The sequence below is a fragment of the Halosaccharopolyspora lacisalsi genome (assembly GCF_014137975.1).
Classification (GTDB): Bacteria; Actinomycetota; Actinomycetes; order Mycobacteriales; family Pseudonocardiaceae; genus Halosaccharopolyspora; species Halosaccharopolyspora lacisalsi.
Genome location: NZ_JACGWZ010000006.1, coordinates 345,666 through 401,414 on the forward strand (window position 1 = coordinate 345,666; position 55,749 = coordinate 401,414).

A 55,749-nucleotide genomic window follows, 5' to 3' on the forward strand; every position below is an offset into this window, starting at 1 on the left:
GACGAGGCCGGTCCCCGCGCCGTCTCCCGCACGCACCAGCCACTTGAACCCGATGAGGGTCTCGTCGTAGTGGACCCGGTGCTCGGCGGCGACGGCCGTGAGCATGGTCGAGGAGACGATCGTGGTGGCCACCAGCGGGTCCGGGTGCCGCTGGTGGTCCGTGGTGGACAGCACGTGCTCGCCGAGCAGGACGCCGGTCTCGTCGCCGCGAAGCATCCGCCAGGTGCCGTCGACGTCGGCCATGCCCAACGCGCAGCGGTCGGCGTCGGGGTCCAGGGCCACGGCCAGGTTCGCGTCGACCTCCGCGGCCAGTTCCAGCAGTGCGTCGGCGGTGCCCGGCTCCTCGGGGTTGGGGAACTCGACGGTGGGGAAGTCGGGGTCGGGCTCGGCCTGGGAAGTCACCAGAAGCACGTCGTCGAAGCCCGCGCGGTTCAGCGCTCGTTCGAGCGGCTTCGCTCCCACGCCGTGCAGCGCGGTCGCCACCACGCGAAGTCGGCGGTCCGCGCTCGTGGGCAGCGCCGAGACGCGGTCGAGGTACTCCTCCAGCGCCGAGCGGTGGAACGACCAGGACTCCGAACGAGGGATCGCGTCGGCGGCGGGCGCCTTGTCGATCAGCGCCTCGATCTCGGTATCGGCCGGGGCCAGCAGTGGCACGCCTCCGCGGAGGTAGACCTTGTACCCGTTGTCCCCGGGAGGATTGTGCGAGGCCGTGATCTGCACTCCCGCCACGGCGTTCAGCGCGCGCGTCGCGTGCGCCAACACCGGCGTGGGCAGTGGTTCGGGCAGGACGCGCACGTCGAAGCCGGCAGCGGTGAGCACGCCCGCCGTGTCCTCGGCGAAGGCCGTCGAACCGTGTCGGGCGTCGCGCCCGACGACGACCACGCCTCCCGAGCGACCTCGTCCGGTCAGCCAGGAAGCCAGCCCCGCCGTCGCCCGGATGACGACCGACCGGTTCATCCCGTTGGGTCCCGCCCGCACGGCTCCGCGCAGCCCAGCCGTGCCGAACGTCAACGTCCCCGACATGCGGTCGTCGAGCTCGGCGACGGCCGAGGTGGATCCGCTCGTCGCCGAAACCAGGACGTCCTGGAGCTCGGCTCGGCTCGCGGGATCGACGTCCTCGGCGATCCACCTGTGGGCGGCGTCCCGGACCCGGGGGTCGAGCGTGTTCGACATGACGCGACTCTAGCCAGTCCCGGTGCGGGCGCGCAGTCAGATTCGTTCGGTCAGCGACCGCAGCAGCTTGCCCATCCTCGTGGCCGAGGCCTGCCCGGCCTCCAGCACCTCCTGGTGGTTCAGCGGCTCCCCGGTGATGCCGGCGGCGAGGTTGGTCACCAGCGACAGGCCGAAGACCTCGGCGCCGTCGGCGCGCGCGGCGATCGCCTCCTGCACGGTGGACATGCCGACGAGGTCGGCGCCGAGGGTGCGCAGCATGCGGATCTCGGCCGGGGTCTCGAAGTGCGGTCCGGGCAGCCCCGCGTACACGCCCTCCTCCAGCGAGGGGTCGATGTCGCGGGCGATCCCGCGCAGCCGTTCCGCGTACAGGTCGGTGAGGTCCACGAAACGGGCACCGACCAGGGGAGAGCGCGTGGTCATGTTCAGGTGGTCGCTGACGAGGACCGGCTGGCCGACCCGCATCCCCGCTCGCAGGCCGCCCGCCGCGTTGGTCAGCAGCACGGCTCGGCAGCCCGCGGCGGTCGCGGTGCGTACCCCGTGCACCACCTTGTCGACCCCGACGTCCTCGTAGAGGTGGGTACGTCCGAGCAGCACGAGGACCCGCTTGTCACCGACCGGGACCGATCGGATCCTGCCGCTGTGCCCGTGCGCCCCAGGAGGTGCGAAGCCGGGTATTTCGGGCATGTCCAGCTCGGTGTCCGGAGTGCCGATCTCCTCGGCCGCCGGTTGCCATCCCGAGCCGAGCACGACGGCGAGGTCGTGGTGGGTGGCACCGGTGAGCTCGGCTAGGGTGGCCGCCGCGGCGCTGGCCGTCGCGGCGGGATCAGGGGTCTCGGGTGTCGAAGACGTCACAGTCGACCAGCTTAGAGCTCGCGCAACTTGGTGATCTTCATGGGCGCCGGGATGGTCGGTTGTCCCAGCGGTGGGTGGTCCAGGCTTTACGGATCAGGGCACGGAGAGTGACGATCGCATCGGCGAGGTCGAAGAACGCGTCGACGACGGTTTTGCGGCGTTCGTAGCAGCGTTGGAGGCGGTTGAAGGCGTTGTGCCAGGCGTTTGTGCGTTCTACATGCCAACGCTGGCTGGCCTGGATTGGTGCTTTGTCTCCTTTGCGGGCGCTCTCGCCGTGCAGGCCGCGGCCGGTCAGCACGTCCCGGGTTTTGCCGGAGTCGTAACCGGAGTCCAGGTGCACGGTGATGTCCGCGGGTAGCGGGCCGAGATCGCCGAGGTGGTCCAGAGTGGGTGCCAGCAGCGGGGAGTCGTGGCGGTTGGCCCCGGCCAGTTCCCGCCCGAGCGGGATTCCGTAGCCCTCGGCCAGCAGGGAGCGCTTCATGCCTTGTTTGCGCCGGTCGACCGGAGAGGGGCCTGCGATCTCGCCGCCGCCAGGGGCTTTGGTGATGCACCCGTCGACGGAGATGTCTTCCAGCAGGAGACCGACGATGCGGTCGTAGGCCTCCAGCACGATCTGTTTGAGCCGGGCGAGGAGACCCAGCTTGATCCATTCGTCGCGGCGGTTGCGGATGGTGCTCGCCGAACAGGTCGTGTCGGCAATGCCCTGGTAGGAACAGCCGAACCGCAGCACTTGCAGCAGCTTGTCGAACACGATCCGGTCTGGGATGCGGCGGCGGTGACAACGCAGCGGATGCCCAGCGGCGAACTCAGGCCGGGCGGGCAGCAGTGCGGCGAATTGGTCCCACAACGGGTCAGTAAGCCATGATGGAACGGCAGGCACGGTCTCTCCGATGATCACGGGGCGTCAGCAACCTCATGATCACCGAGACCGTGCCTGCGTCACCTCCCGGGCCGACTCCGCCACCCAATCTGCGCGAGCTCTTAACCAAGAGATCAGGGGAGCGGGGCGAATCCGCGCAGGGCGCTGCCGAACAGGGAGTGTCCGAAGGCGACATCGGCGTCGGGGACCGTGACTCGCAGGATCCACAGATCCCCCTGGTGCGGCATGAGTCGCATCAGGGAATGACGGCGTGTCGACGGGTCCGACGTGGTCGAGACTCCCCGGATCTCGGTGGTGAAGCTCAACTGCCGGTCCGGCCGTTTCCCCGTGTCGCTCGGCACGGGGTGGTTCGCTCCCAGTCGGAACAGCTTGTCGGAACCTCCGAAGATCTTCGGCAACGTGTTGATGTATCCCTGCGTGGTGTAGCCGTCGGAGTAGTAGCCGTCGAAATGCGCCACGACGAGGTCCGTGCGCCCGTCGGGTGCCACGAAGTGGACGGCCACGCTCTCGGTGGGAGGGCCGGCGCGAACGCTGTGGAACTCGGCCCACTCCACGGGAACGGGCACCGTGAAGTTCCCCTCGCCGCCGTCCGCCGGGTATTTGGCCGTGCTGAAACGCGGAACCAGCCTGGGGAGCTGATCCTGGGATGCCTGCGGGCTCGGTAGTGGGTCGTATCCCAGCAACGCGCGACTGCCCGTGAAGCCCGCGCCGAGCGCCAGCGCGAACACCAGCACGGCGCTCAGGGCCAGCGCGGTCACCGCCCAGGGCGAACGGCGCTTCGGCGGGGGAGGGGTGGGGGTGAACGGCAACGGCCCCGGATCATCGGCCAGCGCCGGGGCCTGCTGCTCCGGCTGGGAAGTCCGCTCTTGTTCGTCATCGGTCCGGTCCGAGTCGGATCCGACCTGTTCGAGCGCACGCACCGTCGGCGTCTCCGGATCGAGCAGCCCCTCGAGAGGATGCGAGCCGGGCTCCGGCAGCGCGTGCTGTATCCGACGTCGCACCTCGTGCAGCTGTAGCCGCTGCTGCGGGTCCTTGACCATGAGGCCGGTGATGACCTCGCCGATCGGTCCGGTGCGGGACGGTAGGGGTACGGGTCCGCGCACGACCGAAGTGACCGTGGCCATCGGGTTGTCGTCGGTGTCGTAGGGCGGACACCCCTCGGAAGCGGCGAACAGGGTCGCGCCGAGCCCCCACAGATCGGCGGCGAAGGTCAGCGTTTCACCCGCGGCCACCTCCGGAGCGATGAAGGCCGGGGTACCCAGCATGATGCCGGTGCGGGTCAGGGTCGGTTCGCCGAGGTTGCGGGAGATCCCGAAGTCGCTGAGCTTGATCCGACCATCCGGACCGAGCAGTACGTTGCCGGGTTTGACGTCGCGGTGGACGATGCGGGCGCGGTGCGCGGCCTCCAGCGCGGCGGCCACGGAGTCGGCGAGCACGGCGAGCTGCTGCTCGTCGAGCGCGCCGCGCTCGTTCACGACGGTGGCCAGGCTCTCGGAGGGCATGAGTTCCATGACGACGAACGGTTCGCCGTCGTCGCGGGCCACGTCGTAGAGAGTGATCACGTTCGGGTGCGAGACCACGGCGATCGCCCGCGCCTCCCGCAGGGTGCGCTCGCGCAGTTCCGCGGCCTCCGCGTCGGGGACGCCGGGTGGCAGCCGCACCGCCTTCACCGCGATCGGTCTGCCCAGCACCACGTCGGTGCCGGCCCAGACGCTGCCCATCGCTCCGCCGCCGAGCCTGCTGTCCAGTCGGTACCGGTCGCTGATCAGCCGGCCCTGTTCGGGGGTGCCCTCGGGGGCGTCCTCTGAGTCGGACACGCCTCCATTGTCCACCGGTGTCAGTCCGTGATCTCCAGTCGGTCACCCGTCCGAAGCACCGAGTTGCTCGTCCATGTGAGCCGACGGAGCCAGTCGGTGTCCATGCGTTCCGTGACGGCCGCGATCCCTGCTTCGAGTCGTATACCGGGGTGGCGCTCGTACAAGGAGCTGCTGCCGATCAGGGCGTTCTCGCGGATTGCCGGGACACCCCGGTTGAGGTGGACGAAGTCGAAGTCGTCGTGGACGTCGGTCAGGTCCTCGAAGTCCGAGCGAGCTTGCAGCAGGTCGAAGTCGGCGTCCTGCTCGGTCATGACGGCGACGTCGAGGTCGCGCGGGTGGTCCTCGCCGCGTCCGACGCTGCCGAAGACCGTGACGACGCGGATGCCGTGGCGTTCGCACAGTTCGGCGAGCTCGCCGGACGCGGCCGCGTCCGGCGAGCGCCGGAGGCCTTCGATCGGAGCACTGGGCAGGACCTCGTTATGGACCGGAGTCCCGACGGCGCGTGAACACCTGAAGTGCTCGTTCCGACCCGGTATGTATTGTAGGCATGTTACACGTCGTGAACCTTCCCACGGTGATCCGTTGTCCTGACTCGATCCCTGTAAGGTGTGACCTGTTTCGCCGCGCCGAAAAACGCGTTCCACCGGCCCCGACTCCGCTCGGAAGGCCGGGGGTACCGATGTGGTGCGTCGGCATTTCGGATAAGTTGGACACCGATCGGACCGGCCAGGGGGACCATCCGGCTCTCGGCGCGCACGGGTCGTTTCCGGCGCGGTGGTGGCGTCGCCGCGGGTGACGAACAATCCCGGTTGTCCGGTGACCCCGTCGCTCGCAGGATCGACAGACCGGTCCGCAGGAGGTGCCCTTGCTCGTTTTGGTGCTCGCGCACCTGCTGGTGGCCGTGGCCCTGCCGTTCGTCGCGGTGCGTGCCATGCGGCTGGCCTTCGCGCTCGCGGCACTGCCACCAGCGGCCGCTCTCGCCTGGACACTCGTCCACATCGGACCGGTGCTGCGTGGGCGGGAGGTGGTCGAAACCCTGGCCTGGGCGCCCCGCATCGATCTGGAGATCGCGTTACGCCTGGACCCGTTGGCACTGGCGATGACGCTGCTGGTCTCCGGCGTCGGTGCCCTCGTACTGCTGTACTCCCGGTACTACTTCGGTCGCGACAGCCCGGACGGCAAGCGCTCGGCGCCGCTGCTGCTGGCCTTCGCCGGGGTGATGCTGGGGTTGGTCCTGGCCGACGACCTGATCACCCTCTACGTCTTCTGGGAACTGACCACGATCTGCTCGTTCCTGCTGGTCGGGCAGGCCGGTATCAGCCGCGAGTCCCGTCGGTCGGCGTTGCAGGCACTGCTGGTGACCACGCTGGGCGGGCTGGTGATGCTGCTCGGCTTCATCGTGCTCGGCGAGTCGGCGGGCACGTACCGGGTCTCCGAACTCGTCGCGAACCCTCCGCGTGGTGCCGGGGTCGGGGTCGCGGCCGTGCTGATCCTGGTCGGCGCGTTCACCAAGTCCGCGCAACTCCCCTTCCACAACTGGTTGCCTGCGGCGATGGTGGCGCCGACGCCGATCAGCGCTTATCTGCACGCGGCGTCGATGGTGAAGGCGGGCGTGTTCCTGGTGGCCCGGCTGACGCCGGTGTTCGTGGGAGTGACGCACTGGTGGGTGCTGACCGCCGTCTTCGGCGTGACGACCATGATCGTCGGTGGATGGCGCGCGCTGCACGAGTACGACCTGAAGAAGCTGCTCGCCTACGGCACGGTCAGCCAGCTGGGCTTTCTGATGGTGTTGCTCGGTACGGGGACCCGCACCGCCGCCGTCGCCGGGGATTCCATGCTGCTCGCGCACGGTCTGTTCAAGGCGGCGCTGTTCCTGGTCGTGGGCATCGTCGACCACCAGGCCGGAACGCGCGACATCCGCGAACTCTCCGGGCTGTGGAAGCGGCTGCCCTGGGTGGCCGCCACCGCCACGGTCGCGGTGGTGTCGATGGCGGGTCTGCCTCCGGCGGTGGGATTCCTGGGCAAGGAGGCCGCGTTCGAGGCCTTCCTGCACGGTGGCCTCGGCAGCACGGTGATCGAAGCCGGGCTGCTGCTCGGCTCGGTGTTCACCGTCGCCTACAGCGCGCGGCTGCTGTGGGGGGCGTTCGCCGACAAGCCCCGGCAGACCACCACCGAAGCGATCGCCGCCGGGGCCGGGCTGGTGCTGCCCGCGGCCGTCCCGGCGGTCGCCGGGATCGTCCTCGGCGTCGCCTACCCGATCACCGACGATCTCAGCAGCGCTTACGCCGACACGTACGGCACGGGCGCCGATCCCTACCACCTGGCGTTATGGCACGGACTCAACCTGCCGCTGCTCTTCTCGGCGATCGCGTTGGCGGGTGGTGTCGCCCTGCACGCCGCACGGGAGCGGGTCACGAACTTGCGCGCTCGGCTGCCCAAGCCGTTCACGGCCCAGCGTGCCTACGAGCGGATCATGGCGCTGCTGGAGCGCACCGCCGTCGGTGTCACCGGCCGGATACAGGTCGGTTCGTTACCGACCTACCTCGGCATCATCCTGATCACGGTGCTCGTGGTTCCGGGCTCGGTCCTGCTGACTCGTGCGAGTCTGCCGGACGCGGTGCCGGTGTGGCACCGGCTGCTGCAGATTCCGTTGGCGGTCGTGATCCTGATCGCCATCGCGGGGGTGGTCCGTGCACGCCGCCGCCTGACGGCCGTGGTGCTGGTCGGCGTGATCGGCTACGGCATCGGCGGGTTGTTCATCGTCGACGGTGGCCCCGACCTGGCGTTGGCGCAGTTCCTGGTCGAGACGTTGACGATGGTGGCGTTCGTGTTCGTGCTGCGGCGGCTGCCCGCCCGGTTCGTCCAGTCGGAACCGGCTCCGGGACTGCGGGTGCCGAAGGTGGTGATCGCCGTCGCCGGTGGCGTGTTCATGGCCGTGGCCGCCCTGCTGTTCAGCTCCGCCCGGCAAGCCCCTCCCACGGCCAGCCGGTACTACATCGCCCACGCGGAGGAGGGCGCGGGCGCGACGAACGTGGTCAACGCGATCATCGTCGACTTCCGTGCCCTGGACACCGTGGGCGAGATCGCGGTACTCGCCGTGGCCGCGACGGGCGTGGCCAGCCTGGTACTGGCCACGCGGTACCAGCGGCGGCGACGACGCGGTCCGGGCAGATCCGGGAGCGCCGCGAAACCCACCGATCGAACCACGGCCGACGACCACGACTCGCGGCGGGAAGAGGCGCGCGAATGACCGAGCGTGATCACCGACCCGAACCGGCCGCGGAGGATTCCGACTCCTGGACCGAGTGGGACGTCCCGGCCGAGAGATGGCTGCTGTCCGGTTACTGCCGTGATCAGCGTGAGCGCACGGTGCTGCTGGAGCTGGCCGCCCGGATCGTGTTCCCCACCGTCATCGTGTTCTCGCTCTACCTGTTGTTCGCCGGGCACGACCACCCCGGTGGCGGGTTCAGCGGCGGGCTGGTCGCCGGTCAGGCGTTCGTGCTGCGCCATCTCGCCGGTGGCCGGTTGGACGACAGCTCGACCCTGTCGATGCGGCCCCCGGTGCTGATCGGTGTCGGGCTGACGATCGCCGTGCTGACCGGCTTCGCCCCCCTGCTGTTCGGCGAGGTGGTGTTGGAAAGCGACATCTACAAGTTCACCTTGCCGGTGCTGGGCCAGATCAAGCTCGTGACCAACCTCTTCCTCGACATCGGCGTGTACCTGCTGCTCCTCGGCGTGGTGCTCGATCTGCTGCGGACGTTGGGCTCCGGGATCGAGGCCAACGCGGCCGCGGCGCGAAGGGAGCAGTCGTGACCACGGTGAACCTGACGATGGCGATCGTGCTCGGGGGCCTGTACTCGGCCGGGTTCTATCTGCTGATGCAGCGGTCGCTGATGCGCATCCTGCTCGGTATCGTGATCATCGGTCACGGTGCCAACCTGATGCTGCAGCTGGCGGGCGGGCCGCCGGGTCGGCCGGCGATGGTCGGCGAAGCCGCGCCCGAGAACATGGCCGACCCGTTTCCGCAGGCGATGGCGTTGACCGCCATCGTCATCACCTTCGCCCTGACGACGTTCCTGCTGGCCCTGGCCTACCGTTCTTGGGTGCTGCTCGGGCACGACGAGGTGCAGGACGACGTCGAGGACCGTCGCATCCGGCGGATGGAGCGAAGGCTCGCCGAGTCCGAGGACGACACGGAATCGGAGGCCACCCAGTGACCCTTCTGGTCGCGCTGCCCATACTGCTGCCCCTGGCCGCCGCGGGCCTGTCGCTGGCGTTCGGTCGCTTCGCCGATGTGCAACGCGTGCTCGGCATGGTGGTGCTCGGGGTGCTCATCGTCGACTCGGCCGTGCTGCTCTACGTCGCCGACACGTTCGGTCCGGTGGTTCTGCAGGTGGGCAACTGGCCCGCTCCGTTCGGGATCACCCTGGTCGCCGACCGCCTGGCCGTGTTGTTGTTGCTGGTCTCGTCGGTGGTGACCTTCGCGGTACTGCTCTACTCGATCGGGCAGCGCATCACCGACTACGGACGAGGGGCCTCCAGCACGACGTTCCACCCGATCTACCTGGTGTTGTGCGCGGGGGTGTCGCTGGCCTACCTCAGCGGTGACCTGTTCAACCTGTTCGTCGCCTTCGAGATCATGCTCTCGTCGTCGTACGTACTGATCAACCGGCGGGCCACGGCCACCCGCATCCGCGCGGGGATGACCTACACGATCGTCAGCCTGACCTCGTCACTGCTGTTCATCACCGTGATCGCCCTGGTCTACGCGGCGACGGGCACGGTCAATCTGGCCGATCTGGCGCAGCGGGTCGCGGAACTGCCGGACGGGTTGCAGACCGCGCTCGGGTTGATCGTGCTCATCGTGTTCGGGGTCAAGTCCGCGATGGTGCCGCTGCACTTCTGGCTGCCGGACAGCTACCCGAACGCGCCCGCGCCGATCACCGCCGTGTTCGCGGGGTTGCTGACCAAGGTCGGCATCTACGCGATGATCCGCACCCAGACGCTGGTGTTCGCGCACAACGAGAGCTGGCGGCTGATGCTGGCGATAGCGCTGATCACCATGATCGTGGGCGCGCTGGGGGCGCTGGCTCAGAACGACATCAACCGGATGCTCTCGTTTCTGCTGGTCAGCCATATCGGGTACATGCTGTTCGGGCTCGGTGTCTACGACACGGCCGGGCTGACCGGTGTCATTCTCTACGTGATCCACCACATCACGGTCCAGGCGACGTTGTTCCTGGTCAGTGGTTTGATCACTCGCCACACCGGGACGGTGGCGCTGAGCCGCATGGGCGGTCTGGCCAAGGCGTCGCCGTTGATCGCGGTCCTGTTCGCGCTGCCCGCGCTGAGCCTGGCGGGCATTCCGCCGTTCTCCGGCTTCGTGGCGAAACTGGCGTTGTTGCAGGCCGGTGTCGAGGCGGGCACGTGGTCGGCCTACGCCGTCACCGGTGGTGCCGTGCTGACCAGTCTGCTCACGCTGTACGCCATGGCCCGGATCTGGACCAGGGTGTTCTGGGGCCGGGTACGGAAACCGGAGGCGGACCCCGATCCGGAGGACGAACTCGTGGTCGGTACCGGTACGACCGCGCGGGCCATGGTCATCTCCACCGGTCTGCTGGTGACGGTGAGCGTGGCCATCGCCGTGGCGGCGGGACCGCTGGCCGAGATCAGCGGCCGTGCGGCGGCCGATCTGATGCGGCACGAGACCTACAGCACGGTGGTGCTCGGAGGTGACCCTTGACCGATCGCGCCGATTCCCGCACCGGCGAGCGCGTGGTGAGCCGTCGCAGGCCGTGGTGGTCGCGTGTGGCGCGCAAACTTCCGCTGCTGCTGTGGTTGACCCTGGTCTGGGGCCTGTTGTGGGGCACTTACGACGCGGGGACCGTGTTCTTCGGGGTTCTGGTCTCGGTGCTGGTGATGTCGGTTTTCCCCGTACCGTCGATCTCCACCGACCTGGCACTGCGTCCACTGCGTGTCGTCGAGCTCGTCGCTTACCTGGCCTGGGACATGGCCAGCTCCACCCTGCGGGTCTCCTGGCAGGCGCTGCGCCACGGGCCGCGCATCAGGGCCGGGATCGTCGAGGTGACGCTGCGGATCGACTCCGATCACCTGATCGCGCTGCTGGCCAACGGACTGTCGCTGGCGCCGGGCAAGTTCGTCCTGCAGATCGACCGGCCGAACCGGATCTGCTACGTCTACACGCTCGGTATGATCACCGATCCCGCCACGATCCGAAGCGAGGTTCTCGCGCTGGAGAGGCGTGTGGTCCGCGCATTCGGCTCCGCGGGGGAGCGGGAGCGGATGACCGAGCTCTCGGACACCGGAAAGGACACGCGATGACCGTCGTTTTCACGATCACGTTCACTCTGCTGTGCGTGGCCGGGCTGCTTACGGTGGTGCGGTTGCTGCGCGGGCGAACCACGCTGGATCGGATCATCGCGCTCGACGTGTTCGTGACCCTCATCGTCGCCGCTACCTGCGTGGGCATGGGGATGCAGCTGGACGGGGCGAACATCGCATTGGCGGCCGCGTTCGCGTTGTTGGTCTTCATCGGCTCGATCAGCGCGGCGCGTCTGGTGGAGAAGAAGGAGCGGTACCGGTGACGTGGACGGACGTGGTCGCGGCGGTGTTCCTGCTCGCCGGTTCGCTTTCCTGCCTGTTCGGGGCGATCGGGATACTGACCTTCCCGGATGTGGTCTCGCGGTTGCAGGCCGCTACCAAGCCGCAGACGTTCGGGCTGATTCTGATCGTCATCGGGGCGGCCCTGCGGATGAACGCGCACTCCGCCTCGGGGCTGTTGCTGGTTGTCCTGTTTCAACTGCTCACCGCTCCTGTGCTGGCTCAGATCGTGGGACGCGCCGCCTATCGCGCCGACAGTATTCGGCGGGACACCCTCGACACCGACGAACTCGCGGACCGTCTCCACCGGGAGCGCTCGTCGGGGTGACTCCGCCGGTCGAAGATCGGTTTCGACGCGGTCGGTCGTCCGGAACGGACCGATTCACGTCATTGTCGGCACCGAATGTGTCGGGACCGTTTCACTGTGTGCTTCACGTGCTGCTCGCCGGTGCCGACCGAGATCGTTGATCGAGTCGCCGCCGTGGAATGACTCACGCCGGGGGAACCACGTGCATGATTCACGTCGAGGGCCTACCGTGGCAGTAGCACCGAACCGCCTCGCCGGGAGTAAGTTATCGCACTGCCGGTGTCGTGGACTCCGATGAGCTCGCACCATTGATCAACTGCGCGGTGAATGCACCGTTGTGATGGTGAGAGCGCCAAGACGACGCGTTTAACCCCACGTCACACCCGTTTACGTGAACATTGTTTGGTCCGCCGGACGCGAGCAGGACGGGGGCGAGTCACCCTGGGGAGCCGATCGTGTCCGTTCGGGACATTTCGAATGAATATCGTTCCGAGGGGGTTTCGCAAAATGAGTGGTTATACTTCCTACGGTCTGTGGCCGTGCATTCGAACGACGTCATGCGGACCACGGAAGTGGTCGAGAGCACGCATTTCGATCTTTCGGGGTCAACACGTACCGCTACACTTTGATTACGGGAGGTGACTTGTTGTGATTAGGCAATACTTACGTACGCACACGAATCCGCCCGTGTTCGTCATCTCGGCGATCGTGGTGGTGGGGTTCGTTCTGTGGGGAGTGTTCGCGCCGGAGAACGTGTCGACGGTCGCCAGTAACGTGAATAGTTTCATCACGACGAATTTCGAGTGGCTCTACATACTGAGCGCCACGTTCTTCGTCATCTTCGTCCTGGTGCTCATGGTCAGCCGCTACGGCAGGCTGCGACTCGGGCCGGATGATTCCACGCCCGAGTACGGGACGCTGGCTTGGTTCGCGATGCTGTTCACGGCCGGCATGGGCATCGGCCTGGTCTTCTACGCGGTCAGCGAGCCGATCACCCACTTCACCGGGCCGCCGACGGGCCCGGGCAACACGCAGGCGGCGGCCCAGCAGGCGATGGACTACACGTTCTACCACTGGGGTCTGCACCCGTGGGCGATCTACATCGTGCTCGGCCTGTCGCTGGGCTACTTCGCCTTCCGCAGGGGGCTGCCGCTGCGCCCGGCCGCCGCGCTGTACCCGCTGATCGGCAACCGCATCTACGGCTGGATCGGCAACACGGTCGACGTCCTGGCGGTGTTCGGCACCCTGTTCGGGCTGGCCACCTCGTTGGGCCTCGGCGGTCAGCAGGTCGGCGCCGGGCTGGAGACCCTGTTCGGGATCGACAACACCCCGTTCCTCCAGGTCGTCCTGATCCTGGCGATCACCTCGATCGCGGTGGTCTCGGTGATGCTGGGTATCGACAAGGGCATCCGGAACCTGTCGCTGATCAACCTGTGGCTGGCCTTCGCGCTGATGCTCTTCGTGTTCTTCTTCGGCCCCACGCGGGACCTGCTGAACACGCTGGCCTCCAACGTCGGCTACTACCTGCAGACGCTGCCCGAGCTCAGTTTCCAGACCTTCCCCAACAACGGCAACGGCACCGCCCAGGACTGGCAGAGCAGCTGGACGCTGTTCTACTGGGGCTGGTGGATCGCCTGGTCGCCCTTCGTGGGGATGTTCATCGCCCGCATCTCCTACGGGCGCACCATCCGCTCGTTCATCGGCGGTGCCCTGTTCGCGCCGGTCGGTGCCTCCTTCGTGTGGCTGTCCATCTTCGGCAACTCGGCGTTGCAGCAGGTGCTGGGTGACCCGGCCAACGAGCTTCGCGACGCGGGTGCCAACACCGCGATGTACGTGTTGCTCGGCCAGCTCCCGGTCAGCGGCATCATCTCGCTGGCGGCCTCGGTGCTCGTCATCGTCGTGGTGGTGCTGTTCTTCGCCACCTCCTCGGACTCCGGGTCGCTGGTCGTCGACATCCTCACCAACGGGGGTGACCCGCACCCGAAGTGGCAGCAGCGACTGTTCTGGGCGATCACCGAGGGCGTGATCGCCGCGGTCCTGCTGGCGGCCGGTGCCGTCACCGGCTCCGACGCGCTCAGTGCGCTGCAGACCGCCTCGATCGTGGCGGGACTGCCGTTCTGCATCGTCCTGCTGGTCATGTGCATCGGTCTGGCCAAGGGGCTCGCCCAGGAGCGCCTGCCCAGCGCGCCGCAGGAGCCGAGTCCGCTGATCGACCTGCGCAGGACCACGACCCGGGTGCCGGCGTCGATCGGGACGCGTCACGACACGGACGAGGCCGAAAACACCGGGACCACCACGGACGAGACCGGGACCGACTCGGAAAGGTGATGTCAGTGCGTTCGCTTCGCTTCGGCGTGAGCTGAGCCCGCACTGCGCAGGCGTCGCACCATATCCTCTCCGTGCGGCAAACGGTGTCCCCGGCTACCGGCCGGGGACACCGTTTTCGTGGTGGGACCGAGCGTGGCCCCGCCGAACACGTGAGGTGTCACCGTTACTCCGATCCGGGAGGGCTCGCTCGTGACCGTCCTCGGTCGAACGAAATATGATCGGATGGACATTCGGCCGGAAGTGGGGCGTTGCGGTGGTCGGCAGCGCGTCGCGATCGGGCCCGTCAGGAAGGGTGGTGGCATCGCCGTCATGAACCGTGCAGTCCGCGCCCTCGCGATCCTCGCGCTCGGCTGGGGTCTCGTGCTCGCGCCTGTTCCCACGCTCGTCGGGTCACCGGTGGTCGCGGTGGCTCAGGAGCAGCACGCCCCGCCGTCCGGTGACAAGCAGCCCGGGGAGTCGGGGCTTTCCTCGAACAGTGGACAGCGTTACGTGGTCGGTGGCCTCGGTGCGGCGCTGATCGTGGTGGTGCTGGTTTCGCGCAAGTTGCGTGGCAAGTCGATGATCGGTATCAGGTGGAGGAAGCGCAGTTGAGTCCTCGCCACGGTCGAAAAGCGGCAGCGGGGTCTGCTTTGGGGGGATTTCCCCAACTTTTCCCGCGTGTGGTCTGGACCTGAAGCCGAACCTGTGGGATTTTCGCAATCGGGTCAGTGAGCGCACAGTGCCGCAGGAGGCACGCTCCGCACGCGAACCAGTGGCTCGGCCACTGTGGGCCGTAGGCCCCCAGACGTGGGCTGGCATCGGGAAGCCCCCCGACCGATGCCGGCCCACACCCTGTCGTCGGCACCGTCGTCGGCACCGGGACCCCCGCGGGTGTTCCCCCTCCGCTGTACGGTTCGGCCGAAGAGCGCGCACCGCTCGGCGCGGAGCGGTTACCGGTGAACTATTCCCACCGGGCTGACGCGGCGCGGGTCCGGCCGGATGTCGCAGAATGGGTGCACATGAGTACCGCACCCGCACAGCCGCGCGCCGACCGAAGCGCTCCGGCCGGCGTCGCCGACGATCTCGGCTTCATCGCTCGGGTGCTGGAGACCCCGGCGGTGGCCTCCGCCGGTGACCGGTGCGCTCGACTGTTCACCGCTTCGCGGTATCGCCCCGAGCCCGGTGTCCGCTGATGATCGTTTCAGTTCTCGCGTCGGGAGGCGTGGCGTGACCGTGTTGGATTCTCGTGGCCCCGATCCGCGCAACGGGTCGTCCCTCGATGATCAGGAAACCGTCGAGCGGCCGGTCGGGGCCGGGGCGGTCGCCGTCGAGGAGAACGAGCCCGGTGTTTCGGGTTCCGCCGGGCCGGAAGCCGACAACGGCAGCACCATGTCCCCCGTGGCATCCGGTGTCGAGTCCGGTCCGCGGGACCTGGCCGCGGGCCGCGGGCCAGCTTGGCTGGATGCGTGGATCGAGGCCAACGCACATCGCGTGCTGGCCTGGCGCAGGCACATCCACGCCCATCCGGAGCTGTCCCGTGCCGAGTACGAGACCACGGCGTGGCTGACCGAACAGCTCACCAGCGTGGGGCTGCGTCCCCGCACCCTGCCGGGCGGAACCGGCCTGCTCTGCGACATCGGCCCGGAAACCCACCAGCCGCGGCGTACGGTCGCGCTGCGGGCCGACATCGACGCGCTGCCGCTGGCCGAGGAGACCGGTCTCGACTTCGCCTCCACGGTGGGAGGCGCCGCGCACGCCTGCGGGCACGACGCGCACACCACGATCCTGCTGGGTGCGGCCCTGGCGCTGGCCACGGCACCGCACCTGCCCGGTCGCGTTCGGCTGATCTTCCAGCCCGCGGAGGAAACCATGCCGGGTGGGGCTCTGGACGTGCTGGCCGCCGGCGGCCTCGACGGCGTGGAACGGATCTTCGGACTGCACTGCGACCCGCGCATCCCCGTCGGTCAGGTCGGCACCAGGGCGGGGCCGCTGACTTCGGCCGCGGACCTGCTCGAACTCCGCCTGAGTTCGTCGGGAGGGCACACTTCGCGCCCGCACCTGACCGGGGACCTGGTGCACGCGCTGGGTACGGTGATCACGGGCTTGCCGACCCTGCTGTCCCGCAGGGTCGATCCGCGCAGCGGCACCGTGCTGGCCTGGGGCGCGGTGCACGCGGGTGAGGCACCGAACGCGATCCCCCAGCACGGTTTCGTGCGCGGCACGCTGCGGACGCGTGACCGTGAGACGTGGAGCGAGCTCGAACCGCTGGTGGAGGAACTCGTGCAGGGTTTGCTCGCCCCGCTGGGGGTCGGCTACGACCTGCACCACCGGCGCGGCGTGCCTCCGGTGGTCAACGATTCGCACAGCACCGAGCTGCTGCGAGCGGCGGTGGGCACGGCTCTCGGCGAGCAGGCTCGGACCGGCACGCCGCAGTCTTCCGGTGGCGAGGACTTCGGGTGGTACCTGGAGCACGTGCCGGGTTCCTTCGCCCGGCTCGGCGTGACCTCGGACGCGGGTGAGGCCAAGGACCTGCACCAGCCGAGTTTCGACCTCGACGAACGCGCTCTGCTGGTCGGCGTTCGCACGATGGTGCACGCCGCGTTGACCGCCCTGGACGACTGACCGCTCGCGGATGCGGCGGCTTTCCCGAAAACCGGCGTCCCTCGCACGGCGCGACCGACGAATCGGTGGCTCGCCGACATCAGCGGGCGTCGAAGGGAGCCGGATACCGGAAGGTGCCGCGAACCTCGGGATCGTGCCCGGTCAGCGGACATGCCTGGAAGGCGGGTTCCCATTCCGCCACCGGCGGGTGGATACCGTGCTCGGCCGCAGGCCCGAACCCGAACCTCGGGTAGTAGTTCGGGGAGCCGAGCAACACGACGATCGGCTCGTCCAAGGCGTCCGCCGCGCCTAGGACGGCACGCATCAGCGCGCTGCCGACCCCGCGCCGCTGGTGGGCCGGGAGGACCCCGATCGGCCCCAACCCGAGTGCCGCGTGATCGTCGATCCGACCTCGGCTGCACACCACGTGTCCGACCACGGTCTCTTCCACGGCGACCAGGGACAGCCGCGGTAGCCATTCGGAGGTGTCGCGCAGCTCGTCGACGAGCGGAGCTTCCCGAGGTGTGCTTTCGGGAAGCTCGGGCCGGTGGAAGGCCGCCGCGTGCACGGCGTGGACGGCTGCGGCGTCCTGCGGGAGTTCACGGCGGATCAACACCGGGCCAGTCTCGGTGTCGCCTTCTGAACTGCGCAAACGATTTTTCGCCGCGCTGACCGCCGCTCGGTTCGAGGAGTTCACCCGTTCGGGGTGAATCATCTGAGGCTGCGGCGGCCTCTTTTCGGTATGAGCTCGAATATCGCCACCTCCGCCCCGGAACGGCACACCTCCGCCGCCGAGCACTCCCGGTACCGGGCGTTGTCGCGTACCGAAGCGGCACACCTGTTCGGCCCGGACGGCCTGCGGGAAGCGCTCGCTCGTCGGGAATGGGTGGAACTCTGGCCCGGGGTGGTCGTGCCGGGCCGATGCCGGAACGAGTCGACCACCCGTGGTGCGGCGGCACTGCTGCGCGCGGGACCCGCAGCGGTGTTGTCCGGCCTGACGGCGGCTGCCCTGCACGGATGCTCGACGGGAACGGTTCCGGTCACGGAGGTCACCATTCCCTACGACCGCCAGTTGCGTTCCCGTTCGGGGTTGGCCGTGCGCCAGGCCTCGATCAGGGAATCCGAGGTGGTCGAGCTGGACGGACTCCGGGTGCACGCCCTCGACGTGGCGCTGGCCGAGCTGCTGTGCGGCGGGCCGCAGCGCAGGGCACTGGCCTGCCTGGAGCAGGCGCTGGGCAGGCTGCCCCGGGCCAGCGCCGAGCAACTGCGGGGCCTCGTCGCCGAACGGATCGATCGTCGCGTCGACCGCAGAGGGACGCGAAGGGCAACCGCACTGCTGGAACTGGCTCGCGACCCGACCGTGGAGCGGGAGTCCCTCCGGGAACCTGCTGAGCGGCTCTCATCGCCTCCGTAGTAGTCCCCGGCCGAGAGACGCCCCGCGGGAGACTAGGGGCCGAGGCTGTCGCAGGGGCGGTTGCGTAGCTCCTCGACGTAGTCGGCGGGAGCTCCGGCCGCCTCGGCGGCGTCGGCGATCACGCCGAGGTAGCGCGCGGAGGGGAGTCCGCCCTCGTAGGCGTCGAGGACGTACAGCCAGGCCAGGACGGGTCCGTCCAGGGTCTGGATCCGCATCTTGAGCTTCTTGTGGATCCCGAGCTCGGAGCCTTCCCACCGGTCGAGCTGGGGTTGGTCCTCGGGACTGACGTCGTAGAGCACGGTGAAGACCTGGGATCCGGGGGACTCGACGATCGTGGCGAGAGCGCCTTCCCAACCGAGGTTCTCACCACCGAAAGTGAGCCGCCAGTCCATGAGCCAACCGGAGCCCGCCACTGGCGAGTGCGGGGCTCGGTCCTTCATCTGGGCCGGGTCCATGTTGGACCCGTAGGCGGCGTAGAGCGGCACGGCTCACAGGATAACGACATCGCGACGCTCTGTCGGGTGGACGTGGCCGTATTTCGGAGGTGAAGCTCACCCGATTCGGTGGTGCCGCTCCCCCACAACGGCTTTGCTGCAGCGTACCGTTGACCCGTCGCCCCACAGGCCCGGTACGAGGAGGACAGCAGGAGTGACCCGTGTCGTCATCATGGGAGGTGGGCCGGCGGGATACGAGGCGGCCCTCGTCGCCGCGCAGAACGGCGCGGACGTGACACTGATCGAGTCGCAGGGTCTGGGTGGGGCGTGTGTGCTCTACGACTGCGTGCCCTCGAAGACGTTCATCGCCTCGGCCGGGGCGCGTTCGTCGCTGCGCAACAGTCAGGAACTCGGCATCCACATCAAGGGTGGCGAGGCCGAGGTGGACTCCGCGGTGGTCCACGGCCGCGTGAAGGGACTGGCGCTGGCCCAGTCGGCGGACATCCGCTCCCGGGTGCGTCGTGAGGGCGTACGGATTCTCGGCGGCCACGCACGGTTGATCAACGAACGGCAGGGACTGGCCCAGCACCACGTGCGGGCCGAGCTCCTCGACGGGGGCCAGGAGGACCTGGTCGCCGACGTCGTGCTGCTCTCCACCGGGGGAACCCCGCGCGTGCTGCCCGGAGCCGATCCCGACGGGGAACGGATCCTGACCTGGCGCCAGCTCTACGATCTCCACGAGTTGCCCGAGCACCTGGCCGTGATCGGATCCGGGGTCACCGGTGTCGAGTTCGCCTCCGCCTACGCCGAGATGGGCGTGAAGGTGACGCTGGTTTCCAGCCGGGACCGGGTGCTGCCGCACGAGGACGCCGACGCGGCCGCCGTGCTGGAGGAGGTCTTCGCCGAACGGGACACCGAGGTCGTCAAGTACGCCAGGGCGCAACGCATCGAGCGCACCGAGTCCGGAGTGTCGATCCAGCTGGCCGACGGGCGCGAGCTGGAGGCCAGCCACGCGCTGATGACGGTCGGTTCGGTGCCCAACACCTCCGACATCGGATTGGACCGTGTCGGCATCGAGACCGACCGCGGTGGTTACATCTCGGTGGACCGGGTTTCACGGACGCAGGTTCCCGGCATCTACGCGGGCGGTGACTGCACCGGCGTGATGCCGTTGGCTTCCGTCGCGGCGATGCAGGGCCGCATCGCGATGTGGCACGCGCTGGGCGAGGGCGTGAGCCCGATCAAGCTCAAGACGGTCGCGGCGAACGTCTTCACGCACCCGGAGATCGCCACGGTCGGCATCAGCCAGCAGTCGATCGAATCGGGCGAGGTCCCCGCCCGTACCGTGATGCTTCCGCTGGCGACGAACCCGCGCGCGAAGATGGAGGGACTGCGCCGGGGCTTTCTCAAGGTCTTCTGCCGCCCGGCCACGGGTGTGGTGGTCGGTGGTGTCGTCGTGGCGCCGGACGCCAGCGAGCTGATCCTGCCACTGGCGATGGCCGTGCAGAACCAGGTGACCGTGGAGGACCTGGCCAACACGTTCTCCGTGTATCCGGCTCTGTCGGGCTCGCTGACCGAGGCCGGTCGCCAGCTCATGCGTCACGACGACCTCGACTGAGGTGCGGGGGGACCGGGCACCGTGGAGACTGGGCGGCGATGCCCGAACTTCCCGCACTGATCTACGACGGTGACTGCGGGTTCTGCACGCGTAGTGCCCGGTTGACCGAGAAGTTGCCCGTCCAGGCGCGTCTCGTTCCCTGGCAGGAAGCCGACTTGGCCGAACTGCGCGTGACCGAGGACCGTGCGCGCCACGAGGTGCTCTGGGTCGATGAGACCCGCCGCGTGTTCGGCGGTGCCTCGGCCGTGGCCGAACTGCTCAAGCACTGCGGTGGCCCCTGGGAATCGGTCGGAATGATCCTGAGCGCTCCCGTGGTGCGCACGATCGCCGACTGGGTGTATCGGCGGGTTTCGGAGAACCGCCATCGCCTGCCGGGAACGACTCCCGCCTGCCAGCTTCCTCCGGAGCGGCGCCCCGGCGCGGGGGCGTGAAAAAGGGGAGGCGAGAGGTGGGCCGCATCGGCTAGCGTGTGGACGTGGCTTTCTACCAGTACTACCGCTGATTCCGGCAGCCGAGGACGGCTGATCCCGACGTCGCAGGAGCGCCCGCGACGTCTCTTCCTCCGGTGCGGGCCGTGCCCGCCCGTCGACGCTCCGTCCCGGAGCGAGGTTTCCCGAATCAGGAGTAGTGCCTCATGGCCGAGAAAGCTTGTCCCGAACCCGCGCACATCGCCTTCATGGCCGCGCCCGCGCACGGACACGTCAATCCCGGGCTCGGACTGGTCACCGAGCTCGTCGAGCGTGGTCACCGGGTCACCTACGCGATCAGCGACGAGTTCGCCCCGCAGGTCGCCACCGCCGGAGCGGCACCGGTGGTCTACGAGTCGACGCTGCCCTCGGAGAACGATCCGGAAGAGCAGTGGCCCGAGGACGCGGTAACGGGAACGAACATGTTCCTGGACGAGCTGGTCGCCGTCCTGCCGCAGATCGAGGACGCCTACGACGGCGACCGGCCGGACCTGATCGTCCACGACATCGCCGGCTGGCAGGCACCGATCCTCGCCGCGAAGTGGGGCGTGCCGTGCGTGCAGCTGTCCCCGACCCACGTCGCCTTCGAAGGAATCGAGGACGATCCCCACTGGGCCGAGGTCCAGCAGGATCCGCGGATGGCGGAGTTCCACGCCCGCTTCGACGAGTTCCTGGGCAACCAGGGCGTGGAAATGACGGCCACGGACGTCATGACTCCGCGACGCTGCATCGTGACGATCCCGCGCTCGTTCCAGCACCGGGGTGATGCCGTCGCCGACTCCTACACCTTCGTGGGGCCGCTGCTGAGCGAACGGTCTTCCCAGGGGGACTGGCAGGCACCGGACGACCGGCCGGTGCTGCTGATCTCGCTGGGTTCGGCCTACACCGACCAGCTCGACTTCTACCGCGAGTGCGTGCGCGCCTACGCCGATCTCGACTGGCACGTGGTGCTGTCGGTGGGCAGGTTCGTCGACCCGGCCGATCTCGGTGAGCTGCCCGCGAACTTCGAGGTGCGCCAGTGGGTGCCGCAGCTGCGAATACTGTCGCGGGCCGACGCTTTCATCACGCACGCGGGCATGGGCGGCACGATGGAGGCCCTGTACCACGGTGTACCGCTGATCGCCGTTCCCCAGGCCACCGACCAGTTCATCAACGCGCCCCGGATCGCCGAACTCGGACTCGGCCGGCACGTTCCCCGGGAGGAAGTGACCGCCGAAGGACTGCGCGAAGCACTGCTGAGCGTGTGCTCCGACGAGGACGTCCGGGCGCGCCTGGACGAGATGCGGCGCGAGATCCACGAGTCGGGCGGTCTCGGCCGGGCGGTCGAGATCCTCGAGGAGCACTTGTGACCGGACGGCTTCGAGCGGCGAAAAATCGGTGTCGCGAACCCGGGACCGTGCGCAGACTGACCACATGGATCAGCCGGCCGAACAACTGAACCACGACGGTGTTGGACTACGTCGTTGGCGTGCCGACGATGCGGACGAGGTGCTTCGCGCGATCGCGGAGTCACGGGAGCACCTCGCACCGTGGATGCCGTGGGCGTCCGGGGATTACGACCGCGATTCCGCCGTCCAGTACCTGACGCGGTGCGAATCCGACTGGCGGAACGGGGACGCGTTCAACTACGCGATCCTGTCCGAGGAAGGCGGGATCGTCGGTTGTTGCTGCTTGATGGCGCGGATAGGTCCGGGCGGGCTGGAGATCGGTTACTGGCTGCATCACGCCCACACCGGCCGGGGCATCGCCACCCGTGCGGCTGCCGCCCTGACCGACGAGGCGTTCCGGATCGGCGCTCAGCGGGTGGAGATCGTGCACGACACGGCCAACGTCCGCAGTCGTGCGGTACCGGAGCGGCTCGGCTTCACCGAGGTCGAGCGCCGGGCTCCGGAGGAATCGACGAGCTCCGCCCAGGACGGAGTGGAGCTCGTCTGGCGCCGGGTGGCGACCGCCTGCGCGGGGGAGAGGTAACACCACACCGTCCGGGATCGATTCACATGCAGTGATCACCCAAGAACACGAAGACACTCAAGAGGGCGCGGGCAGTGCTCCGGCGAGACCGGAGGACAACGACGGCTACGTTCTCGCCTCGGTAGTGCTGGCGTTCATCGGGGTCGTGAGCGGACTGGTGCCTTTCACCGAACAGGTGAGCTTCGCGTGCGGGGCGGTGGCGGCCCTGTGCGGTGCTTTCGGCTACATCCGTACGACGAGCGCGGTGGCGCTGGCCGGAATGGTGCTGGGGCTGGTCGCGGTGGTGGTCGGCGCCGTGGGGGCCGACTCGGCCGACGTCGTCGATCGCGAGTTCAACCATCGGATCGAGCGGACGAACGCGCCGTGCCGGCCCGGTGCCGGGTACAGCTGCGAGTGACCCGACGTGGTGGTGCCCGACCGGCTTCAACCGGTGGTCGCGCCCCGTCGTGCACGGTGCCGCCAGTGGGGCCGCGAGCGGGTACTGGCTAGCATGTCGGGGTCGAGTTTCGTCCGGGTGAAGTGCCCCGGCGGTAAGACGGCGAAGCGAGCGGGAGAGCGATGGGGCCCGACGAGCAGATCCGGCAGGCCATGTCCCACCTCGAGGGGCTGGAGACGGTTCCGGCCGAGGCCGTGCAGGCGGTGGATGCCCTCGTGCATCGGATCCGGCAGCGCCTCGTGCTCACCGAGGAGACGGCGCAGGAGTGGCGGGACGTGGCCGAGGCCGCTCAGGTGTTGGACAAGTCGAGTGCTTCCGGGGTGGTTTCCCTGGTGCGGACGGTGAAGTCCGCGCCGACCGCGCCGCTGCCTCCGCGGGGGTGGTTGAGCTTGGACTTGGCCGTGCTCGACCTCGCCAAGGCGATCAACGCCGGTTCGACGGTCGCCGCCACGTCCTGACCGGTACGCGGTACCCCGGCCTGCTGTGCATGCCGGGGTACGCGGTTGCTTCCGGCCTCGTTCCACCCAGTCGAACGACTGGGTTCTTGGGAGCCCGAAGGTACTTAGGGAACCCAGTCGAAGGTCTTGGTGACGGCCTTCTTCCAGCTGCTGTACTCGCTGGCGCGCCGGTCCTCGGGCATCAGCGGGTCCCACTGCTTGTCCTGGGCCCAGTTAGCCCTGATGTCGTGCTCCCCGGCCCAGAAGCCGGTGGCGAGACCGGCCGCGTAGGCCGCACCCAGCGCGGTGGTCTCGTTGACCACCGGGCGAATCACGGGAACCCCGAGGATGTCGGCCTGGAACTGCATGAGCAGCTCGTTCATCACCATGCCGCCGTCGGCCTTCAGCGACTTCAGCTCCACGCCCGAGTCGGCGTTCATCGCGTCGATGACCTCGCGGGTCTGGAACGCGGTCGCCTCCAGCACGGCCCGGGCCAGGTGCCCGCGGTCGACGAATCGGGTCAGGCCGACGATCGCCCCGCGCGCGTCGGAACGCCAGTGCGGTGCGAACAGACCGGAGAACGCGGGGACGAAGTAGGCGCCGCCGTTGTCCTCCACCGATGCGGCGAGCTGTTCGATCTCGGGTGAACTGCCGATCATCCCGAGGTTGTCGCGCACCCACTGCACCAGGGATCCGGTCACCGCGATGGACCCCTCCAGGCAGTAGACGGCGTCCTGGTCCCCGATCTTGTAACCGACCGTGGTGAGCAGTCCGTTCTCGCTGAGCACCGGCTCGTTGCCGGTGTTGAGCAGCAGGAAGTTGCCGGTGCCGTAGGTGTTCTTGGCCTCTCCCGGCATCAGACAGGCCTGACCGAAGGTCGCCGCCTGCTGGTCGCCCAGGATGCCCGCGATCGGCAGTCCGCCGAAGACACCGCGTTCGCGGAAGTAGCCGTAGACCTCCGAGGAGGAGCGGATCTCGGGAAGCAGGGACATCGGGATGCCGAGCTCGGCGCAGATGTCGGCGTCCCAGGCCAGCGTCTCCAGATCCATCAGCAGGGTGCGGGAGGCGTTGGTGGGGTCGGTGACGTGCAGGCCGCCCTCGGTGCCCCCGGTGGAGTTCCACAGCACCCAGGTGTCCATGTTGCCGAACATCAGCTCACCGCGCTCGGCGCGTTCGCGGACGCCGTCCACGTTGTCCAGGATCCAGCGGATCTTGGTGCCGGAGAAGTACGGCGACAGCGTCAGGCCCGTCTTGGAGTGGTAGCGGCTCTTGCCGCCGCCGAGCGCGGCGAGTTCCTCCACGATGCCGTCGGTGCGGGTGTCCTGCCACACGATCGCGTTGTAGACCGGCTTACCGGTGGTCCTGTCCCAGATCACCGTTGTCTCGCGCTGGTTGGTGATCCCGACGGCTGCGATCTCGGACAGCACCAGGTCCGCCTTGGCCAGCGCGCCCGCGCAGACCTGTCGGACGTTGCTCCAGACTTCCTCCGGGTCGTGCTCGACCCAGCCGGCGCGCGGCATGATCTGACGGTGTTCGAGCTGATCGACGGACACGACCTGTCCGGCATGGTCGAAGATCATGCAGCGGCTGGAGGTGGTGCCCTGGTCGATGGCTGCGATGTAGGAGGCCATTGCTTGCCTTTCCGTGACTGGGGGATCGGTGCGGATCAGGTTGCGGGAAGGATCGAGGCGAGCCCTCCGGCGAGTACTCCGCCCAGAATCGGTCCGAGGATGGGTACCCACGAGTAACCCCAGTCCGCGCCGCCCTTGCCGCGGATGGGCAGCAGCGCGTAGGCGATGCGCGGTCCGAGGTCACGGGCGGGGTTGATCGCGTAACCGGTGGGTCCTCCCAGGGAGTTGCCGATCGAGATGACGATGAAGGCGACGCCGGCGTAGCCGAGCGCGGAGTTGCCGAAGTCGGTGATACCGGCGGCGCCGCTTTCGAGGCCGGGCGTGAGGATGATCCAGAGCACCAGGACGAAGGTGCCGATGACCTCGGTGACGAGGTTCCACGGCTTGTTCGGCACGGTCGGGGCGGTGGCGAAGATGCCCAGCGTGTTGCCCGGATCGTCGTGGGTGTCGAACTGCAGTTTGTAGGCCGCCCAGCACAGCACGGCACCGAGTGTGCCACCGATCAGCTGGGCGAGCAGGTAGATCGGCACCTGGCCCCAGTCGAGCTGGCCGTTGACGGCGAGCCCGAAGGTGACGGCGGGGTTGATGTGCGCTCCGGTGGGGGACGCGACGCTGGCTCCGGCGAAGACGGCGAAGCCCCAACCGAAGTTGACCAGCAACCATCCCCCGTCGTGACCGAGCGTCCGACGCAGGGTCACGTTCGCGACCACGCCGCAGCCGAGCAGGGTCAGCGTGGCGGTCCCCATGATCTCCCAGATCATGATCTCGGCGGCGCTCATGCTCGGCTCCTCTTGGATGCCTCACGCGCTGGGGTCCGCCTTGTGGAACAGAGGTGCATCGTCGCACCACCTCCTTGTCTTGACAGTGCTCGGGCGAGGGGCTTAGCCCGAAGAGTGAAGTCACGGTAGTAGTGTGAAAACAAACATTGCAATACCCGTGTCATGATGTTTTTATCGAGATCAGTGATTGGGTGCGGAAGCTCGGCGTAGTTCGAAGCTGTTGATCGTCAGGCGGCGCCGCGGACCCCGGACCGGGCGTTGGAGGATGGATCCCGTCGATGGAAGAGCGTGGTGCGAGGGGAACTCAGATGACGACGACGCCGGGCAGGCGCCCGTCAGGTCGGCAGCAGGACCGCAGGCGCAGGATCACCGAGCTGGTCATGGCCGAGGGCAACATGCGCATCGACGATCTGGTCTCGACGGTGGGTACCAGCGCCATGACCGTGTACCGGGACCTGGCCGACCTGGAGTCGCAGGGATTGGTGCACCGCAACCGCGGGTACGTCTCGGCTGCCTCCTCCCTGCTGTACGAGGCGGCTTCCGAGTACCGGTTGCAGCAGAACGCGGCGGAGAAGGAGCAGGTGGCCCGTGCGGCGGCCGCTCTCGTCGAACCGGGGCAGGCTCTGATGCTCGACGACTCCACCACGGGGGTGTATCTGGCCCGGATGCTGCCCGAGAGCATTCCGCTGACGGTGGTGACCAACTATCGCGGCGTGTTCGGGGAGTTGGTCGCTCAGCAGGGGATTCATCTGATCTCCGTCGGCGGTGACTACCTGCCGTGGGCCGATGCTTTCGTGGGCGGGATGGCACTGGAAGCGCTGCGCGGGATGCGGGTCGACCTGGCGATCATGTCGGTCTCGGCCGTGACCGACGGGGTGTGCTTCTACCCGCAGCAGGAGATGGTGCAGCTCAAGAAGGCCATGCTGGCTTCGGCCAGCCGCAAGGTGCTCTACGTCGATCACACGAAGTTCAGCAGGCGTGCGCTGCACGCGGTGGCTCCCGCCGAGGACTTCGACGTCGTGATCGTCGACGACCGGACACCGTCGTCGGAGATCGAGCTCCTGCGCGAACGCGGAGCCACCGTTGAACAGGCCGGTGGCGACGGGCGGTGACGTGGCACGCGCGAATCGTGCGTGTCGGGCATGATGACCACCGACAGTGCTAGGCGGTACCAGCCGGTGGTGGCGAGACGAGCGAGGAGGACGCTGTGTCCAACAACAGAGCCGATACCGCCAGGGTCGAGGGCAGGATCGGACCGCAGGACCACGCCGAGAGCTGGCACCGGCTGGGCTCCGAGGAGTTCGACGTCGTGGTGATCGGCGGCGGGGTGACCGGTGCGGGAGCCGCGCTGGACGCGGCCACGCGCGGCCTGAAGGTCGCGCTCGTGGAGGCCAGGGATCTGGCGGCCGGGACCTCCAGCCGTTCCAGCAAGCTGTTCCACGGTGGACTGCGCTACCTGGAGAAGCTGGAGTTCTCCCTGGTGCGCGAGGCGTTGCACGAGCGGGAGCTGATGCTGACCCGGCTCGCCCCGCACCTGGTCAAGCCGGTCAGTTTTCTCTACCCGCTGACCCGTCGAGTGTGGGAGCGCCCGTACACGGCCGCGGGGCTGTTGCTCTACGACACGATGGGCGGCGCGCGCTCCGTTCCCGGGCAGAAGCACCTGACCCGGGCGGGGGCGCAACGCATGGTTCCCGCGCTCAAGCGCGACGCGATGGTCGGTGGGATCCGCTACTACGACGCTCAGGCCGACGACGCGCGGCACACCATGACGGTGGCTCGCACCGCCTCCCGCTACGGTGCCGTCGTCCGCACCTCCACGCAGGTGGTCGAGTTTCTCCACGACGCCGACCGGATCGCCGGTGTCCGGGTCCGCGACGCCGAGGACGGCAGCGAGACGGAGGTGCGGGCGCAGGCCGTGATCAACGCGACCGGCGTGTGGACCGACGAGTTGCAGCGGCTGTCCGGTGGCCGGGGCAGGTTCCGGGTGCGGGCGAGCAAGGGGGTGCACATCGTGGTGCCCCGGGACCGCATCGTCGCCGAGACCGGCATGATCCTGCGTACCGAGAAGTCCGTGCTGTTCGTGGTTCCGTGGGACAACCACTGGATCATCGGCACCACCGACACCGACTGGAACCTGGATCTGGCGCACCCGTCCGCCACGCGCGCCGACATCGACTACGTGCTCGAGCACGTCAACTCGGTGCTGGCCACACCGCTGACCCAGGACGACATCGAGGGCGTCTACGCCGGGTTGCGCCCCCTGCTGGCCGGTGAGAGCGACGAGAGCTCGAAGCTCTCGCGGGAGCACGCGGTGGCGCGGGTGGCGCCCGGCCTGGTCGCCATCGCCGGGGGCAAGTACACGACCTACCGGGTCATGGCCGCCGACGCGGTCGACGCGGTCGCCGGTGACGTCTCCGGCCGCATCGCGTCGTCGATCACCGACAGGGTGCCGCTGCTCGGGGCCGACGGGTACCACGCGCTGGTCAACCAGGCCGACCAGCTCGCGTCCGAGTACGGGTTGCACCCGTACCGCATTCGGCACCTGCTGGACCGCTACGGGGCGATGACCCCCGACGTGCTGGCGCTGGCCGACGAGCGCCCCGAGCTGCTCAAGGCCGTGCCCGAGGCGGCGGAATACCTGCAGGTCGAGGTGGTCTACGCCGTCAGCCACGAGGGCGCTCTCCACCTGGAGGACGTGCTCACGCGGCGTACTCGGATTTCCATCGAGTACCCGCATCGGGGTGTGGACAGCGCCGAGCCGGTGGCCCGGCTCATGGCGGAGCAGCTGGGCTGGGACGAGCAGCGCATCGCTCACGAGGTGGAGGTCTACCAGGCCCGCGTCGAGGCGGAACGGGACTCGCAGATCCAGCCCGATGACCAGGCCGCCGACGAGCGGCGGGCGGCGGCCCCCGAGGTGCGCCGGGAGATCAGCGAGCCGGTGAGCTGACGGGGTTCACGGTTCGATCCGCGTCGCGGTGTGGGTGGGGCCAGAGCTGGGCCCGTCCGTGCCGGGGGTTTGTGCGATTTTCCCTAAACTTGTGCCACAACTTTAGGGAAAATCGCACCACCGCGTACCTGTGGAAGGACGGGTGCTCCTCGATCAGGTGAGGGTGACTTCGGTGAGGAGTTCCTCGACGTGCCCGATCAGGCGCTTGGAGTCGACCGGCGCGATGGTGCTCCACGGATCCCCGGAAGGGGAGTTCCGGCGTAGTTGCACGTAGCGACCGTGCGGGGAGTCGAAGAACCCGATGACGTGCGCGGCGCGGACCCGGCGACCGAGCCGGTCCCGCGCCGCCGCGCCGAACTGTCCCCGGTTTCCCGCTTCCGCGGCCATCCGCGTGAGCGTCCCGGCGTCGTCGGCGCGGACTCCGTAGCGCCGTAGTGCCATGCGCAGTGTTTCGATGTCGTAGCTCGTTTCCGCGGCGGCGTCGAGGTCGACGCTGCGCAGCGTCACCGACCTGCCCGGCCCCGGACGGAGGGCGGGGAGTTGGTGAACGGCCTCCCGCGCCAGTCCGGTGGCCGCCGCCTGTCGCAGTGTCAGCGTGTCGCCGTCCTTGACCACCAGCACCGCCTGCTCGGACTCACCCGGCTCGGCGCCCGCCGCGAGCAGTCGGACGCTGCGGCCGAACCACATCCGCCCGTCGACCTCGCGCCGTGGCCGCACGAGCAGGCGCAGCATTCGTTCCAGTTCCGGATCCAGCCGGTTCGGTCGTCCCAGGCCGCGTGCTGACAGCGACTCCCATGCCGAGTCGACCAGCTCGGCCCGTTCGGTGTGGGTGCGTCCCGGGGACGGGACCTTCAGCACCAGCGGAACCGCCTCGATGCCCAGGTACTCGGCCAGCACGTCGAATTCGAGAGCGGACAGCGCGACCGGCCGTGCCCGGTCGGCCTCGTCGATCACCGTCATGGTCAAGGCTCACCGATCACGGGACGGGTCAGCGTGCGCGGCTCGTCGAAGAATCCGCCCTGCTCACCGATCTCCTCGGTGACGGCGGGCTCGATTCGTTCGGCGTGCTCGTCGTCTTCGGCACGGTCGTGGCGGCGCGCGGACCGGCCTCCCGAGGAGCCTGCCCGGGAAGTGTCCGGGGATGTCGCCGCTCGCCCGGAGCGTTCCCCGCCCGCCGTGGCCGAGCCGCTCCGGGCGGTGTTCCCGGGACCGGCCGGGTGCGCCGCGGTACCGCCCCAGGTGATGGTGACGTGCTGCTGCCCGGGTGAACCGGTTGCCGGGGTGCCGGCCGGAGCGTCGACGACGAGCTTCGGCGGTGGTGAGAACGAGGCCAGCGAGGTCGTGTTGGCCTCGGAGGAGGCCTGGTAGGTCCGCATCACCTCGAACGCGCGCTCCTCGGCGGCGTTCTGGCGGGCCTCCTGCTGCTCGTAGTCGGTCTGTCCACCGAACAGGTGCACCAACAGGGAGGTGGCCGTGCTCGGCTCCTCCGAAGTCACCGGTATCGGTGGAGGCATGTCCGCGCGGGCCTTGGCGATGAAATCCGCCTGCTGCTCGGTGCGTTCACGCATCCGCTGCGCCGAGTCGCGGGCCTGCTGCGCCCACTCGCCGAGCGGGTGCAGGCTGTCGCGAGCACTTTCCGCCGCCGTTCCCCGCCAGCCCGCCAGCGCGGTGGACAGCGCGGTGGCCAGATCGGTGTCGACCTGCCCGAGCGCTCGACTCAGCTCGGCCCATCGCTGTACGGATGCGCCGGAAGCCTGCGGACCCGGACCGTCGTGGATCTGGGCGAACAGTTCGGAATGGGAGTAACCCTGCCACCGGTGGTCGCTCATCCGGTCCCTTCCCTCGCCGTGATTGGGGTCAGTACTCCCGGTTCAGCCGGGCCGCATTGGTGTCCTCGACATCGGTGTAGCGCTCGTCGGCCAGCTCCAATGCCTCGGCCGCGGACTGGAGTTGATCACGGTAGTCGTACAGCGCCGTCAGGGCGGCCTCCGGGCCACCGACCGAGCGATCGTTGAACCGCTCGGCGGTGGTGGCGCTGACGGGATCCCCGGCCCACGGGCGGATCCGCAACTCGGTGATCGCGTGCTCGATCTGCACCCCGAGGGAGTCCAAGGACGACTGCAGGGCGCTGACCAGGCCCGGAATCGCGGACGGCTCGACCGTGACGGACGTGGAATCGGGCAGGGCGGGGTCCGACGACCCCGCGTTCCACTGTGAGCTCGACGGCACGTGTTACCCCTCCCGGTTGTCGACGCCGGGTTCACTGTAGACCGTAATCATGACGCTGGGGAGTGTGGCGGACGCGGTGAGTGTCTTTCGTGTCACGGATGAACGGTTCGCGCGGATCCGTCCATTCAAGATCGACCCGCGACCCGGCCGTCCGGAGCTGTGGTTTTTCAGGGGTGGCGAACGCTGAGCGCGGCCACGACGACGGCTCCCACCGGCGAGAGCCCGGCGGTGAGCACCGTGGCCTGGTTCCATCCGGCCACCGGTTCGGCGGTCATGCCCGCTGCGACGCCGACATTGGCGACCACACCGCATGCTCACGCCGGCACCGGAGCCCGAATTCTGATCTTCATGTGGAGCCTTCGGGCGCGGGCTAGTCCCAGTCGCTCGAAGCGGCGGGGGTGGACTCCGGGGACCGTGTCCGGGCGAGACTGGTGACGGCGGCTTCGGCGACGCGCTTCGCCCCAGCGCAGAGCTGGTCCAGCGGCGGGGGTGGGTGAGCGCCGTCGTCCCGGTACAGCACGTCGAGGTGTTGGCCCTCGGCGACGTCGACCGCCACGTTGCAGGCCAGGTCCAGCTCGGGGGTGCGGATCACCAGCGCCGGGAACTCGCTGGTCACCACGGGTGTGGTCCGGACCTGCGCGGTTTCGCTGGTCCACACCTCGATGCCCTCGACGGTCACCAGGGACAACCTGGCTCCCACCTTCACCGTGCTGTTGCGGTAACTGCAGGTGGCGGCGTCGCCGAAGCCGGCCTCGACACCGGGTAGCGGATCGCGGTCGAACCCCAGCTGGGCGCGCTGGTCGGCGGTGAGCAGTGCGCACGGATCGAAGTCGTCCAGGGGGATCTCGGACGGGCGTGGGGGCAGGGGCGGAGCTGTGGACGGTGCGAACGGAACCGGTTCCGGCGGTGGGGGCATCACGGTTTTCGCGGCGTTCTCGGTCCGGAGGTGGCCGCATCCGCTCAGCAGGAGCACTCCGACCGCGAGCATCCCTGACAGCCGGCGCCCCGCGGCCGTCTGCGAGCTGTACATGCGTTCACCGTAGTCGAACCGTCACCCGGTGCGTCACGGATCAGTCGCGTCGGCGTGTGAACCAGAGCGTGCCGCCGAGGAGGAGTATCACGAGCAGCCAGGCCTGCTTGGCCACGACGGCCAGGACCAGCACCATGGTGACCAGGCAGATCCCGAGGACGAGCTGACCCGAGGGCTTCGACCCCGAGGACCTCGGCGCCGGGGCCGCATCCGCCGGGCGTGGTTCGGGCAGATCGTCGAACAACGCTCGGATGTCGGACTCGTACTGGGACACGGCAACCCGCTCACAGCGGTGGTCGAACTCCGCGACATCGAGCCGACCGGCGGACATGTGCTCGCCGAGCAGCGTGATCGCACGCTCCCGTTCCGGGTGGCCGACCCGCAAATCCCGACCTCGCCCCTTGCTCACCCCGTCCATCCTAGTGGCCACCGCGCCGGAATGGCACGGGTCGGCAGCGCCACTTGCTTTTTCGGGCGGGTTGTTCCGTCCCGAAACGCCGGTGCCGAGACAGCCCCCGAAGAGGTAACCACCCATCCTTGTCGGATGGTTACCCGGTTTCGCGCGAAACCGGGTAACCACATCGTCGGAGAGTCGTTCAGTCGGTGATGTCGCAGAGGGTTGTTCCCTGGCTGAGGCTGTCGCCGGGTTGGGCCTTGAGGCCGCTGATGGTGCCGGACTTGTGGGCGTTGACGGGGTTTTCCATCTTCATGGCTTCCAGCACCAGGATCTGGTCCCCGGCTTCGACGTGGTCGCCGTCGGAAGCGGTGATCTTGACGACGGTGCCCTGCATGGGAGCGGTGACGGCGTTGCCGGACGCCGCGGCCCCGCCGCCACCGGTGTTGCGCTTGCGCGGCTTGGCCGCGCCACCACCGCCGCCGGCAGGTGCGGGAGCGGCGAGCTCGGCGGGCAGGCTGACCTCCATGCGCCGGCCACCGACCTCGACGGTGATCTGCTGGCGCGGCTCGGCCTCCTCGGGCGGGGTGGGGCCGGGGTGCGGCTCGATGGTGTTGTCGAACTCGGTCTCGATCCAGCGGGTGTGCACGGTGAACGACTCGGCGCCGGAGTCGGCGGCGAAGGCCGGGTCCTCGACGATGGCCCGGTGGAACGGCAGCACGGTGGCCAGGCCGTCCACCCGCATCTCGGCCAGCACGCGCCGCGACCGCTGCAACGCCTGCCCGCGGCTGTCACCGGTGACGATCACCTTGGCCAGCAGCGAGTCGAACTGACCACCGATGACGGTGCCGGACTCCACTCCGGCGTCGATGCGCACCCCGGGGCCGGCCGGCCAGTTGAGCCGTTCCACGGTGCCCGGGGTGGGCAGGAAACCGCGCCCGGCGTCCTCGCCGTTGATGCGGAACTCGATGGAGTGCCCCCGCGGGGCGGGATCACTCGTGTAGGCCAGCTCGTCGCCCTCGGCGATGCGGAACTGCTGGCGGACCAGGTCGATGCCGGTGGTTTCCTCCGAAACCGGGTGCTCGACCTGCAGTCGGGTGTTGACCTCGAGGAACGAGATCGTGCCGTCGTTGCCGACGAGGAACTCCACCGTTCCGGCCCCGGAGTAGCCGGCCTCGGCGCAGATCGCTCTGGACGCGCTGTGGATCCGTTCACGCTGATCGTCGGACAGGAACGGGGCGGGGGCCTCCTCGACCAGTTTCTGGTGCCGCCGCTGCAGTGAGCAGTCCCGCGTGCCCACCACGGTCACGGTGCCGTGCTGGTCGGCCAGCACCTGGGCCTCCACGTGCCGGGGACGGTCCAGGTAGCGCTCCACGAAGCACTCGCCGCGGCCGAAGGCGCCCTCGGCCTCGCGCACCGCGGAGTCGAACAGCTCGGGGATCTCCTCCATCGTGCGGGCGACCTTCAGCCCGCGGCCACCCCCGCCGAACGCGGCCTTGATCGCCACCGGCAAGCCGTGCTCGGAGGCGAAGGAGACCACCTCGTCGGCGCTGCCCACCGGGTCATGGGTGCCCGGCACCAACGGTGCTCCGGCCCGGGTGGCGATGTGCCGGGCGGTGACCTTGTCACCCAGGTCCCGGATCGCCTGCGGCGCCGGACCGATCCACACCAGCCCCGCGTCCAGCACGGCCTGGGCGAAGTCGGCGTTCTCCGACAGGAACCCGTAACCCGGGTGCACCGCGTCCGCCCCCGCGCGCTTGGCCGTCGCGATCACCTTGTCGATGTCCAGGTACGAGTCGGCCGCGGTGGCACCGCCCAGTGCGAACGCCTCGTCGGCCAGCCGCACGAACGGGGCCTCGGCATCCGGTTCGGCGTACACCGCCACGCTGCCGATTCCCTCGTCGGCACAGGCCCGCATCACCCGCACCGCGATCTCACCACGATTCGCCACCAACACCTTGCGCAGCCGTACGCTCGTGGTGGAGTTCTGCTCGGGCACCCCGTACCTCCTGTAACGACACCGACGACACCTCAGAGTCTAGGCGTTCGTCCTGCTCGATTGGTCAGTAGTCACCCGTGGGCCGTTTCCGGGACCGCTTCGTCGGTGTTGTCGGAGGACTCACCCGGGGCGGGCTCGTCGTCATCGTCCGAGAGCAGTGGCGGAGCGCTCGGGGTGGCCAGCCGCTCGTCGTCGAGGATCCCCTCGCCCCGCGCCACGATGAGCGGAACGGCGATCTGGCCGCCCACGTTGGTCATGGTCCGCATCATGTTCAGGATCGGATCGATGGCGTAGACGATCGCGATGCCGGTGGCGATCACCGAGGGGGGGAAAGCCCAGCGCCCCGACGGTCAGCGTCAGCATGGTGAACCAGCCGGTGACCCCGGCTGTGGCGATCGCGCCGAAAACGGCCACGAAGATGATCGTCAGGTACTGCACGACGCCGAGCTGGATGCCGAACATGTTCGCGATGAAGATCGCCGCCAGTGCCGGGTACACCGACGCGCAGCCGTCCATCTTGGTGGTCGTGCCCAGCGGGACGGCGAAGTTCGCGTAGGCGGGCTTCGCCCCGAGGTTCACGGTCGTCTGGCGGGTCAGGGGCAGGGTCGCGCCCGAGGAGCCGGAGGCGAACGCGAACTGCAGCGCGGTCCAGGACTTGCCGAAGTACTTCGTCGGGCTCACCTTGGCCACGAACCGCAGCAGCAGCGGGTAGACCACGAACAGCACGAGTGCGCACCCGAGGAAGACCGCGGCGGCGAACACGAACAGCGGGCCGAGGAACCGGTTGCCGTAGGAGGCCACGGCGTTGCCGATGAGTCCGAGAATGCCCAGCGGGGCCAGTCGGATGATCCAGCCGAGCACCCGCTGGATGATCTCGAAGGCGGAGCGGTTGAAGTCGACGAACGGCTTGGCCTTGTCACCGAGGCTGTAGGCGGCCGCTCCGACGATCAGCGAGATGAACACCACCTGCAGGGTCTCCCCCTCGGAGAACGCCTTGAACAGGTTCTCCGGGACCAGGCCGGTGATCAGGTCGAGCCAGGAGCCGCTGCTCATGTCGTCGACCGCGGTGACGTTGTCCCGCGTGGGGCTGACGTCGAGGCCCTGGCCCGCTCGCGACACGATGCCGATGAGCAGTCCGATCGACACCGCGATCAGCGAGGTGACGGCGAACCACAGGGCCGTCTTACCGCCGAGCCGTGCCGCCGTTCGTCCCCCGCCGAGGGAGCGCAGGCTGTCGATGCCGACCACGATCGCCGTGAAGATCAGCGGCAGCACCATGAAGGTCAGCAGGTTGGTGAAGGTCGAGCCGACGGTGTCCAGTGTCGTGATCAGCCATCGCGCGTCGGTTCGTCCGGCGATCCAACCCACCAGGGCTCCGACGAAGAGCGAGGCCAGCACGGCCACGGCGAAGATCTTCGGGTTGAAGCGAAAGCGGGATCTGCGTGCGGGTGCCGGTTGAGCTTCGGACACGGGGTTCTCCCGGAAGTCGATGAACTACGGCGCTTCGGTGACGCCGTGGGGCAGGAGTCGTCGTCCGGCGAGAGTCGCCGGTAACTCACCCACGACAGACACAACTGGCCTGCCGTCGCAGATCGACGTGCAGGCGTCGTGTCAGGTACCGATCAGCTCCCATAGCGGTTCCGAGCAACCGCGGCGGAGTTCACTTTCTTCCCGGTGAAACCGAATTGTGTTCTCGTTCACTCGGACGCCGGAGCGGTGGAGGTCGTCCACAGCGACACCGCGCTCACGTTGACCCGGGCCAGCAGCTTGCGGGTCAGGGGCAGGCTGATCCCGATCACGCTGGAGGGATCGCCGTCGACTCCCTCGACGAACCAGCCACCGAGGCCGTCGAGGGTGAACCCCCCGGCCACGGCCAGCGGCTCCCCGCTGGCCAGGTAGGTGTCCAACTCGGCCTCGGTCGGCTCGCCGAAGCGCACGGTGGTCGTCAGGTGGTCACGAGCACGCTCGACGACCACTCCGCCACGCATCCGCAGGACGACGTGGCCGGTGAGCAACTCACCGCTTCCCCCGGCCATCTCCCGCCAGCGGCGCCGGGCCACCTCGGCGGTGGCGGGTTTGCCCACGACCTCCCCGCCGGTCGACAGCATCGAGTCGCAGCCCACGACCACCGCGTCCGGGTGCTCGGTGGCCACGGCAGCGGCGACGGCATCGGCCTTGCTCTCGGCCAGGGTGGTGACCAGCTCCGCGGGAGTGGGGTCGGTCAGCGTCGCCGTCACGGCGTCCTCGTCGACTCCCGAGACCCGAACCACCGGGTCGACACCGGCGGAGCGCAGCACGGACAGGCGGGCGGGCGAGGCTGAAGCCAGGACGAAGCGCATCCGACGACTGTAGCGAGTCGCCGCGGTGCCGAGTCGTGGCGGCATACTGGGTACGTGCGTGTTTTTGTTCGACCGATCAGCGGCAGCGCGGCCGCCGAGCGAGTACTGCGGCGACTCGCCTCCCGGGCGCGTCGCCGTGGTCTGCCGCCACCGGCGGCCCTGACGGGGGACTGGTTCGGTGGTGGCGCCGTGCTCGCCCCGTCCGTGACCGTGCCCCCCGCCGAAGCCGACGCGTTCACCACGCTCGACGATCTCCCGGACGTGGCGGGGCCGCCCGGTGCGGTCGGGGGTGGCTGGATCGGATACCTGGGATACGGGCTGACCGACCCCGGCAGGTTTCCCCGGGAACGGGAGCTGCCGCGCGCGGCGTGGGGATGGGCCGACCACGTGTTGCGGCGCGACGCGGAAGGGCAGTGGTGGTTCGAGGCGCTGGGCGCGGAGGAACCGCCGCACGAGCTGTTCGTGGAGCTCGGCGAGCTGGTGGGGGCAGTCGACGAGGAGCCACCGTCGTGGGAGGTCGGTCCGTTGTCCCGGCCCGACCGCGAAACGCATCACAAGGCGGTGCACGGCTGCGTCGAGGAAATCGCGGCGGGCGAGATATTCCAGGCCAACATCTGCAGCCGGTTCTCGCTACCGTTCGACGGAGCTCCGCTGGACTTGTTCGCGGTGGGCAGCGAACGCCTGCGGCCCGCGCGTGCGGCCTACGTCGCGGGGGACTGGGGTGCGGTGGCGTCGCTGTCCCCGGAGATGTTCCTGTCCCGGAACGGCTCCGTCGTCCGCAGCAGTCCGATCAAGGGCACGACACCCCGCAGAGGAGCCTGCGACGAAGGGAACCGCGAGGTGCTGCGGCAGTCCACCAAGGACGTGGCCGAGAACGTGATGATCGTCGACATGGCCCGCAACGACCTGGGACGGGTGGCTCGGATCGGCCGCGTCACCACGCCACGCCTCCTCGAAGTGCAGCCCCACCCGGGCGTGTGGCACCTGGTTTCCGAGGTCCGTGCCGAGGTCGCGGACTCGGTGCCGACCTCCGGGGTGCTGGAGGCGACCTTTCCGCCCGCCTCGGTCACGGGGGCGCCGAAGGTGCGTGCGCTGGAGGTCATCGCCGACGTGGAGACCGAGCCGCGCGAGGTGTACTGCGGCGCGGTGGGAATGGCCTCACCGGTGGGGGGCACCGAGCTCAACGTGGCCATTCGCACGCTGGAGTACTCCGGCGGCGTCCTGCGCTTCGGAGTCGGCGGCGGCATCACGGCCGACTCCGAAGCCGAGCAGGAGTGGCAGGAGTGCCTGACCAAGGCGGCGCCACTGCTTTCCCTGCTGGAGTCGTCCGGCTGATCAGGACCCCTCGTGGGCTCGGTAATCCGACCGTCTCGATCCGATCACGTCCGGGGCCGCTGCTTTCCGCGCGGCGAAGATGAAGGCATGGACGACGACGTGAGGTCCGGACCCGGTGACGGGGGAGTCGGAGCCACCGGGGCCGACGAGTCACCCCGGTGGGCAGGAGGTTGCCGACGCCGGTCCACCTCCCCGGGGCGCGCGCCGCGATGACCGCGTTCTTCTGGTACCTCGCCGTGCTGGTCCCGATTCCTGTCGGGTGGGTGCTCTACGCCGTCGTCACCGGCGATGGACCACCGTGTTCCGGCGTGTTCGGCTGCACGACCGGGGCCCTGCGCGGTGTGGTGTTCGTCTTGCTCGTCGAGCCGTTCTACCTGTTCATCGCGTCGCCATCCCTGCTGCTGCCCGTCGGGTCACGTTTCTGATCGTCCTCGGTTTCGGCGGGGTGCACGACCCCGTCAAAGTCGGCAGGCTGGCCACGTTGGCGGGCGTGGCGAGCGTCGTCGTCCCGATGGTCGTGCCCTACCGGGTGTACGGCTGGTGGCGCCGACCCGCAGCGGAAACGGTGCGGGTCAGATCGGCAGCGCCGAGGAGCGCCACCCGTTCGGTCCGGGCCGCAGCGGCCGCCTGCCGCCCGGGTAGCGCAGCGAAGCCGCGCGGTCGGCCCACATAGACAGCCCGCTGTCGCGTTCCGGCTCACCCGCGTTCGACGCCGCCACGGCGGCCAGCGCCGTGGTCAGAGCCGCGATCTCGGCGTCGTCCGGGCTGCCGCGGACGACGCGCAGCACGGGACGGGCGGGTTCGTCGGCGTGCTCGTCAGTCAAGGAGATCTCCTTCGGATTCGTTCGCAGAGGAGGATGCGGGCGCCGGGGCCGCCCCGGCGCCCACCACTGACGCTTACAGCGGGATGTTGCCGTGCTTCTTCGCGGGCCGGCTGTCGCGCTTGGTGCGCAACATGCGCAGTGAGCGGGCGAGCTGGCCGCGAGTGTGGGAGGGCGGGATCACCGAGTCGACGTAGCCGCGTTCGGCGGCCACGTAGGGATTGGTCAGGGTGTCCTCGTAATCCTGCTGCAACTGCGCGCGCAGGGCCTCGACGTCCTCGCCGCGTTCGGCGGCCTCGGACAGCTGGCGCCGGTAGAGGATGTTGGTCGCTCCCTGCGCCCCCATCACCGCGATCTGGGCGGTGGGCCAGGCCAGGTTGATGTCGGCGCCCAGGTGCTTGGACCCCATCACGTCGTAGGCACCGCCGTAGGCCTTGCGGGTGATGACGGTGACCAGCGGGACGGTGGCCTCGGCGTAGGCGTACAGCAGCTTGGCCCCGCGCCGGATGATGCCGTTCCACTCCTGGTCGGTACCGGGCAGGAACCCGGGCACGTCGACGAAGGTCAGCACGGGGATGTTGAACGCGTCGCAGGTGCGCACGAAGCGCGCGGCCTTTTCGCTGGCGTCGATGTCCAGGGTGCCGGCCAGCTGGGTGGGCTGGTTGGCCACGACCCCGACGCTGTGGCCCTCGACCCGGCCGTATCCGACCACGATGTTCGGTGCGAACAGGCTGGAGACCTCCAGGAACTCGCCGTCGTCGAGAACCCGGTTGAGCACCTCGTGAATGTCGTAGGGCTGGTTCGGCGAGTCCGGAACCAGGGTGTCCAGCTCGCGGTCGGCGTCGGTGACCGCATCGGCCACGGCCCCGGACTCGATCTCGGCGTCGAAGACCGGCGGCTCGGAGAGGTTGTTGACCGGCAGGAAGGACAGCAACTCCTGGACGTAGGAGATCGCGTCCTGCTCGTCGGTGGCCATGTAGTGCGCGTTTCCCGATTTGGAGTTGTGGGTGCGCGCGCCGCCGAGCTCCTCGAAGCTGACGTCCTCGCCGGTGACGGTTTTGATCACGTCCGGCCCGGTGATGAACATGTGCGAGGTCTCGTCGACCATGACGGTGAAGTCGGTGATAGCCGGGGAGTACACCGCCCCGCCCGCGCACGGACCCATGATCAGCGAGATCTGCGGGATCACGCCGGAGGCGTGGGTGTTGCGCTTGAAGATCTCGGCGTAGAGCCCGAGGGCGGCCACGCCCTCCTGGATGCGCGCTCCGCCGGAGTCGTTGATGCCGATCAGCGGGCAGCCGGTCTTCAGGGCCAGGTCCATCACCTTGACGATCTTCTCGCCGAAGACCTCGCCCAGGCTGCCGCCGAAGACGGTGAAGTCCTGGCTGAACACGCACACCTGCCGCCCGTCGACGGTGCCGTAGCCGGTGACCACCCCGTCGCCGTAGGGGCGGGTCTGCTCCATCCCGAAGTTCGTCGAGCGGTGCCGGGCGTGCTCGTCGAGCTCGACGAACGAACCGGCGTCCAGCAGCACGTCGATGCGTTCCCGGGCCGTCTTCTTGCCCTTGGCGTGCTGTTTGTCCACCGCGCGCTGCGAACCCGCGTGCACGGCCTCGTCGTTCCGCCGGTACAGGTCTGCCAGTTTGCCCGCGGTGGTGTGGATGTCCGGCTCGCCGGCGGGCGGCTCGCCAATCGGCTCAGACGCACTACTCATACCCGGTACCCTAGCCAGCGCCGTCGGCGAGATCGCAGCTGACGGTGGTGAGCTGCCTCACTCCTCCGGGGTGGCCTTCCGCGCCGACGGTCTCCTCCCTCTCGTCACCAGCACCCCAGGTCGTCGCGGGCCGGTCCACGTCGTTTCGTACTCTGACGGGGTGACCACCATTCCGACTCCCCTGGACACCGGCTGGTTGCGTAGCCGGCTGGTCGAGAACGGCCCCTACTCCGCGCTGGACGTGGTGACCGTGACGGGCTCGACCAACACCGACCTGGTCGAGCGCGCCGACACCGCGCGGGACCGCACGGTGCTCATCGCCGAGGAGCAGCAGACCGGCCGGGGCCGGTTGCAGCGGAGCTGGGTGTCCCCGCGCTACTACGGACTGCACGTGAGCGTGCTGCTCAGGCCCTCGGAGATCCCGCGTTCGGAGCTGGGGTGGCTACCGCTGATCGCCGGTGTGGCGTTGGCCGAGACGGTACAGAGCGTCACCGGGCTGCCCGCCGGACTGAAATGGCCGAACGACCTGCTGCTCGGTTCCGGAACCCACTGGTGCAAGGCGGCGGGCATCCTCGCCGAGGGGGCGGACACCTCGGGGGGAATGGCGATCGTGCTGGGGATCGGCGTCAATGTGCACCACGGTCCGCAGGAGCTGCCGCAGCCCAAGGGGGGACTCCCGCCCACGTCGCTGGCCGCGCAGGGGGCCTCGGTGGATCGTGCGGAGTTCGTCTCCGAGCTGCTCACCTCCTTCGCCGGGATCGACGACCTGTGGCGGAGTCACCGGGGTGACGTGGTCGGCAACGACCTGCTCGATCGTTACCAGCGGTTGTGTGCCACTCTCGGCGAGCAGGTGCGGGTGGACTTCGGTGACGACGATCCGCTGGCCGGTACCGCCGCGCGGATCGACGCGGGGGGTCGCCTGGTGGTGCGCGGGGCGGACGGTGCCTCCACCCCGGTGGCGGCGGGAGACGTGAAGCACCTGCGCCCGTCGGAGTGACCACGGCGCCCGACCCGCCGCGGGTGTGGCCGGTACCGTGATCGATGTCCTGCGACGGCGGAGGAGGGTCCGGTGGCTTATCCCGACGAGTTGCTCGGTGAGGACGAGTCCGTGGTGGTGCACCACCACCCGCACTGGAAGATGCTCGTCTTCCCGATCCTGGTGTTTCTCGTCGTGGTCGGCGGCGGCACGTACCTGGCCGCTCTCGCCGAGGCGACGTCCTGGCGGGTGATCGTCTGGAGCGCGCTCGGCGTCGTGGGCGGATTCCTGATCATCTGGTTCACCCTCGCCCCGCTGTTCCGGTGGCGGACGACGCACTACGTCGTGACCACGCAGCGCTTCATGGTGCGCGAGGGCGTGTTCACCCGGAGCGGAGTGGACATTCCGATGGCCCGGATCAACAGCGTCCGCTTCCGGCACGGCATCGTCGACCGGATCCTCGGCAGCGGGACCCTCATCGTGGAGTCCGCCGCCGACGAACCGCTGGAGTTCGACGACATTCCCGGGGTGGAGCAGGTGCACTCGTTGCTGTATCGCGAGATCGACGGCGCCACCGACTGGACGGAATCGCGCCGGGAGGGAGAGCGCTGATGGGGAAGCGGGAACTCGGGCTGCCGAGTCGAGCACCCTCGCCGGAGCCGGGGGAGCTGCCGGAACGAGTGACCATCTGGGAGGTCGGCCCCAGGGACGGACTGCAGAACGAGGACGAGGTCGTCCCCTCGGCCGTCAAGCTCGAGTTCGTGCACCGGCTGGCCGATGCGGGACTGCCGGTGGTGGAGACGACGAGTTTCGTGCACCCGAAGTGGGTGCCGCAGCTGGCCGACGCCACCGAGGTGCTCGACGGGCTGGACCGACGCGCGGGAACGCGCTATCCCGTCCTGGTGCCCAACGCACGCGGGTTGGACCGGGCCGTGGACTCCGGCGTGACCGACATCGCGATCTTCGCGTCCGCCACCGAGTCGTTCGCCCGTCGCAACCTCAACCGCGGACTGGACGAGCAGTTCGAGATGTTCGAGCCCGTCGTCGGACGGGCGGTGTCGGAGGGCATGGGCGTGCGCGGCTACGTCTCGATGGTCTTCGGCGATCCGTGGGAAGGTCCGGTCGCGATCGATCAGGTCGTGTCGGTGGGGCGGCGACTGCTGGACATGGGGTGTAGCCGGTTGTCCCTCGGGGACACCATCGGAGTCGCCACGCCGGGCCTGGTGGAGGCGGTGCTGCGGGCTTTCGTCGCCGCGGGTGTTTCCGTGGATCGCCTGGCGGTGCACTTCCACGACACCTACGGTCAGGCGCTGAGCAACACCTGCGCCGCGCTCCGGCTCGGTGTCACCACCGTGGACGCATCGGCGGGCGGACTGGGCGGTTGCCCGTACGCCGGCTCGGCCACGGGAAACCTCGCGACCGAGGACCTGGTGTGGATGCTGGAGGGGATGGGCATCGAGCACGGAGTGGACCTGGAGGCTCTGGTCGAGACCAGCGCCTGGATGGCGCGGCAGCTCGGACGGCCCAGTCCCTCGGGAGTCGTCAGGGCGCTTGCCCGGTGAGTCCGGAGGCAGCGCACCCGCCGCACGTCGCGGCGGCACTGCACACCGTCGAATCCCACCCGGTACTGGTGTGGCGCTGTGATCGTCCCTGGCTGGCGGTGTCCTCGGCCGTGCACGGCGGAGGCATCGGGCCGCGGAACTGGGTCCTCAACGCCACGGTGAAATCCGGGTACGACCGGGACGATCCGGCGGCGCACGTGGCGGAGATGGGCGCGGAACTCGACCTGACCGGGCCGGGAGTCGGGCTGCTCACGGCGGTCGACGTCCGGCACGAGACCACCACCGTCGACAGCGGGGTGCGCTCCACCGTCACCACCGGGGTCGGCTACCCGATCTGGGCCAGTGACGAGGCCGTCGCCGTCGCCGGCCAGGAGCCGGGAACGATCAACGCCGTGTGCTGGTCCCCGGTGCGGCTGAGTGAGGGAGCGCTGGTCAACGCGGTCGCCACGGTGGCGGAGGCCAAGGCACAGGCGCTGGTCCGGGCCGGTGTCGAGGGCACGGGTACCTGCACCGACGCGACCGTGGTGCTGTGTCCGCTCGACGGTGACGCCGAACCCTACGGAGGCCCCCGTTCGCGGGTCGGCTCCGCACTGGCCCGCACGGTTCACGCCGGAGTCACCGCGGGGCTGCGGGTGGACGACCCGCGTCACCAGTCCGCCGCCTAGCGCTACGTGCGGGTACCGAACAACCCGAGGAAGGTGAACCGCATCACGCGATCCGCGCCGCGATCGGCCGTCCCGGTGATGTCGACCAGTCCCAGGTTCGGTTTGCTGCGTGAGCGCCGCTGACTGTTGACCTCCAACCCGAAGTGCAGCACGTCCTCGGGGAACACCGGAGCCGCCCAGGAGAGTTCGTTGCCGCCGGGTGAGCCCTGTGCCGTCGAATCCGCCAGCACGTGGTCGCAGTAGGCGCGCATCCACAGTGAGCTCGTGTACCAGCCGGAAGCGCACAGTCCACCCAGCACCGACTCGCGGCCGGCCTGCTCGTCGAGATGGAAGGGTTGGGGATCGAACCGCCGCGCGAACTCGATCATCTCGTCTCGTTCGATCTCGACCTTGCCCAGGTCCAGCACCAGTCCGGGGGTGAGATCCTCGTACGCGATCGTGGCCATGTCCGCGATTTTCGCAGCCCGTGGTGCCCGCTTCGGTGAGACAGTATTCACAGTGCCGGTTCGAAAGGAGCCTGCGGGAGGAACGGAGGGATTGCCGCCCGCGTCGAATCCGGCCGAGGGCTTGCGGCCGTACGGAGGGAATGCCATGTCCACCGATCATCGGGCTCGGACCGAGGAATTGCTGGCCGACTACCGGAGCAGTCGGGAACGGCTCGCGACGGTGCACCAGGAACTCGACGGGATCAGCGAGAGCGCCCGGAGCGGGGACCGCGCGGTGGTCGTCACGGTCGGTTCCCAGGGCAGGCTGTGCGAGCTGACCATCGCCGAGGACGCTTACCAGCGCTACCGCCCCGCGGAGCTGGCGGCGACCATCGTCGAACTCGCCACGCAGGCGGCCACCGGTGTGACCGAACGTGCCGGGGACGTGCTCTCCCCCTTCCTGCCCACCGGTACCGATCCCCGGGCGGTTCTCGAGGGTCGTGCGGATCTCGACGCGGAATGCCCGCGAGACCGGGCCGTTGCCGCTCGAGACGACAATGGAGTCGGAGCCACGGAGCTCGAGGACGAGGAGCCCCTGGCCGAAGGCGGTTGGTTGCAGGACGGTACGGCGAAACGGAGCCACCCATGACCGGCTTCCGCGGTGATGTCGATCGGCTGTCCCGGCAGGCGGAGGAGTTCACCGAACTCGCCCGCCGCGCTCGGCGCATCGCCGAGCACGCGCGTGCGGATTCGAGCGGAAGCTGTTGGGGCACCGACGAGATCGGAGAGCGCTTCGCCGCCGCCCATCAGCCACGTGCCGAGCGGGCGCTGGAGCGGCTCGACGCGTTGCCCGGCAGGTTGGCCGGGATGGGGGAGAAGTTCGCCGAAGCCGCGCGAACCTACCGAGGGGTGGACGAGGCCAACGCCGAGCACATCGGGAGGAGCGATCGGTGATGGGAATCGAACTTCCCGCGGAACTCCGGGATCTCGCGGTGCGCGTGGGCGTGCACTGGCCGGAGGCGGACGAGGACGCGATGCGCCGGTCGGCCGGAATGTGGCGCGAGACCGCGAAGTCCGTCGACGCGCTCGCCCGGGACGCCGATGCCACCGCGAGCGCCGCGCTCGGTGCCTTCGAGGGCACGGCGGCCGAAGCCGCGCGTGAGCACTGGAACGGGTTCGTGGGGCCCGAGTCCGGGGACCTGCCGGTCTCGGTCGAGGAGTGCACCGCCTCCGCCGACCGACTCGACCACGCCGCCGACCAGATCGGGGCGGCGAAGGTGCGGATCGTGCGGGAACTGGTGGCACTGGCCAAGAACACCGACGCCGCCGAACAGGCGGCCGCCGCCGGGCATCCCCGTGCGCTGGCCGGGGTGGAGACCCTGCTGCGAAGCACGTCGGCGAGTCTGGCCGGGGTACACGCGACCCTGGCCGAGGCCGTCGACATCGACAGCGGGGTACGGATGGAGCCGGAAGGCTCCCTTCCGCTGCGCCCCGGTGACACCGGGACCGCGGAGACGGTTTCCCCCGCGACGCCCGCCGAATCCGTGCCCTCGGTCGAACAGACGGTTACGTCCGGTGCCGAGAGCTCCGACGGCCTCACCGGCCCGGAAGGGGCACCGGCTGCCGGACCTCCCGTCGATGCGCTTCCCGGCGATGGTGCGGAGCACACCGGTCCGGTGTCGGCGGAGACCGTCGCGGGAGCCGCGAATCGCTCCTCTGGCTTCTCCGAGTCCGGAACCGGACCGATACCGGTGGCCGGTCATGCCCAGCACACCTCCGGCGCGCGGGACTCGGCGTCGACCACCGCTCCGCACGCCGTGCACCAGGCGTGGGCCGCGCCCGGTGCCTCGGCGGGAAACGTTCCGCAGGCCGCTCCCGGGACCACTGGCGGGCCGTCACCGGCCCAACCCGGCTACGGGCGGGGTTGGCAGTATCCGTCCGACGGCGGCACCGTCGCCCCGCGCCCGGCTCGTCCGCCCGGCCCTCCTCCTGCCACGGGCGCACGCCCGCCCGGGGCAGCACCGGGTCCTCCGGCCGCGCCGGGCCCTCGTCCGGCTCCACCGCGCGGTGCGTTCCGGCCGGGGACTCCGTTGACGCCCGGGCCGCCCCCGCAACAACAACCATCACCTCCGCAGCACGTCGAAGCCCCCCAGCGCCCGCTGCGTCAGAGCGAGCGCGACAGCACGGTCGTGGCTTTCGTGCTGCACCAGTTCCCCATCGGTCACATGCCGGTGGCCGCGAGTCGCCCGAGCCGGCAGTGGTCGGTGTCGGCTTCCGCGGACGACCTCGAGGCGGGACTGCGCTTCCCACCTGAGGACCACCCGCGATCGGACCTGATCGAGGGCTTCGACGCGCTGACGCGGGTGCGCTCCGGTGAGGTGCGCCGGAGCGCCGCGGAGGCGGGGCGGGAAGCTCCCGTCGCGGGGCGGGCTCCCGAAGAGCTCTTCGCCGGGTACGACCCGCTCGGCGCGGATCACGCCCTCAGCGAAGTCGAGTGGGAACACCGCTACGTCCGTCGACCGGCCTCGGAGGAGCGGGGTGGCGAGTACGTCTGGCCCGCCTTCTCGGGGTTCCCCGAAGGTGGTGTCGAGCGGGGGGAGCCGATCGTGCTGGCCGAGGACACGGTCGTCGATCACTTCGGTGACGCGTGGGGACGGGTCCTTTCCGCATCGGCCACCGCCTTCGCCGCCCGATGCCTGCCACCTGAGTACGCGGAGCGGAACTACCGCCGGTACCGGGTGATGCGGCCGTTGCCGGTCTGGCAGGCCATCACCGCGAGCTGGTTCGCCCAACCCGGCGGAGGTGCCCGCTATCGGAGTACGCACCCGGTGGTCGAGCTGGTCGCCCTGGGATATCTGGTGGAATTGGCGGGCGAGGACATCGCGCGGCGGGAACGGGACTCGGAAACGCGGACTCTGCGGATCGGGACGACTCCCACGGCGCTCCCGGACTCGGGGAACGCTCCGAGCGACGTGGCCGCCGCGGAGTCGAGGCAGGAGGCGCAGTGAATACCGAGTCCGTACTCGGCTGGATCGAAGCGATGGGAGTACCCGGCGGGGTGGTCTCGGTGGGTACCGAGGCCGACGACGCCTGGTGTCTGCTGCGTGACGATCAGCAGGGTGAGCCCGTGTGGGAGGTGTTCTGGCGCGAGCAGGGGAACCGCTACGACTGGGCGCGGTTTTCCAGCGAACAGGTCGCCTGCTTCTACCTGTTCGGTCGACTTACCTGGACACAGGCGCTGCGCGGTGTGGTCGGCCCGCTGGACACCGGCAGTACCCCGCCGCGCGGAACGCCTGCCCAGGGCTGAGGTGCTTACGGTTCGAGCAGCCGTAGCGCGGTGGTGTGCAGGTGGCCGTTCGAGGACAGGGCGTTGCCGCCGTCGTAGCGAGCGTTGCCGTCCAGATCGGTGAAGGTGCCTCCGGCCTCCTCCACGATCACCTGCACGGCGGCGACGTCCCACGAGTTGACGACGGGTTCGGCGGCCAGGTCGATCACGCCCTCCGCGACCAGGCAGTGGTGCCAGAAGTCCCCGAAACTCCGGTTCTCCCAGCACGCGTCGAGCAGCCGCAGGTACGCCTCTCGTGAGTGGTGCAGGTTCCACTCCACGAGGTTCGTGGTCGACACGTAGGCATCGGATATCTCGTGCACGGCCGAGACCCCGATCCTGCCCTGCTCGGTGTCGTCGCCGCTCCAGGCACCCGCGCCGCTGGCCGCCCACCAACGTCGGTTCAGCGCGGGAGCGCTGATCACGCCGACCACGGGACGGCCGTCCTCGACCAGGGCGATCAGCGTCGCCCACGCGGGTACGCCGCGCAGGAAGTTCTTGGTGCCGTCGATCGGGTCGACCACCCAGCAACGCCCCCGACCGACGGAACCTCCCCGCTCCTCACCCGCGACCACGTCGTTCGGGCAGGTCTCGGCGAGCACGGAACGTATCGCGTCCTCCACGGCGACGTCGGCGTCGGTTACCGGCGTGCGATCGGGCTTGCTGCTGACGTCCAGGTCCCGCGCGCGGAACCGGGCGGTGGTGATCGCGTCGGCACGGTCGGCCAGGAGAAGGGCGAGTTCGAGATCATTGGTGTTCGTCACGTCCCGAACTCTAGAGCGGATCGTGATCGGCGTCGGTGCCCGCCGGGAGCGCGCCTCGGAGCGAGTCATCGGGGACGCGGGTGACGTACGTGGCCGGTCGGTTCACCGGCCGATCCGGTAGGAGCGGAAACACCGGACGTTTTGACCTCTAGGCTGGGGGACGTGAGTGTGGTGCTGCTGGCCGAGGACGACCCAGCCATCGCTGTGCCGTTGTCGAGAGCTCTGCAGCGGGAGGGCTATGCGGTCCAGGTCCTGGAGGAAGGTCCTTCGACGTTGCGGGAAGCCTCCTCGGGGGGCGTCGACCTGCTCGTGCTGGATCTCGGGTTGCCCGGCATGGACGGGTTGGAAGTCTGTCGTCGCCTGCGCAACCAGGGACGCGGTGTTCCGGTGTTGATGCTCACCGCCCGTACCGACGAGGTCGACTTCGTGGTCGGACTCGACGCGGGTGCCGACGACTACGTCGCCAAGCCGTTCCGGCTGGCCGAGCTGATGGCCCGTATCCGCGCCCTGTTGCGGCGTGGCTCCCCGGAGACCCTGGAGGCGTGCGGGGTACGGCTGGAACTCACCGCCCGGCGCGTCCTGGTGGACGAGCACGAGGTGCAGCTGGCCAACAAGGAGTTCGAACTGTTGCGGGTGCTGATGCAGCACGCCGGTCAGGTCGTCACTCGGGAGGAGATCCTCGAAGAGATCTGGCCCGAACCGGCTCGCAAGGGCAGCAAGACACTGGACATGCACATCTCCTGGCTACGTCGAAAACTCGGTGACGCCAACGGCCGTGCCGACGAACAGCGCATCGCCACGGTGCGCGGTGTCGGTTTCCGTTTCAACATCGACTGACCCGTGCCGGTTCCGCTGCCGCCCGCACACCACCCGAGAGAACTCCTTCATGCGTAGACGTGTTCTTCAGTCGACCTTGCTCGCGGTGGCCGTGACGGTGTTCGTGCTGGGGCTTCCCCTCGGTTTCACCGCGCTGAAAGTGGTCGAGGACATCACGCGCGGCGACCTGTCCACGCGTGCTCAGCAGATCGCCACCCGCTTGGACGAGCAGATCGCTTCGGGACACCCCCTCGATCTGTCCGAGGTGCGCCTCGTGGTTCCCGACAACGCTCGACTGAAGGTCCGGCTGCGGGAGCACACCTATGTCTCCGGCACGGATCCCGGCCCGTCACCGCTGGTGGAGCGCGTGCCCATGGTGCGGGGCGGGAACGTGACCCTGGCCGTCCCGAGCGGCCCGGTGCGCACCCAGCAGTTGCAGGCCACGGGTGGGGTTCTGCTGTTGGTGGTGGTCTCGGCGGGGACGGGCATGTTCGTGGCGCTGCTGACCGCTCGCCGGTTGGCCAGACCGCTGTGGCACGTGGCGGATCGGGCGAGCAGGCTCGGTGCGGGCGACTTCCGGCCGGACCCCACGCGGCACGACGTCCCCGAGCTCGACAGCGTCGCCGACGCGCTGGACGCTTCCGGCGCCGCCCTGTCCCATCTTCTCCAGCGCGAGCGGGAACTCATCGGTGACGTCTCCCACCAGTTGCGGAGTCGGTTGACGGCGCTTCAGTTGCGGTTGGAGACGCTGGCGGAGACCGAGAGCGGCGACGACGCCGAAGAGGCCTCCGCGGCCCTGGACCAGGCCGAACAGCTTTCCAGGGTGCTCGACGACCTGCTCGCCTCGGCGACCGCGGCCAGGGCCAAGGACGCCGAGCCCCTGGACGTTTCCGCGGAACTGGGACGAGTGGCCGCCGAGTGGCGGGAACCGCTGCGTTCCGAGGGACGTACGCTGCGACTGCGCATCGAGGACGGCCTGTTGGCCAGGGCCACGCCCGCGCGGCTGCGTGAAGCGATCGGGGTACTGCTGGACAACGCGCTGCGGCACGGCGAGGGCGGGGTCACGCTCGCCGCCAGGCAGGGCAGCGGCACCATCGTCGTCGAGGTAACCGACAGCGGCGGGGGCGTTCCCGAGGAGCTCGTTCCCCACGTCTTCGAACGGGGTTTCTCGGCGGGGGGATCCACCGGAGTGGGGCTGGCGCTGGCCCGAGCTCTCGTCGAGGCCGACGGAGGGCGCCTGGAACTGAGCTCGGCCCGTCCCGCGATGTTCGAGATCTTCCTGCCCGTCGCACGTGCCGACGACGTGCTCAGCCCACCGTGGAAGATCGACTCCACTCCGCGGTGATCGCCCTCGTCCGGACGCGGGCTTCAGCGGGACACCACTCGTTTCGGTCGGGTGGTCGCCTGCTTGCCCTTGTTCCGGACGTGCTTGTCCCCGTCGGGGAACACCCAGCGGCGAAACGCCCACCAGCGGAAGGCCATGCCGAGCAGCAGTCCGATGACCTGACCGGAGGTGAAGTCGGCGATTTCCTCCACCAACCGGCTGGTGTGGGGCATCTGCAGGTGCAGCGCGTACCGCGAGAACCACAGCGGTGCCGCGTAGAGGGCCACGGCGATGCCGCTGACCAGGAAGTACAGGGCCGCTTCGTGGTGGCGTTCCCGGCCGCCACGAGCGCGAAACGACCACTCCCGGTTGAGGACGTAGGACACGATGGTGGCCACGAGCACCGCGATGACCTTCGCGGTGACCGGTTTGGGAGCCAGGACCGTCCACTTCAGCAGGTAGAAGACTGTGGTGTCGATGAGGAACGTCGTGGCGCCGACCAGTCCGAACTTCAGCAGTTCGCGGTGCTTGATCGCGACCTTGCGGTAGCTCCGGGGCAGGTGCGTGAGCACCGAGTCGACGACGAACACGGGTCGAGTCTACGGAGTGTTTCCGGATCGGTGACCTGCGGTCATCGCCGCCGAGTGGATGTGCGTGCATACTTTTAAGAGGCACGGCCGCGGTGATGTGATGCACGGTTGGGAAGAAAGCACTCGTCCGTGTGACGATTGTTACGTTCCGAAGGCGACATGCTCGGGTGCCGGGACCGACACCCGGGTCTCGTGGGCCTTGCCCAGCATCCGTCGCTCGCCGGCTACCGACTAGGCTGTGTATCCCGTGGACCATCGCACCAGAACTCCCGTTGTCGGCATGATCGGTGGTGGCCAGCTGGCCAGGATGACCCACCAGGCGGCGATCCCGCTCGGGCAGTCGCTCAAGGTGCTGGCCGCTTCGCCGGACGATCCCGCCGCGCTCGTGGCACCGACCGTCGAGGTCGGCCACCACACCGACCTGTCGGCCCTGACAACGTTCGCGCAGGGGTGTGACGCGGTCACCTTCGACCACGAGCACGTGCCCGCTGAGCACCTGCGTGCGCTCGCGGCGGCCGGAGTGGCGGTGCACCCGGGTCCGGACGCGTTGCTGCACGCCCAGGACAAGCTCGTGATGCGGCGCAAGCTGGCCGAGCTCGGTGCGCCCGTTCCGCCCTTCGCCGAGGTCAACGAGGTTTCCGACGCCCTCGAATTCGGTGCCCGGTACGGCTGGCCCTGCGTGCTCAAGACCGCGCGAGGTGGTTACGACGGCAAGGGCGTGTGGGTGCTGAACACGCCCGAGGGTGCTCGTCGGACCGTGACCGAGCTGCTGGAGGCGGGTGCCGTGCTGATGGTCGAGCAGCGGGTGGCGCTACGCCGCGAGTTGGCCGCGCTGGTCGCGCGATCGCCGTTCGGGCAGGGCGGCGCGTGGCCGTTGGTGGAGACTGTGCAGTCCGAGGGCATCTGCGTACAGGTGCTCGCGCCCGCGCCGGAGGCTTCCGACGCGCTGACGCAGCAGGCGCAGGACCTGGCGTTGAAGATCGCCGAGGAGCTCGGCGTCGTGGGTGTGCTCGCGGTCGAGCTGTTCGAGACCGAGCAGGGGCTGGTGGTCAACGAGCTGGCCATGCGCCCGCACAACTCCGGCCACTGGACGATCGAGGGCTCCCGGACCTCCCAGTTCGAGCAGCACCTGCACGCCGTCCTGGACTACCCGCTGGGCAGCACGACCATGACGGCTCCGGCGGTGGTGATGGCCAACGTGCTCGGCGCGCCGACCGAACCGAGGATGAGCGTCGACGAGCGGATGCACCACCTGTTCGCGCGCTTCCCGCACGCCAAGCCCCACCTGTACGGCAAGGCCGAGCGGCCGGGCCGAAAGATCGGCCACGTGACGCTGCTCGGTGACCACATGGCCGAGGTCCGGCACGAGGCGCAGCTGGCTGCGTACTGGTTGGCGCACGGCGAATGGTCCGACGGCTACTCGGTTCACTGAGGCCGGTTCACCGAACCCGGTTTCACCGAGGGCATGAGAGATCGGCGTTCGCCCGCTTAGCATCCGGTGAACGCCGACCTCGGAGGTGTCCGGTGTCCGTCAGCTCTCGTGTGCGGCTCGCAGTGCGGCCAGTGCTTCGGTACTCCGGCTGATGAGATTGACCAGCCCGGCCTCGGTGGCGACGAGTTCGGCACCGGAACCCCGCCCGCCGACCTCGAACTCCACCTCGTCCTGACAGACGTTGTAGTGGATGTGGTCCGCGTCGATCGCGATCCACGTCCCCATGCTCACCCTGTCCATCCCGACTCCTTCGCTGTGATGTCACTTACAAAGCTAGTATGTAGTGAACTACAAAGTAGAGAAATAGTCCAGGTGTGCTCTTCCGCGTGACAGGGGGTCGTTGATGGGATGCTTCACTTCGGACTGAGGCGTCTTGGCTCGGAAGGTTGATCGGTGGTCACATCAAACTCACCCACGGTGCTCAAGCGCTGGATAGCTTTCGAGCTGCGCAAGCTGCGAGAGGCCAACGGCCTGACTCGTCAGCAAGCTGCTGCGCGGCTGGGTAAGGCGCCCAGTCAGATCGGGCACATCGAGACGATGCGCAACCTCCCCTCGGCGGCGGACCTGGAAGTCCTGCTCACGTGGTACGGGCATCCTGGGCGCGTCGAGTTCTTCCGTGAGCTGCTCAAGCAGGCGAAGAAGGGGCGTGACTGGTGGAGCGACTTCCTGGACACGGCGCCGGAGTGGTTCTCGTTGTTCCTGGGTCTGGAGTCTTCTGCTGTCCAGATCGACAGCTACGACGCCAACGTCATCCCCGGTATCTTGCAAACACCCGACTATGCCGAAGCGATCGTCCGGGGTGGTGAACCCACGTTGGACGACGCCTCGGTGAAGCGGCGAGTCGAGTTGCGACTGGCACGTCAGGAGATCCTTGATCGGCGCCAGGAGTCACCACAGGTGTGGTCGGTACTGGATGAGGCAGCGCTCAGACGCTGTGTTGGTACCGGGCAGACGATGCGCACCCAGCTGAAGAGGTTGCTTGAGCTGGCTGCTCGTCCCGGTGTTGACATTCAGGTACTGCCGAAGGAGTCAGGTCCTCATCCCGGGATGGACGGCACTTTCACGATCCTGTCTTTTCCCGCGGAGCTGGTTGCCGATCCTGGTGTGGTCTATCTCCAAACTCTCATCGCGGGTGTTTACTACGAGGAACCTTCCGAGATCATGAAGTACCGGGACTCGCTGGCGCGCCTGCGCGTTCAGGCTCTCAGTCCCGAACAGTCACGTGAGATGATCTTCGAGGTTTCCGAGGAGCTATGACGATGGACCAGCGAAGCGTTTGCGACGTACTCCACAGCGAAGGTGCTTGGCGGAAGTCGACGCGGTCACAGGGACAAAACACCTGCGTCGAGGTGGGGTCGGCACCTGGCCTGACGGGGGTGCGGGACAGCAAGCTGGGCGAGGAGAGTCCGGTGCTGGCGTTTACATCCCACCAGTGGCGGGCGTTCGTGGTGTCGCTGTCCGATCGCTGAGTGCGCGGTGGGTCGCGACGAGTGCGCCGGCGAAGACGATCAGGTAGGCGTTGTCGTACAGGATCTCCAGCCCGTGCCACGGGGGCAGGGCGCTGATCCCGAGCACGGGGAAGTGCATGTCCAGCCCGAGCACGATGTGCACGGGCCAGGCGAAGGTCAGGACGGCCAGGCACGCCAGTAGTGCCCCGGACGCGTGGGCGATGGCCAGGATCGCCAACGGTGCGATCCAGACCCAGTGGTGACTCCAGGAGAAGGGGGAGACCGCTGTCGAGGTCAGCCCGCACAGCGTCAGGCCGAGCAGCACTCGACCATCGGCATGGGCTCTGCTGGCCGTGGTGAGCGCGATGATCGTGACGCCGATCGCGAGTACGAGCCAGCCGATGCGCTGGACGTCCCCGGTACCGATGAGTCGGGCCACCGTGCCGTTGATCGACAGATTGCTCGGACTGGCGGTGGCTTCGAAGCGGGTGTTGTCCAGAAAGGTGCCCGCCCAGTAGCGCGCGGAGTCCCCGGGAGCGCTCAGGAAGCCGAGTCCGATGGTGACCGCGCTCGTGACCATAGCCGTTCCCGCCGCCCGGAAGCGCCGTGTGCACAGCAGGTAGACGATGAACAGCCCGGGGGTGAGCTTGAGTCCGGTCGCTATGCCGACGCCGAGACCGCTCCACCGCCGGTCGGCGGTGAGGTCGACCAGCACGAGGGCCAGCAGTACCAGGTTGAGCTGACCGAGCCACATGGTCCAGGCGATCGGTTCCAGCAGGAACACGATCGCGGTGAGAGCGGTTGACGACCGGCGCAGTTGCCGGGTGTCCGGATGTCCCATGCACCGGAGGCATTTCCGGACCACGGCGGTCAGCAATCCGATGTGGACGGGGATCACCAGCGCCCGACACAGCCACGCCGGTACGAATGCCATCGGCGCGAACACCACGGCCGCGAACGGTGGGTAGGTGAAAGGAAAGCTCCCGGTGCCGACCGGGAGATTGGCTGCGTAGAGCGGTTCGCCGTGCAGCAGCGCGGCACCACCGGCTCGGTACACGGTGACGTCGAGGAAGTCGCCGAAGACCAGCCTTCCCGTGAACGCCCACTGCAGCAGCGACGGCGCGAGAAACACCGCTACCGACACCACCAGAACGGATGTCATGTGTCGTGACAACCACCGCAACCACCGAGGAGGGCCGGTTTTCTCCTCGTCCGACACCGAAACGTGCACTGCCGTCCTTCACCGCGTGCGCCGACCCAGGTCAATGCCGCTTGTGGCGATGCGCTGCGCCAACGGCCGGGTGCAGCGCGTCGCCGTGCGAGTTGTTCAGATTACGGCACGGTGCTCCGTTGCCGTCCGCCTGTCCGGCACCGGGAGAAGTGGGCTGGTGCGTGAACAACGCGCTCTGGTGCCGGTGCCTCGTTATCGGGTGCGTTGATCCGGCAACTGTCGGTGCTCGGTGATCTCCTCTCGGTCGTGAGGTCGAGAGGAGACGGTGGTGCCCGGATCGGCGTTGGAGCAGCTGGTCACCCGGCTGCGCGGTGTACTGGAGTCGTTGGATGCGGTTACCACCACGGTGGGGCTCGCACGGGATCGGTCCGGTGCGGCGCGGGACGTCGTCGTCCAGGCGACCTACGGCACCGAGGACGCCGAATTGGTCGAAGGCATCGAGGGCATGGCTCGTACCGTGCTCGACCTGGAGCGGGAAATCGAGCGCCCGGGTGTGGCCCGGGACGTGATCGAGCGTTACCTGGCCTCACTGGGGTTTGACGGTCGGTCGGCGAGCGAGTCCGCTTCCGACGTCGATC

At 68.8% G+C, this 55,749-nt stretch carries 60 protein-coding genes and 1 pseudogene (1 of these 61 cut by a window edge); 35 read left to right on the forward strand and 26 right to left on the reverse strand.

What is annotated here, in order from left to right:
• The 5 genes from FHX42_RS20470 to FHX42_RS20490 all read right to left on the reverse strand — a co-directional run.
• Positions 1–1,173, reverse strand: partial view of a phospho-sugar mutase gene (locus tag FHX42_RS20470; protein ID WP_182546036.1) — the 5' portion only. The gene continues 513 nt to the left of window position 1, outside the view; 1,173 of the gene's 1,686 nt are visible here — the first part of the coding sequence; the start codon lies at positions 1,171–1,173; the stop codon falls past the left edge of the window.
• 36 nt (positions 1,174–1,209) lie between these two features.
• Entirely contained in the window at positions 1,210–2,025 is an 816-nt protein-coding gene (locus tag FHX42_RS20475) for a purine-nucleoside phosphorylase (protein WP_182546037.1), read from the reverse strand.
• Between the two features lie 37 nt (positions 2,026–2,062).
• On the reverse strand, positions 2,063–2,905 hold the full coding sequence (locus tag FHX42_RS20480) for an IS5 family transposase (protein WP_182546148.1): 843 nt from the start codon (positions 2,903–2,905) through the stop codon (positions 2,063–2,065).
• Positions 2,906–3,018: 113 nt separating this feature from the next.
• Positions 3,019–4,722 (reverse strand): serine/threonine-protein kinase, encoded by a 1,704-nt coding sequence (locus tag FHX42_RS20485; RefSeq protein WP_220480606.1) that lies wholly within the window; start codon positions 4,720–4,722, stop codon positions 3,019–3,021.
• A 20-nt stretch (positions 4,723–4,742) separates the two neighbouring features.
• The gene (locus FHX42_RS20490; RefSeq protein ID WP_328796504.1) at positions 4,743–5,687 is read right to left on the reverse strand and encodes a nucleotidyltransferase family protein; all 945 of its coding nucleotides are present in this window, start codon (positions 5,685–5,687) and stop codon (positions 4,743–4,745) included.
• On the opposite strand from FHX42_RS20490, the gene mbhE reads away from it, so the two are divergent.
• From mbhE to FHX42_RS20545, 11 genes are all read left to right on the forward strand, one after another.
• A complete protein-coding gene (gene mbhE, locus FHX42_RS20495; RefSeq protein WP_182546040.1) occupies positions 5,588–7,972 on the forward strand; it encodes a hydrogen gas-evolving membrane-bound hydrogenase subunit E in 2,385 nt (794 codons plus the stop codon). The genes FHX42_RS20490 and mbhE overlap by 100 nt on opposite strands.
• Positions 7,969–8,535 (forward strand): MnhB domain-containing protein, encoded by a 567-nt coding sequence (locus FHX42_RS20500; RefSeq protein WP_182546041.1) that lies wholly within the window; start codon positions 7,969–7,971, stop codon positions 8,533–8,535. The genes mbhE and FHX42_RS20500 overlap by 4 nt, the downstream gene beginning before the upstream one ends.
• Positions 8,532–8,939, forward strand: a complete 408-nt coding sequence (locus FHX42_RS20505; RefSeq protein WP_328796507.1) for a Na(+)/H(+) antiporter subunit C — start codon at positions 8,532–8,534, stop codon at positions 8,937–8,939. The genes FHX42_RS20500 and FHX42_RS20505 overlap by 4 nt, the downstream gene beginning before the upstream one ends.
• Positions 8,936–10,465: a Na+/H+ antiporter subunit D gene (locus tag FHX42_RS20510; protein ID WP_182546042.1), complete on the forward strand. Its 1,530-nt coding sequence runs from the start codon at positions 8,936–8,938 to the stop codon at positions 10,463–10,465. The genes FHX42_RS20505 and FHX42_RS20510 overlap by 4 nt, the downstream gene beginning before the upstream one ends.
• A complete protein-coding gene (locus tag FHX42_RS20515; RefSeq protein ID WP_220480607.1) occupies positions 10,462–11,064 on the forward strand; it encodes a Na+/H+ antiporter subunit E in 603 nt (200 codons plus the stop codon). The genes FHX42_RS20510 and FHX42_RS20515 overlap by 4 nt, the downstream gene beginning before the upstream one ends.
• Positions 11,061–11,327, forward strand: a complete 267-nt coding sequence (locus tag FHX42_RS20520; protein WP_182546043.1) for a monovalent cation/H+ antiporter complex subunit F — start codon at positions 11,061–11,063, stop codon at positions 11,325–11,327. The genes FHX42_RS20515 and FHX42_RS20520 overlap by 4 nt, the downstream gene beginning before the upstream one ends.
• Positions 11,324–11,671 carry a monovalent cation/H(+) antiporter subunit G gene (gene mnhG, locus FHX42_RS20525; RefSeq protein WP_182546044.1) on the forward strand — a complete coding sequence of 116 codons (348 nt, stop codon included), beginning with the start codon at positions 11,324–11,326 and terminating at the stop codon, positions 11,669–11,671. Before FHX42_RS20520 ends, mnhG begins: the two co-directional genes overlap by 4 nt.
• 666 nt (positions 11,672–12,337) lie before the next feature.
• Positions 12,338–13,978 carry a BCCT family transporter gene (locus FHX42_RS20530; protein ID WP_328796510.1) on the forward strand — a complete coding sequence of 547 codons (1,641 nt, stop codon included), beginning with the start codon at positions 12,338–12,340 and terminating at the stop codon, positions 13,976–13,978.
• 309 nt (positions 13,979–14,287) lie between these two features.
• Complete coding sequence (locus FHX42_RS20535; protein WP_182546046.1) at positions 14,288–14,569, forward strand: hypothetical protein; 282 nt, start codon at positions 14,288–14,290, stop codon at positions 14,567–14,569.
• Positions 14,570–14,976: 407 nt separating this feature from the next.
• Entirely contained in the window at positions 14,977–15,150 is a 174-nt protein-coding gene (locus tag FHX42_RS20540; RefSeq protein ID WP_182546047.1) for a hypothetical protein, read from the forward strand.
• Between the two features lie 196 nt (positions 15,151–15,346).
• A complete protein-coding gene (locus FHX42_RS20545; RefSeq protein WP_182546151.1) occupies positions 15,347–16,579 on the forward strand; it encodes an amidohydrolase in 1,233 nt (410 codons plus the stop codon).
• Positions 16,580–16,658: 79 nt separating this feature from the next.
• On the opposite strand, the gene FHX42_RS20550 is transcribed toward FHX42_RS20545, so the two are convergent.
• Positions 16,659–17,174: a GNAT family N-acetyltransferase gene (locus tag FHX42_RS20550; protein WP_182546048.1), complete on the reverse strand. Its 516-nt coding sequence runs from the start codon at positions 17,172–17,174 to the stop codon at positions 16,659–16,661.
• A gap of 126 nt (positions 17,175–17,300) precedes the next feature.
• On the opposite strand from FHX42_RS20550, the gene FHX42_RS20555 reads away from it, so the two are divergent.
• Complete coding sequence (locus FHX42_RS20555) at positions 17,301–17,972, forward strand: hypothetical protein (protein ID WP_182546049.1); 672 nt, start codon at positions 17,301–17,303, stop codon at positions 17,970–17,972.
• Between the two features lie 32 nt (positions 17,973–18,004).
• On the opposite strand, the gene FHX42_RS20560 is transcribed toward FHX42_RS20555, so the two are convergent.
• Positions 18,005–18,457 (reverse strand): gamma-glutamylcyclotransferase, encoded by a 453-nt coding sequence (locus FHX42_RS20560; RefSeq protein ID WP_182546050.1) that lies wholly within the window; start codon positions 18,455–18,457, stop codon positions 18,005–18,007.
• Positions 18,458–18,620: 163 nt separating this feature from the next.
• On the opposite strand from FHX42_RS20560, the gene FHX42_RS20565 reads away from it, so the two are divergent.
• The 6 genes from FHX42_RS20565 (at position 18,621) to FHX42_RS20590 (ending at position 23,356) form a co-directional block, all read left to right on the forward strand.
• A complete protein-coding gene (locus FHX42_RS20565; protein ID WP_182546051.1) occupies positions 18,621–20,024 on the forward strand; it encodes an NAD(P)H-quinone dehydrogenase in 1,404 nt (467 codons plus the stop codon).
• A 38-nt stretch (positions 20,025–20,062) separates the two neighbouring features.
• Positions 20,063–20,455, forward strand: a complete 393-nt coding sequence (locus tag FHX42_RS20570) for a thiol-disulfide oxidoreductase DCC family protein (RefSeq protein WP_182546052.1) — start codon at positions 20,063–20,065, stop codon at positions 20,453–20,455.
• Positions 20,456–20,658: 203 nt separating this feature from the next.
• Entirely contained in the window at positions 20,659–21,840 is a 1,182-nt protein-coding gene (locus FHX42_RS20575; RefSeq protein WP_182546053.1) for a macrolide family glycosyltransferase, read from the forward strand.
• 64 nt (positions 21,841–21,904) lie between these two features.
• Entirely contained in the window at positions 21,905–22,462 is a 558-nt protein-coding gene (locus FHX42_RS20580; protein WP_182546054.1) for a GNAT family N-acetyltransferase, read from the forward strand.
• Between the two features lie 31 nt (positions 22,463–22,493).
• Positions 22,494–22,859, forward strand: coding sequence for a hypothetical protein (locus FHX42_RS20585; RefSeq protein WP_182546055.1), 366 nt, complete (start codon positions 22,494–22,496; stop codon positions 22,857–22,859).
• A gap of 161 nt (positions 22,860–23,020) precedes the next feature.
• Positions 23,021–23,356 (forward strand): hypothetical protein, encoded by a 336-nt coding sequence (locus FHX42_RS20590; protein WP_182546056.1) that lies wholly within the window; start codon positions 23,021–23,023, stop codon positions 23,354–23,356.
• 104 nt (positions 23,357–23,460) lie between these two features.
• Here the strand turns inward: FHX42_RS20590 and glpK are convergent, their stop codons facing one another.
• Both glpK and FHX42_RS20600 read right to left on the reverse strand, forming a co-directional pair.
• Positions 23,461–24,966 carry a glycerol kinase GlpK gene (gene glpK / locus FHX42_RS20595; RefSeq protein ID WP_182546057.1) on the reverse strand — a complete coding sequence of 502 codons (1,506 nt, stop codon included), beginning with the start codon at positions 24,964–24,966 and terminating at the stop codon, positions 23,461–23,463.
• Between the two features lie 35 nt (positions 24,967–25,001).
• On the reverse strand, positions 25,002–25,745 hold the full coding sequence (locus FHX42_RS20600) for an MIP/aquaporin family protein (RefSeq protein WP_182546058.1): 744 nt from the start codon (positions 25,743–25,745) through the stop codon (positions 25,002–25,004).
• A 308-nt stretch (positions 25,746–26,053) separates the two neighbouring features.
• Here FHX42_RS20600 and FHX42_RS20605 point away from each other — a divergent pair, with 308 nt between their 5' ends.
• Positions 26,054–26,857, forward strand: a complete 804-nt coding sequence (locus FHX42_RS20605) for a DeoR/GlpR family DNA-binding transcription regulator (protein ID WP_182546059.1) — start codon at positions 26,054–26,056, stop codon at positions 26,855–26,857.
• 137 nt (positions 26,858–26,994) lie between these two features.
• Positions 26,995–28,692: a glycerol-3-phosphate dehydrogenase gene (gene glpD / locus FHX42_RS20610; RefSeq protein ID WP_328796541.1), complete on the forward strand. Its 1,698-nt coding sequence runs from the start codon at positions 26,995–26,997 to the stop codon at positions 28,690–28,692.
• A 153-nt stretch (positions 28,693–28,845) separates the two neighbouring features.
• Here the strand turns inward: glpD and FHX42_RS20615 are convergent, their stop codons facing one another.
• From FHX42_RS20615 to FHX42_RS20655, 10 genes and pseudogenes are all read right to left on the reverse strand, one after another.
• Complete coding sequence (locus tag FHX42_RS20615) at positions 28,846–29,652, reverse strand: ESX secretion-associated protein EspG (RefSeq protein ID WP_182546061.1); 807 nt, start codon at positions 29,650–29,652, stop codon at positions 28,846–28,848.
• Positions 29,653–29,654: 2 nt separating this feature from the next.
• Positions 29,655–30,521 carry a PPE domain-containing protein gene (locus FHX42_RS20620; RefSeq protein ID WP_182546062.1) on the reverse strand — a complete coding sequence of 289 codons (867 nt, stop codon included), beginning with the start codon at positions 30,519–30,521 and terminating at the stop codon, positions 29,655–29,657.
• 28 nt (positions 30,522–30,549) lie between these two features.
• A complete protein-coding gene (locus FHX42_RS20625; protein WP_182546063.1) occupies positions 30,550–30,921 on the reverse strand; it encodes a hypothetical protein in 372 nt (123 codons plus the stop codon).
• Positions 30,922–31,088: 167 nt separating this feature from the next.
• The gene (locus FHX42_RS20630; protein ID WP_182546064.1) at positions 31,089–31,226 is read right to left on the reverse strand and encodes a hypothetical protein; all 138 of its coding nucleotides are present in this window, start codon (positions 31,224–31,226) and stop codon (positions 31,089–31,091) included.
• Between the two features lie 65 nt (positions 31,227–31,291).
• Positions 31,292–31,951, reverse strand: a complete 660-nt coding sequence (locus tag FHX42_RS20635) for a DUF3558 domain-containing protein (protein WP_182546065.1) — start codon at positions 31,949–31,951, stop codon at positions 31,292–31,294.
• A 40-nt stretch (positions 31,952–31,991) separates the two neighbouring features.
• Entirely contained in the window at positions 31,992–32,360 is a 369-nt protein-coding gene (locus FHX42_RS20640; RefSeq protein WP_328796518.1) for a DUF1707 SHOCT-like domain-containing protein, read from the reverse strand.
• Positions 32,361–32,547: 187 nt separating this feature from the next.
• A complete protein-coding gene (locus FHX42_RS20645; protein WP_182546066.1) occupies positions 32,548–34,344 on the reverse strand; it encodes an acetyl/propionyl/methylcrotonyl-CoA carboxylase subunit alpha in 1,797 nt (598 codons plus the stop codon).
• 71 nt (positions 34,345–34,415) lie between these two features.
• A pseudogene (locus tag FHX42_RS20650) lies at positions 34,416–35,757 on the reverse strand (dicarboxylate/amino acid:cation symporter).
• Between the two features lie 142 nt (positions 35,758–35,899).
• On the reverse strand, positions 35,900–35,977 hold the full coding sequence (locus FHX42_RS27905; RefSeq protein ID WP_407926284.1) for a putative leader peptide: 78 nt from the start codon (positions 35,975–35,977) through the stop codon (positions 35,900–35,902).
• A gap of 64 nt (positions 35,978–36,041) precedes the next feature.
• On the reverse strand, positions 36,042–36,683 hold the full coding sequence (locus FHX42_RS20655; protein WP_182546067.1) for a Maf family protein: 642 nt from the start codon (positions 36,681–36,683) through the stop codon (positions 36,042–36,044).
• A 54-nt stretch (positions 36,684–36,737) separates the two neighbouring features.
• Here FHX42_RS20655 and FHX42_RS20660 point away from each other — a divergent pair, with 54 nt between their 5' ends.
• Both FHX42_RS20660 and FHX42_RS20665 read left to right on the forward strand, forming a co-directional pair.
• Positions 36,738–38,018, forward strand: coding sequence for an aminodeoxychorismate synthase component I (locus FHX42_RS20660; protein WP_182546068.1), 1,281 nt, complete (start codon positions 36,738–36,740; stop codon positions 38,016–38,018).
• A gap of 170 nt (positions 38,019–38,188) precedes the next feature.
• Positions 38,189–38,443: a hypothetical protein gene (locus FHX42_RS20665; protein WP_220480609.1), complete on the forward strand. Its 255-nt coding sequence runs from the start codon at positions 38,189–38,191 to the stop codon at positions 38,441–38,443.
• Positions 38,444–38,590: 147 nt separating this feature from the next.
• On the opposite strand, the gene FHX42_RS20670 is transcribed toward FHX42_RS20665, so the two are convergent.
• Together FHX42_RS20670 and FHX42_RS20675 are read right to left on the reverse strand one after the other, a co-directional pair.
• A complete protein-coding gene (locus FHX42_RS20670; RefSeq protein ID WP_182546070.1) occupies positions 38,591–38,842 on the reverse strand; it encodes an acyl-CoA carboxylase subunit epsilon in 252 nt (83 codons plus the stop codon).
• 73 nt (positions 38,843–38,915) lie between these two features.
• On the reverse strand, positions 38,916–40,553 hold the full coding sequence (locus FHX42_RS20675) for an acyl-CoA carboxylase subunit beta (RefSeq protein WP_182546071.1): 1,638 nt from the start codon (positions 40,551–40,553) through the stop codon (positions 38,916–38,918).
• Positions 40,554–40,713: 160 nt separating this feature from the next.
• Here FHX42_RS20675 and FHX42_RS20680 point away from each other — a divergent pair, with 160 nt between their 5' ends.
• The 4 genes from FHX42_RS20680 (at position 40,714) to FHX42_RS20695 (ending at position 43,756) form a co-directional block, all read left to right on the forward strand.
• The gene (locus FHX42_RS20680) at positions 40,714–41,550 is read left to right on the forward strand and encodes a biotin--[acetyl-CoA-carboxylase] ligase (protein ID WP_328796520.1); all 837 of its coding nucleotides are present in this window, start codon (positions 40,714–40,716) and stop codon (positions 41,548–41,550) included.
• Between the two features lie 72 nt (positions 41,551–41,622).
• The gene (locus FHX42_RS20685) at positions 41,623–42,141 is read left to right on the forward strand and encodes a PH domain-containing protein (protein WP_182546073.1); all 519 of its coding nucleotides are present in this window, start codon (positions 41,623–41,625) and stop codon (positions 42,139–42,141) included.
• A complete protein-coding gene (locus FHX42_RS20690; RefSeq protein WP_182546074.1) occupies positions 42,141–43,091 on the forward strand; it encodes a hydroxymethylglutaryl-CoA lyase in 951 nt (316 codons plus the stop codon). Before FHX42_RS20685 ends, FHX42_RS20690 begins: the two co-directional genes overlap by 1 nt.
• The gene (locus FHX42_RS20695; RefSeq protein WP_182546075.1) at positions 43,088–43,756 is read left to right on the forward strand and encodes an adenosylcobinamide amidohydrolase; all 669 of its coding nucleotides are present in this window, start codon (positions 43,088–43,090) and stop codon (positions 43,754–43,756) included. Before FHX42_RS20690 ends, FHX42_RS20695 begins: the two co-directional genes overlap by 4 nt.
• Positions 43,757–43,758: 2 nt before the next feature.
• Here the strand turns inward: FHX42_RS20695 and FHX42_RS20700 are convergent, their stop codons facing one another.
• Positions 43,759–44,202 carry a MaoC/PaaZ C-terminal domain-containing protein gene (locus tag FHX42_RS20700; protein ID WP_182546076.1) on the reverse strand — a complete coding sequence of 148 codons (444 nt, stop codon included), beginning with the start codon at positions 44,200–44,202 and terminating at the stop codon, positions 43,759–43,761.
• 145 nt (positions 44,203–44,347) lie between these two features.
• Here FHX42_RS20700 and FHX42_RS20705 point away from each other — a divergent pair, with 145 nt between their 5' ends.
• From FHX42_RS20705 to FHX42_RS20720, 4 genes are read left to right on the forward strand one after another with little or no spacing between them, the layout of a single operon-like run.
• Positions 44,348–44,830, forward strand: a complete 483-nt coding sequence (locus FHX42_RS20705) for a YbaB/EbfC family nucleoid-associated protein (protein WP_182546077.1) — start codon at positions 44,348–44,350, stop codon at positions 44,828–44,830.
• Positions 44,827–45,135 carry a hypothetical protein gene (locus FHX42_RS20710; RefSeq protein WP_182546078.1) on the forward strand — a complete coding sequence of 103 codons (309 nt, stop codon included), beginning with the start codon at positions 44,827–44,829 and terminating at the stop codon, positions 45,133–45,135. The genes FHX42_RS20705 and FHX42_RS20710 overlap by 4 nt, the downstream gene beginning before the upstream one ends.
• Positions 45,135–47,189, forward strand: coding sequence for a glycohydrolase toxin TNT-related protein (locus FHX42_RS20715; RefSeq protein WP_182546079.1), 2,055 nt, complete (start codon positions 45,135–45,137; stop codon positions 47,187–47,189). The genes FHX42_RS20710 and FHX42_RS20715 overlap by 1 nt, the downstream gene beginning before the upstream one ends.
• Complete coding sequence (locus FHX42_RS20720; RefSeq protein WP_182546080.1) at positions 47,186–47,488, forward strand: hypothetical protein; 303 nt, start codon at positions 47,186–47,188, stop codon at positions 47,486–47,488. Before FHX42_RS20715 ends, FHX42_RS20720 begins: the two co-directional genes overlap by 4 nt.
• A 5-nt stretch (positions 47,489–47,493) precedes the next feature.
• Here the strand turns inward: FHX42_RS20720 and hisN are convergent, their stop codons facing one another.
• Entirely contained in the window at positions 47,494–48,270 is a 777-nt protein-coding gene (gene hisN / locus FHX42_RS20725) for a histidinol-phosphatase (RefSeq protein ID WP_328796524.1), read from the reverse strand.
• A 162-nt stretch (positions 48,271–48,432) separates the two neighbouring features.
• Here hisN and FHX42_RS20730 point away from each other — a divergent pair, with 162 nt between their 5' ends.
• Together FHX42_RS20730 and FHX42_RS20735 are read left to right on the forward strand one after the other, a co-directional pair.
• The gene (locus FHX42_RS20730; RefSeq protein ID WP_182546082.1) at positions 48,433–49,107 is read left to right on the forward strand and encodes a response regulator transcription factor; all 675 of its coding nucleotides are present in this window, start codon (positions 48,433–48,435) and stop codon (positions 49,105–49,107) included.
• 49 nt (positions 49,108–49,156) lie between these two features.
• On the forward strand, positions 49,157–50,431 hold the full coding sequence (locus FHX42_RS20735; RefSeq protein WP_182546083.1) for an ATP-binding protein: 1,275 nt from the start codon (positions 49,157–49,159) through the stop codon (positions 50,429–50,431).
• Positions 50,432–50,454: 23 nt separating this feature from the next.
• Here the strand turns inward: FHX42_RS20735 and FHX42_RS20740 are convergent, their stop codons facing one another.
• Positions 50,455–51,000: a GtrA family protein gene (locus FHX42_RS20740; protein ID WP_182546084.1), complete on the reverse strand. Its 546-nt coding sequence runs from the start codon at positions 50,998–51,000 to the stop codon at positions 50,455–50,457.
• A 247-nt stretch (positions 51,001–51,247) separates the two neighbouring features.
• Here FHX42_RS20740 and FHX42_RS20745 point away from each other — a divergent pair, with 247 nt between their 5' ends.
• On the forward strand, positions 51,248–52,432 hold the full coding sequence (locus FHX42_RS20745) for a 5-(carboxyamino)imidazole ribonucleotide synthase (RefSeq protein ID WP_182546085.1): 1,185 nt from the start codon (positions 51,248–51,250) through the stop codon (positions 52,430–52,432).
• 99 nt (positions 52,433–52,531) lie between these two features.
• Here FHX42_RS20745 and FHX42_RS20750 read toward each other — a convergent pair whose 3' ends face one another.
• Positions 52,532–52,732 (reverse strand): hypothetical protein, encoded by a 201-nt coding sequence (locus FHX42_RS20750; RefSeq protein WP_235987593.1) that lies wholly within the window; start codon positions 52,730–52,732, stop codon positions 52,532–52,534.
• 153 nt (positions 52,733–52,885) lie between these two features.
• Between FHX42_RS20750 and FHX42_RS20755 the strand changes: the two genes are divergently transcribed.
• Positions 52,886–53,749 carry a helix-turn-helix domain-containing protein gene (locus FHX42_RS20755; RefSeq protein WP_182546086.1) on the forward strand — a complete coding sequence of 288 codons (864 nt, stop codon included), beginning with the start codon at positions 52,886–52,888 and terminating at the stop codon, positions 53,747–53,749.
• Between the two features lie 2 nt (positions 53,750–53,751).
• Positions 53,752–53,961, forward strand: a complete 210-nt coding sequence (locus FHX42_RS20760; RefSeq protein ID WP_220480610.1) for a DUF397 domain-containing protein — start codon at positions 53,752–53,754, stop codon at positions 53,959–53,961.
• Here the strand turns inward: FHX42_RS20760 and FHX42_RS20765 are convergent.
• On the reverse strand, positions 53,912–55,102 hold the full coding sequence (locus FHX42_RS20765) for a glycosyltransferase 87 family protein (protein WP_182546088.1): 1,191 nt from the start codon (positions 55,100–55,102) through the stop codon (positions 53,912–53,914). The genes FHX42_RS20760 and FHX42_RS20765 overlap by 50 nt on opposite strands.
• Positions 55,103–55,749: the final 647 nt, after the last annotated feature.

Coding starts and splice junctions, on each gene's coding strand:
- FHX42_RS20500 (WP_182546041.1), top strand. CDS start 7,969: ATGACCGAGCGTGATCACCGACCCGAACCGGCCGCGGAGGATTCCGAC.
- FHX42_RS20520 (WP_182546043.1), top strand. CDS start 11,061: ATGACCGTCGTTTTCACGATCACGTTCACTCTGCTGTGCGTGGCCGGG.
- FHX42_RS20535 (WP_182546046.1), top strand. CDS start 14,288: ATGAACCGTGCAGTCCGCGCCCTCGCGATCCTCGCGCTCGGCTGGGGT.
- FHX42_RS20540 (WP_182546047.1), top strand. CDS start 14,977: ATGAGTACCGCACCCGCACAGCCGCGCGCCGACCGAAGCGCTCCGGCC.
- FHX42_RS20545 (WP_182546151.1), top strand. CDS start 15,347: ATGTCCCCCGTGGCATCCGGTGTCGAGTCCGGTCCGCGGGACCTGGCC.
- FHX42_RS20555 (WP_182546049.1), top strand. CDS start 17,301: ATGAGCTCGAATATCGCCACCTCCGCCCCGGAACGGCACACCTCCGCC.
- FHX42_RS20570 (WP_182546052.1), top strand. CDS start 20,063: ATGCCCGAACTTCCCGCACTGATCTACGACGGTGACTGCGGGTTCTGC.
- FHX42_RS20575 (WP_182546053.1), top strand. CDS start 20,659: ATGGCCGAGAAAGCTTGTCCCGAACCCGCGCACATCGCCTTCATGGCC.
- FHX42_RS20580 (WP_182546054.1), top strand. CDS start 21,905: ATGGATCAGCCGGCCGAACAACTGAACCACGACGGTGTTGGACTACGT.
- FHX42_RS20590 (WP_182546056.1), top strand. CDS start 23,021: ATGGGGCCCGACGAGCAGATCCGGCAGGCCATGTCCCACCTCGAGGGG.
- glpK (WP_182546057.1), bottom strand. CDS start 24,966: ATGGCCTCCTACATCGCAGCCATCGACCAGGGCACCACCTCCAGCCGC.
- FHX42_RS20600 (WP_182546058.1), bottom strand. CDS start 25,745: ATGAGCGCCGCCGAGATCATGATCTGGGAGATCATGGGGACCGCCACG.
- FHX42_RS20605 (WP_182546059.1), top strand. CDS start 26,054: ATGACGACGACGCCGGGCAGGCGCCCGTCAGGTCGGCAGCAGGACCGC.
- FHX42_RS20615 (WP_182546061.1), bottom strand. CDS start 29,652: ATGACGGTGATCGACGAGGCCGACCGGGCACGGCCGGTCGCGCTGTCC.
- FHX42_RS20620 (WP_182546062.1), bottom strand. CDS start 30,521: ATGAGCGACCACCGGTGGCAGGGTTACTCCCATTCCGAACTGTTCGCC.
- FHX42_RS20635 (WP_182546065.1), bottom strand. CDS start 31,951: ATGTACAGCTCGCAGACGGCCGCGGGGCGCCGGCTGTCAGGGATGCTC.
- FHX42_RS27905 (WP_407926284.1), bottom strand. CDS start 35,977: ATGGGAGCTGATCGGTACCTGACACGACGCCTGCACGTCGATCTGCGA.
- FHX42_RS20655 (WP_182546067.1), bottom strand. CDS start 36,683: ATGCGCTTCGTCCTGGCTTCAGCCTCGCCCGCCCGCCTGTCCGTGCTG.
- FHX42_RS20675 (WP_182546071.1), bottom strand. CDS start 40,553: ATGAGTAGTGCGTCTGAGCCGATTGGCGAGCCGCCCGCCGGCGAGCCG.
- FHX42_RS20690 (WP_182546074.1), top strand. CDS start 42,141: ATGGGGAAGCGGGAACTCGGGCTGCCGAGTCGAGCACCCTCGCCGGAG.
- FHX42_RS20700 (WP_182546076.1), bottom strand. CDS start 44,202: ATGGCCACGATCGCGTACGAGGATCTCACCCCCGGACTGGTGCTGGAC.
- FHX42_RS20705 (WP_182546077.1), top strand. CDS start 44,348: ATGTCCACCGATCATCGGGCTCGGACCGAGGAATTGCTGGCCGACTAC.
- FHX42_RS20710 (WP_182546078.1), top strand. CDS start 44,827: ATGACCGGCTTCCGCGGTGATGTCGATCGGCTGTCCCGGCAGGCGGAG.
- FHX42_RS20715 (WP_182546079.1), top strand. CDS start 45,135: ATGGGAATCGAACTTCCCGCGGAACTCCGGGATCTCGCGGTGCGCGTG.
- FHX42_RS20735 (WP_182546083.1), top strand. CDS start 49,157: ATGCGTAGACGTGTTCTTCAGTCGACCTTGCTCGCGGTGGCCGTGACG.
- FHX42_RS20750 (WP_235987593.1), bottom strand. CDS start 52,732: ATGGACAGGGTGAGCATGGGGACGTGGATCGCGATCGACGCGGACCAC.
- FHX42_RS20760 (WP_220480610.1), top strand. CDS start 53,752: ATGGACCAGCGAAGCGTTTGCGACGTACTCCACAGCGAAGGTGCTTGG.
- FHX42_RS20765 (WP_182546088.1), bottom strand. CDS start 55,102: ATGACATCCGTTCTGGTGGTGTCGGTAGCGGTGTTTCTCGCGCCGTCG.